The organism is Microbulbifer maximicatervae (SeqCode) (assembly GCF_052467385.1).
Window position 1 is genome coordinate 725,678 of record NZ_CP174311.1, and the last position, 57,671, is coordinate 783,348.

Below are 57,671 nucleotides of genomic sequence, written 5' to 3' on the forward strand. Positions count from 1 at the left end.
ATCCCGTAATTATTCTTCTAATAGTTCACTGTGCACTATTTGTGCGCCGAGCGCATTAGGCGCTGCTTTTCGCGGTTCCAATCGCGCTTCTTCTCAGTCTCGCGTTTGTCATGGCTCGCCTTACCTTTAGCAAGGCAGACTTCGCACTTCACCAGATGCCCTTTCCAGTACATGGCTGTGGCAACCACGGTGTGGCCCTTCTGCTCAACAGCGGCGATTAGCTTGGAAAGTTCGCGCTTGGTGAGCAGCAGGCGACGGGTGCGGTCGGGCTCGGTAACAAAGTGGGTGGAGGCACTGGGCAGCGGCTGGATGTTGGCACCCAGCAGCCAGGCTTCACCGTTTTTGAAAATGACATAGCTGTCGGTCAGTTGGGCTTTGCCCTCCCGACAGCTTTTGACTTCCCAGCCTTTCATCTCAACGCCCGCCTCAAACTTTTCTTCAATGAAATAGTCGTGGCGGGCCTTCTTGTTGAGGGCGATGGTATTGGATGTTTGTGCTTTCTTTTTCTTGGCCATGAAAACTACGAGTGACTATATAAAACTGTGTCCAAAAAACTTCAGGGCCACGGTATTGATAAAGATAAGCAGCAGTATCAATGGGATAAAAGTGCCCAGGGAGAAGTTAACGTATTTTTGCGAAAACGAGCCTGCAAAGTTGCTGTCACCTTCTTGCAGCTCTTTATCAAAATTGGATTTCTTCCATTTGTAGATCACGAACAGACATACCAGCAGACCGTTTAAAGGCAGGATGGTGTCGTAGAAGATGATCTCCACCAAATCGAAGAACGACTTGTTTGCGCCGGCCAGTTGTACAAACTCTGTAAACCAAGTGGCCATACCGAATGATACGGCGCAAGCGATGGCCAGTACAAATTGAACTGCCGCAACGATGTAGATGGCCTTCTTACGCTCCATGTTGCGCTCGTCGCGCAGGGTGGCGATAGGCACCTCGATAATGGAAACCAGGGAGGTAATGGCGGCAACCAGTACCAGGAAGAAGAAGATGGCCGCTACGGCGCTGGCGCCCATGTAGCCGATTCCGTCTTGCAAAGCGAGGAAAATCTTCGGCAGGAACAGGAAGATCATACCGGCGGACGAGTCGCTCAGCTCTGTCGGATCAATCTGCGGGTTAAAGTGGAAAATACTCGGCAAAATCAGCAGGCCAGCAGTAAAGGCTACCAAAGTGTCAGTAATCGCTACGGCGCGGGAAGAGCCGGGAATGGAGTCCTTCTTCTTCATATAGGAGCCGTAGGTAATCATGATGCCCATTCCCAGAGACAGGGAGAAGAAGGCCTGGGCCATGGCTTTACTGATTACGTTGCCATCAATTTTGCTGAAGTCGGGTACCAGGTAGTACTGCAAACCGAGGGCGGCGTTATCCAGAGTCAGTACAAAGAACACCAGTCCCAATAACATGACAAACAGCATGGGCATCAGGGTTTTTGCGGCACGCTCGATACCGTCTTTAACGCCCATAGCGAGAATGGCATTGATGATCAGCATCAGGACAACCAGGTAAATAAATACCGTGGGTGTATTGATAAAGTGGATAAAGAAATCCGGGGTGGCGAGCTTATCCAGGTTGCCGGAGAAGATCTCTACCAGGTATCCCATTACCCATACGGTGACCACCAGATAAAAAACCGCGATCATAAATGGCGTGATCAGGGCCAGCCAACCGGGAATACTCCACAGCGTGGAGCCTTTGGATATCTGCCGATAGGCCCCGACGGGGTCTTTATCTGAACGGCGTCCCATAGCGAGTTCGGCCATCATCACCGGCAGACAGATCAGAAATACGAAGAGAGCGTAGACCAGTAAGAAGGCGCCGCCCCCGCTCTTGGTGGCTGCTACAGGGAATGCGACCAGGTTGCCAATACCGACTGCGGAACCTGCTGCGGCCAGGATAAAGCCCAGCCTTGACCCAAAATGCTCTCTCACTGCGGTCATAAGTACTCTCGCTATTATTTTTTGAATGCTTGTAGTTTTTGTTACTGCGGCTGGGGCTAAGTGTGGCCCACCGGTAAAAAATGCGATTGTTGCAGGAATTGTCTTGCTTGAGTAGCGCCGACTGGCAAAATTAGCCGTTCAACGGTAATCCCAGGTAATTTTGCCTGATGGACTGGATTAGACAGTAGGAATGACTGAAATAGAACGCAGTGCGCTGGTGATGTACAGCGCGGAACAAATGTTTGATCTGGTCAACGATGTGGCCAGTTACCCGCAATTTTTACCCGGCTGTCGCGCTGCGGAGATTATCCACAGCGATGACACCACTTTAGAGGCGCGCCTGGATTTGTCGCGCGCGGGTATAAAGCAGAGCTTTGTGACTCGAAATCAGTTAGTGCGTCCCAAGTCGATGACGCTCAAGCTGGTGGATGGTCCTTTCGAGCAGTTCGAGGGACTGTGGGAATTTACTCCGCTGGCTGAAAATGCCTGTAAGGTGAGTTTTACCCTTACATTTTCGATGAAAAATCGATTGATCGCGGCGGCTGCGGGAAAAATTTTCAGTGACCTGGCCAACCAGATGGTCGCGGTTATGTGTGAGCGCGCGGAAGAAGTTTACGGGAAACCCCAATGACAGAAGAGAAAACAATCTCGGTGGAGGTGGTGTACGCGCTGCCCCACGAACAGCGATTAATGCGTTTGTTGGTGTCTGAGGGTACCACTGCGCGGGAGGCGCTAATTCGTTCGGGAATTCCCAAGGAGTATCCTGAAGTCGATCCGGATACGGCAAAGATGGGTATTTTTGCCCAGGTGCTGGGGAGTAAGGGGCTGCCGCCGGCGGAAAGTTATGTCCTGCAACCCGGGGACCGGGTTGAGGTGTATCGCCCATTGATCGCCGATCCCAAAGAGGCGCGCAAGCAGCGCGCCGAGAAAGCCAAGCGTATGGCTGAGAAGAAGAAAGGCGCCGAGGGGACTTCAGCTTAGGGCCAGCCTGTGGGCTGCCAGTCGCCGCTGGTGGCTACCAGGGAGTCTTCATCAAAATAAACGCTAAAGGTCTTTTGGGTGATATTGCCTTTCTTGTCGCGAAGGCGATTGACGTAATCCCAGCGGTTGGGGTTGTAAGTATCTTCCAGCAGCGGAGTGCCCAGAACAAACTGTACCTGGCGTCGCGTCATCCCTGGCTTTAGCTGATCCACCATCTCCTGGGTAATGATATTGCCCTGCTGCACCTCAATACGGTGTACACCGGGGAATTTTACGAGTGTGCAAGCTCCCAGCAAGCTGCACAGGAAGGCGATAGTGAGAAATCTCAGACTAGGCGGCATTCATTGCTCCATTATTCGGTTTCAAACGGCAGCGCTCACGCTGATTTCTTACAAACAGTCAGTTTAGTCTCAAGTGGAGAAAAAAAGTTCCTCCTCTTACCAGTTCTGCCCTAAGTGAGCAGTACGGGGTTTCTCTGACTCCGTAGGGCATGGGATAATACCTGAAGAGTTGGCTCGCTGACAGACGGGACTCCAGGGTCGGAATCCTTTATAAATGGCCGCTGTGGGTTTGGGCAACTTCGGATAACTTTTAAAATCCTGCCGGGAAATATTGATACATGTCGAACGAAAACCAGGAATTGCGCAAGGCTGGCCTCAAGGTCACTCTGCCGCGGGTGAAGATTCTGCAATTGCTCGAAAGCACTAGTGAGCAGCATTTGAGTGCTGAGGATGTCTATAAGCTGTTGCTGGAGGCGGGAGAGGATGTCGGCCTAGCTACTGTGTACCGGGTATTGACCCAGTTTGAGAGCGCGGGCCTGGTAGTGCGCCACAACTTCGATGGCGGCCACTCCGTATTCGAGCTGGACCGTGGCGATCACCACGATCACATGGTGTGTACCGATACCGGTAAGGTTATCGAGTTCCACAATGAAGAGATTGAGGAGCTACAGCGCCAGATCGCTGAAGAGCACGGCTATGAGCTGACTGGCCACAGCCTGGTTCTGTATGTGACAGAAAAAGAGAAGTGATTCTTCCGGGTGCGGTATTCACCGCACCCTTCAAATGCTTACGCTGAGTGTTACGACTGGCAGGGTGGGGTGTAAAGCTCTGGGAACTTGCCAATTTTATCAGCGTAAAATTCCTTGAGCTTCAACAGCTCGGCTTCCAGGTTTTCACTGAATTGCGCTATCGGGCCTATGCCCACTTCTTTTTTGGGGAAGCTGATATAGCCCAGCACTACCGGAACCCTGGCGTTGCGGGCGATATGGTAAAAGCCGGTCTTCCAGCGTTCCGCCAAACCGCGAGTGCCCTCGGGGGGAATAGCGATAACCAGTTCTTTGCGCAGTTTGAACTGCCTGGCGGTGGCATCCACCAGGTTGTTGGCTTTGCTGCGGTCTACGGCGATACCTCCGAACCAGCGCATGGGGCCACCCAGCGGGAAGGTAAACAGCTTGTCTTTGCCCATCCACTGAGGGGTCATCTTCAGTTTGAGTGCGGCGAGAATAAAGTAATAGCCATCCCAGTTAGTGGTATGGGGGGCGCCGATCAATACGTACTGCTTTAGTTTGAGAGACTGCTCGTCAGCTTTGACACGCCAGCCGTGCAACTTCAGTAGCACCCGTGCAACCAAGCGGAGGATTGGGGTGACAATAGGGGTGTTGAAAATCGTTCTCTGCATAACCTCGGCCGGGACTACTCATACATCGAAAAATAAGCCGCCAAGTATATGGTGACTTTAGCCGCCGCTCCCAGTCATATTTGTGCGTTTGTCCTAAATCGGCACATATATCCGACGAAAGGGGTGGTATACCGGATTGTGTGGCGGTCATTTATTGATCTACGGTATAAGATTGCTTACCAAAATGCACCATTTTTGCCCTTTGGTGACATTTGGCCCCGGAATCGTATGGAGGAGGTAGGGCTGACTCTATAGCCAGCCTGATAGAAGGGTTGGAAAGTTAAATTCTCTCCAGCATTTCCTCGGCATGAGCCAGGGATTGGGCGGTGGGGGCGCCGCCGAGCATGCGCGCCACTTCTTCGCGGCGCTCGCCGTTGGTGAGTTCGCGCAGTGCCACAAAAACACTTTCGCCATCGCTGTGCTTCTCCACCAGGTATTGGCGGTGGGCTCGCGCCGCTACCTGGGCCAGGTGGGTCACACAGATCACCTGGCCGCTGCGGCCATTGCGGGTTTCTCCCAGTTGACGCAGCAGGCGGCCCACCACATCACCGGTGGCACCGCCGATACCCACATCCACCTCGTCGAATACCAGGGTGGGGGTGCGGGAGGTTTGCGCAGTTACCACCTGGATTGCCAGACTGACCCGGGAGAGTTCACCGCCGGAGGCAATCTTGCCCAGGGGACGAGGCGGTTGGCCCGGGTTGGTGGAAATTAATATTTCCGCTTCTTCCAGTCCCTGGCTATTGGGCGTATCCAGCTCTTGTAGTGATAGCTCTACTCGAGCGTGAGGCATGGCCAGGTCGGCCAGCTGGCCGTTTACGGCCTCCGCCAGCGAAGTTGCCGCTTTACTGCGCAGCTTGCTGAGCTTGCCGGCAACTTTTCTATATTGCTTTTCCAGTTGTTCACAATCTGCGGCAAGGCGCTCCAGGGCATCTGGGCTGCCGATATCGTCCAGCTCTGCCTGTAACTGTTGCTGTAGTGCCGGCAGCTCCTGTGGTTGGACTCGGTGTTTGCGCGCCGCCTGGTAGATGGCGCTGAGCCTGTCTTCAACTTCGGAGAGCCGTTCAGGGTCCATCTCGAAGCGATCGATATGTCGGGAGAGGGTGGCTGCGGCCTCATCCACCTGGATGCGCGCACTGTCGAGCATCTGTGCCACTTCCACTAAGGCCGGAGCCTGCCCGGGCATGGAGGACAGCAGTTGCAGGGCGCGGTGCAGCTGTTCGGCGATATCGCCCTCACCGCCGGACAAGAAAGCGGCCAACTGGTAGCTGCCACTGAGGATTTCCCCCGCATTGGCCAGCTGTTGCTGTTCGCTCTCGAGGGACTCTATTTCCCCTTCGCTCAAGCCCAGCTGATCCAGTTCCTTAAGCTGGTATTCCAGCAAGTGGCGGCGGGCTTCGGCTTCCTCGGCGCTGTCGGCCAGTGTGCGATAACGGCGATAGTGATCCCGCCAGGTTTTGAAGCGGCTGCGAGTCTCTGCGGCGAGTTCCTGGGCCTGGGCGTATTCATCCAGCAGGCGCAGGTGCGTTTCTTTCTTCAGCAGGGATTGGTGTTCGTGCTGGCTGTGGATATCGATTAGCTGCTCGCCCAGGGCGCGTAGCTGCAGGAGGGTGACCGGTTGGCCGTTGATATAGGCGCGGGAGCGGCCGTCGGCGCCGATAGTGCGGCGCAGAATGACCTCCTGCCCGGCGTCCAGCTCCTGGGACTCGAGCCAGCTGGCGGCGCTGGGGTGCTCGGCGATATCAAAGGTGGCGCTGATATCGGCGCGATTGGCGCCGGTGCGCACAAGTTCAGCGCTGCCGCGACCGCCCAGCGCCAGGCCGAGGGCATCCAGGGTGATTGACTTACCCGCGCCGGTCTCGCCGGTCAGGGTGCTGGTACCGGGACCAAACTCCAACTCCAGTTGGTCCACCAGGGTGAATTGGCTGATAGACAGATGCAGCAGCATAGAGATCGCTTGTGTCCTTGCTAATCGGCGGGCGCCCGGCCCAATTAGTGGTTATTTATACAGTATTCGTTCCCGGTTAGCTATAGGGGCGGGGCCACATTACTCTGAGGATGTGCGCTAGCGCGAAAAACCACTTGAACTGTGCGGGGATGTCCCCATATAGGCTCCAGTGCCCGAGAGACGGGCTCAACTCACATTACTGACAGAGTCGACGCGACGGAGAAAGCAGTGGCCAGAGAGCGCAGCGAAGAAGATCAGATTAAAGAGGGGGCGGAGCACGCACCAGCTACAGACGAGGGCGTTTCAGCAGAGATTGAAGACCCTTCCTCTATAGAAAGCGAACTTGCCGAGGAAGCCCTGCGGGAAGAGGCCGAAGGTGCCGATGCCCTGCACGAGGAAATTATCAAGTTGCAGGAGCAGCTGGCAGCGCACAAGGATATGGCCCTGCGCGCCCAGGCGGAAGAGCAGAACGCCCGTCGCCGCGCGCAACAGGATATCGAGCGCGCGCGCAAATTTGCGGTAGAGAAGTTGCTACAGGACTTGCTGCCTGTAGTGGACAACCTCGAGCGCGCACTGGCGACGATCGATACGGCCGACGAAGCCAACAAGGCCTTGGTAGAAGGAATCGAGCTGACCCACAAATCTTTCGTTGAAACCCTGACGAAAAATGCTGTGGAAGTTGTCGATCCGGCCGGTGAGCCCTTCGACCCAGAACTGCATCAGGCTATGACCCAGGTGCCCAACGGCGAGGTGGAGCCGAACACGGTTCTGGATGTGTTTCAAAAAGGTTATCGCCTCAATGGCCGCCTGGTTCGCCCGGCCATGGTGGTGGTCAGCAAAGCGCCGTAAAGGCAGAAGTGTAAAGCGGCCTTGAAATTTAGCGGCCGGCACCAATATAGCTGACATCAAGAATTATTCGCGCGGTGTAAACAGAACATAGCTGGCAGCGCGCATCAAAAGAGGATTTTACAGATGGGAAAAATTATCGGCATCGACCTGGGTACCACTAACAGCTGTGTAGCGGTACTGGATGGTGACAAAGCGCGTGTAATCGAAAACGCCGAAGGCGATCGCACTACACCTTCTATTGTTGCCTTCACTGACGACAACGAAATCCTGGTAGGTCAGTCTGCCAAGCGTCAGGCGGTGACCAATCCCCAAAATACTCTGTTTGCGGTTAAGCGTTTGATCGGCCGTAAATTCAAAGACGACGTTGTCCAGAAAGATATCAAGATGGTTCCTTACACCATCACTGAAGCTGACAACGGCGACGCTTGGGTAGAAGTGAAAGGCGATAAAAAAGCTCCGCCGCAGATCTCTGCCGAAGTCCTGAAGAAAATGAAAAAGACTGCGGAAGACTTCCTCGGCGAGAAAGTAGAAGCTGCAGTAATTACCGTACCGGCTTACTTCAACGACTCCCAGCGTCAGGCCACCAAAGACGCCGGCCGCATCGCGGGCCTGGACGTTAAGCGTATTATCAACGAGCCGACTGCCGCTGCACTGGCTTACGGCCTGGACAAGCAGGGCGGTGACCGCACTGTAGCGGTATACGACCTGGGTGGTGGTACCTTTGATATCTCCATCATCGAAATTGCCGACGTAGACGGCGAGAAGCAGTTCGAAGTACTGTCCACCAACGGTGACACCTTCCTCGGTGGTGAAGACTTCGACCTGCGCCTGATCGAATACCTCGCAGACGAGTTCAAGAAAGACCAGGGCATCGACCTGAAAGGTGACCCCCTGGCAATGCAGCGCCTGAAAGAAGCTGCGGAAAAAGCCAAGATCGAGCTGTCCTCCAGCCAGCAGACCGAAGTCAACCTGCCGTACATCACTGCAGATGCCACTGGTCCCAAGCACTTGGTGGTTAAACTGACCCGCGCCAAGCTGGAAAGCCTGGTAGAAGAGCTGGTTACCCGCTCCCTGGAGCCGGTAAAAATCGCTCTGCAAGACGCCGACCTGTCCGCTTCCGGTGTAGACGAAGTGATCCTGGTAGGCGGTCAGACCCGTATGCCAATGGTTCAGCAGAAAGTAACCGAGTTCTTCGGCAAAGAGCCGCGCAAAGACGTTAACCCCGACGAAGCCGTTGCCATGGGTGCTGCTATCCAGGGCGCCGTACTGTCCGGTGACGTTAAAGACGTACTGCTGCTGGACGTAACCCCGCTGACCCTGGGTATCGAAACCATGGGTGGTGTTGCGACTCCGCTGATCGACAAGAACACCACTATCCCCACCAAGAAGTCCCAGGTTTTCTCCACTGCGGATGACAACCAGACTGCGGTAACCATTCACGTGGTTCAGGGTGAGCGCAAGCAGGCAGCACAGAACAAATCCCTGGGTCGTTTCGACCTGGCCGATATCCCACCGGCACCACGCGGCATGCCGCAGATCGAAGTAACCTTCGACATCGATGCCAACGGTATCCTGCACGTACACGCGAAGGACAAGGCCACTGGCAAAGAGCAGTCCATCGTGATTCAGGCTTCCTCTGGTCTGTCCGAGGACGAGATCGATAAGATGGTTCAGGACGCTGAGGCCAATGCCGAAGCGGACAAGCAGTTCGAAGAGCTGGTGCAGACTCGCAACACGCTCGATGGCCTGATTTCTGCGACTAAGAAGACTCTGGAAGAAGCTGGCGACAAAGCTACCGCTGAAGAGAAGGCAGCTATTGAAGCGGCTGTTACCGAAGCGGAAGAAGCAGTTAAAGGCAATGACAAGGCCGCTATGGAAGCTGCAACTACCAAGCTGACAGAAGCTTCTGGTCCGGTTGCCCAGAAGATGTACGCCGAGCAGGCTCAAGCCGCTGGTGCTGAAGGTGCCGCTGGTGCTGGCGCCCAGGGCGAGCAGCAGTCCTCCGCTGGCGACGACGCGGTAGACGCAGAGTTCGAAGAAGTTAAGGACGACAAAAAAGAAGCTAAGTAAGCGTTCGCTTGCAATTCCGGCGGCAGCTTTTAAAGTGGCCGCCGGAGAACTTCAGGGGCGCGGCGCCTTACTTTCAGAGGCCCGCGCCCTGTGTTGTTTCAGGTATCCGCCAATATTTGCCGAGTTTTCGCAGTTTTGGTGGTGCTCCGTTCGCGGAGCTTAGTTAGAAACCGAGAAGTAGAAAGAGAGTTTGGCCGTTCTTGATGCCGGACCAGAGAACATAGTTTTATGTCGAAACGCGATTATTACGAAGTCCTCGGCGTCGAGCGCGGCGCTTCGGATGCAGAGCTGAAAAAAGCCTACCGCCGGGTGGCAATGAAGTTTCACCCGGACCGTAACCCCGATGACAAGGAATCTGAGAACAAATTCAAGGAGGCCAATGAGGCCTACGAGGTTTTGTCGGATTCCGAGAAGCGCGCAGCTTATGACCAGTTTGGCCACGCCGGTGTGGAAGGCCAGATGGGCGGTGGCGGCGCTGGTGGATTCGGTGGCTTCTCCGATATTTTTGGCGATGTGTTCGGCGATATCTTCGGTGGTGGCGGCGGTGGCCGTCGCGGCGGCCCTGCTCGCGGTTCCGATCTGCGCTATGACCTGGAATTGGACCTGGAAGACGCGGTGCGCGGCACCACGGTCAAGATTCGCGTTCCGACTCTGGCAGCCTGTGGTACCTGTAGCGGTTCCGGGGCCAAGCCCGGTTCCTCTCCGCAAACCTGTGGCACCTGTGGTGGTGCTGGCCAGGTGCGTATGCAGCAGGGTTTCTTCTCTGTTCAGCAAACCTGCCCCAACTGTCGCGGTCGCGGTACCACTATCTCCGATCCCTGTGGCAGCTGTCACGGTCGCGGTCGCGTAGAGGAAACCAAAACCCTGTCCGTTAAGGTACCGCCCGGTGTGGATACCGGCGATCGCATTCGCCTGTCTGGTGAAGGTGAAGCCGGGCCCGATGGCGGCCCCGCTGGTGACCTCTATGTACAGGTAGTGGTAAAAGAGCACGATCTGTTCCAGCGTGATGGCAAGAACCTCTACTGCGAAGTGCCGATTAGTTTCGTTTCCGCTGCCCTCGGTGGTGAGCTGGAAGTGCCGACTCTCGACGGTAAAGTGAAGCTGAAGATTCCTGCGGAAAGCCAGACCGGCAAGCTGTTCCGCCTGCGTGGCAAGGGTGTTTCCCCGGTTCGCGGTGGTGCAACCGGCGACCTGCTGTGTCGCGTTGTGGTAGAAACACCGGTGAACCTGTCCGGCAAGCAAAAAGACTTGTTGCAAGAGTTCTCTAATACCCTCAGCGAAAAGAAAAATTCACCGCGTCAGACCGGTTGGTTTGAAGGAGTGAAAAACTTCTTTGGTGATATGAAGCTTTAATCGCTGTTAGCACCGGCAAAACCTTAAATTGTTTTGCGGGTTGCCTATTTAAAAAGGCTCGAGAGCATTAGCTTTCGGGCCTTTTTTATTTCCGGGTGAGTTTTATCCCCCCAATGGAATGCCTTCTATTGGGACGTTTTGGTTCTCAAGCGGGCTGCGAATTCACTCAGGAATTCCTGTTGGATTTTTTGCGCTTTGCGCAGTTGCTCCTTATTTAAAATACCTTCCAATTCTTTGTGTGTTTCCAGGCTGATAGCTGCGAATTGAGCGCCAATTTCGCCGCGTTGCTTGGGGGTTAGAGCGACCTTTTCACCACTGAGTAATCCGTATTTTTCCAGCACCGCTTTTTTCTCTGCGAAGCTTTTTTGCATAATGGGTAATACGGTTTTTTCCTGTCCCGGGGTGAGCTGCAAACGCAGCGTCACCCAATCGGTAATATCATCATACTTCTCCCAAAAGTCTGGATTGGCATTTTGCTGCTGGGCAGATGCCGGCGTGCTGCCAAAAGCCAGGCTCAGAGAGATCACTACCACCATGATGTGTGGTAGATGGTTGGACAGGATCATCAGTCGCATGTTGGCGCTCCATTTACCCCTCACAGTAAAGCGTAGCAGTGGCCGCTGATATCGCTTTTTGCGCAAGTATCCTCTTGGTAATTTAAAAATATGTGGATATTTCTTTTTGTTTTACTTTTGCGGAGTGACTAGCGATTTTTGGACTCGCTAATACTGGCTTACTGGTATCTATGCGCTCTACCGGGTGCGTTGTAGAATCCAGAACCTTAAAGATTTGGACTGGAGTGCTGTGATGGCGGTAAAAGTGGCGGTGACGGGATTTGGTGGTCGAATGGGACGAGCGTTGGCGGAGGCTTTGTCCCTGTCTGATAAGGCCGAACTGTCAGCGGCTATAGTGCGGCCTGGCTCCAGCTTGGTCGGCGCCGATGCCGGTGAAGTTGCCGGTCTAGGCCGCAGCGGTCTCGCTATTGTGGACAGCCTCGATAAGGCGGACTTTGACGTACTTATTGATTTCACTGCCCCTAAAGCAACTGTGGAAAATACTGCCTATTGTGCGGAGAAAAACCTCCCCATTGTAATCGGCACCACGGGCTTTGATAGCGAGCAAAAAAATAAAGTATTGGCTTATGCGGGTCAGGTGCCGCTGTGCCTCGCCAGTAATTTTTCCACCGGGGTAAACCTGTGCTTTAAATTGTTGGAAACTGCTGCGCGGGTAATGGCGGAAGAGGCCGATATCGAGATTGTCGAAGCCCATCATCGCCACAAAGTGGATGCACCTTCCGGCACGGCACTGAGTATGGGAGAAGTGATTGCGGAAACTCTGGGGCGCGACCTGGATAAAGTGGCAGTTTACGGTCGCGAAGGTCAAACCGGTGCCCGCGATAGGGATACTATCGGTTTTGCCACAGTGCGCGGTGGTGACGTAGTGGGTGAGCATTCGGTGATGTTTCTGGCGGAAGGTGAGCGGGTCGAAATTAGCCACCGCGCCAGCAGCAGGCTCTCTTTTGCTCGCGGTGCTGTGCGCGCGGCACTGTGGATGATGGGAGAGGAAGGGAGTGCGCGGGCGCCTGGGCATTACGATATGCGCGATGTGCTCGGCCTTAACTAATCTTACAAAGAGTAAATAAATTCAGCGCCTGCAGGGGCGCTGTGAAAGAAATTTTCGATTTTCATTTGCCCGCCATTTTTGCGGGTAAAACTAAAAGGCCGGCGACATTCGTTCGACCGGTCACCCTGTAACCTTCCTTTGAGGAACCTCGATTGGAAAGAAAGCTGATTGTCGGCAGCGAAGAGTGGTGCGGGCTTCCCGCACTCGGCGTCCCGGCGATTAAGGTGCGTGTGGACTCCGGGGCTAAAACTTCCTGTTTGCACGCTTATAACATCCATACCTTCAAGCGCGATGGCGAACCCTGGGTGAGTTTTGAGGCGCATCCACTGCAGCACCAGCGCCGCCCTTCAGTGCGCTGTGAGGCGAGGCTTTTGGATAAAAGGCTGGTGCGCAGCTCCTCCGGTGAAAGTGAAAAGCGCCCGGTAATTCGTACCTCTATTTCCATTGGTGGCAGTGTCTGGGATATCGAACTGACCCTGACCAATCGGGACAGCATGGGCTATCGCATGTTGTTGGGGCGCGAAGCCATGATTGGGCGAATGCTGGTAGATCCGGCTGAGAGCTTCTGTATTGGCGATATCCCGAAAAGCCAGCTGGATGAATATTATCGGGATGAGCACCATATTGCCGGTACCGGCCTGCGCATCGGGCTGCTGGCATCGAACCCGGATCTCTACAGTAACCGGCGCATTATGGAAGCGGGAGCCGAACGCGGACATCGCATGAGTTTTCTCGATATCCGCCAGTGCTACATGAAGCTCGACCCTGATGAGCCGGAAGTGCACTACCGGGATGGCCGCATACTCAATAGCCTGGATGCAGTTATTCCCCGCATTCGCCCCAGCCAGACCTTTTACGGTTGTGCGCTGACGCGGCACTTTGAGAGCCTGGATATTTTTGCCCTGAATGGCTCTGCCGCTATCAGTCAGTCCCGGGATAAATTATTTTCCCTGCAGTTGCTGCAACAAAGTGGATTAAATATCCCCACCTCCGGGTTTGCCAATTCCCCAGTGGATACCAACGAGCTGATCGAAATGGTGGGCGGTGCGCCACTGGTGGTGAAGTTGCTAGAGGGAACCCAGGGGCGCGGTGTGGTCCTGGCAGAAACCCGCAAGGCCGGGGAATCGGTGATTAATGCGTTTAAGTCCCTCAAGGCCAATCTCCTGGTGCAGGAGTTTATTCGCGAAGCGGAGGGAAAGGATCTTCGTTTGTTTGTTATCGATGGTCGTGTGGTGGCCTCGATTCAGCGCGAGGCGGCACCGGGGGAGTTTCGTGCCAATATTCACCAGGGCGGTACGGCTTCGGTAGTTAAGGTCACCGCAGAGGAGAAGCGCCTGGCGGTCAAGGCTGCCAAGGTGTTGGGGCTGAAGGTGGCGGGTGTGGATATTATTCGCTCCCGCAAGGGGCCGCTGCTATTGGAGGTCAATTCCTCACCGGGACTTGAGGGCATCGAGAGCGCTACGCGCAAGGATGTTGCTGGGGCCATGATCATATCTATCGAAAAGGCGTTGAAGTGGCGCCCGATTTTGCCGGGGGAGGATCTTTAGGCGCTGTAACTCTGGTCCCGGCGGGGGCCTTTGCGTTGGGCTAACCTGAGTAGGTGGCCGGGCTTTTCGCTGGCGCGCAAATAGAGCCGCAGCGAGCTTTGGCCGCTGCGGGTAACAGCCCACCGCAGCTTCCTTTCGGGAGATGCAAACCACAGGGTTTGAGCTTCTATGACGATATCCAGCCCAGGTTCACTCCGCACTATTCCCGCCCTGATACTTTTCCTGACAGTACTTTTCACCGGTGTGGGTGCCCAGGCTGCGGTGCAGCTCTCCGATACGCCTTTGGGGCGGCGGGTAATGGTGGATTACATAGTGCACTTCGCCTACCACCTACAGTGGCCGGTCAATGCCTTTGCCAACAGTAGTGCCCCGTTCAAGGTGTGCCTAATGGGTGGGGATTCTCTCGGTGAGCCACTGGCGGCCCGATTCAAGAATCAGCGTATTGATGGGCGGGATGTGGAGCTTGAGAAAATTGAGGTCAAGGAGATGCTGCGGGCGCGCAAGTGCCAGATTGTGGTGCTGAGTACCCTGGATCGCCCCACACTGCTCAAGGCGTTGGTGGCACTGGAGTTTTTCCCGGTACTGACGGTTAGCGATGCCGAGCGCTTTGCCGCCACTGGCGGTATGATCGAGTTTGCCGACAGCGGCCGGGAGGTGGCCCTGCGTATGAATAAGACCATGCTGGAGAAGGCGGAGCTGAAAATGGGCAGCAGTCTTTTCCGGTTGGGACGCAAGCCGGAGTGAGATTTTCAGGGAAAGTAGCCTGGCGTATTTTTGCACTAGCGTCCAGAGGTGAATTCGCGTAGAATCTGCGCCCGATTTGGGCCGGTGCCGCGAAGCTGAATCGCGCAGCGTGAGCCTACTAAAAAGCTGGCGGCAACCGTCGGCCACTTTGTGAGAATCACGCGTGAACAGATTTTTAAAGCGAGATGAAGCTGCGATGTTTCATCTCGCTTTTTTATGCGCGCACCAGTCAGGAGCCCGCGTGCTCCGAAGCCCGCAAACCCCGCCCGGAAGCAGTTCTGAAGATTGGAGTTCAATTTGACTAAAGCTGTCCCTACGTCGGAGGCTTTCATGCCCCACAACTTTATGCAGAGTACAACTCCCGCGCTGCTGGTGCTCGCAGATGGTAGTGTCTTTGAAGGACGCGCAATCGGTGCCCATGGCAGTTCTGTTGGCGAGGTCGTGTTCAACACATCCATGACCGGCTACCAGGAGATCCTCACCGATCCCTCTTACGCCCGCCAGATTGTGACTCTGACCTACCCGCACATCGGCAACACTGGCACCAACCAGGAAGACGAAGAGTGCGCTGATATCTGGGCCGCCGGCCTGGTAATCCGCGACCTGCCGCTGCTGGCCAGCAGCTTCCGCAACGAGCAGTCCCTGGAGGACTACCTGCGCGAGCGCAATATCGTCGGTATCGCGGATATCGATACCCGCCGCCTGACTCGCCTGCTGCGCGACAAGGGCGCACAGAGCGGTTGCATCGTTGCCGGTGACAATATTGACCGCGAAGAAGCCCTGGCCAAGGCCAAGGAATTTGCCGGTCTGAAAGGGATGGACCTGGCCAAGGTAGTGAGCACTAAGGAAGCCTACCCCTTTAGCGAAGGTACCTGGGAACTGGGCGAAGGCCACAAGGCCGCGCCGGAACAGCCCTTCAAAGTAGTGGCTTACGACTTCGGTGTGAAGCGCAATATCCTGCGTATGCTGGTGGATCGCGGCTGTGACATCACCGTAGTACCGGCGGAGACTCCGGCTTCCGAAGTACTGGCGATGAATCCCAACGGTGTATTCCTGTCCAATGGCCCCGGCGACCCCGAGCCCTGTGAATACGCGATCACCGCTATTCGCGAAATCCTGGACGCTGGCATCCCCACCTACGGCATCTGCCTGGGCCACCAGTTGTTGGGCCTGGCGGTGGGCGGTAAAACTGCCAAGATGAAGTTCGGTCACCACGGTGGTAACCACCCGGTACAAGACCTGAACAGCACCAAGGTGATGATCACCGCGCAGAACCACGGTTTCGAAGTGGACGCCGATAGCCTGCCGGACAATGTGGAAGTTACCCACAAGTCCCTGTTCGACGGTACCTTGCAGGGTATTCACCTGAAGGACAAGCCGGCCTTCAGCTTTCAGGGACACCCGGAAGCGAGCCCGGGCCCACACGATGTGGCGCCGTTGTTCGACCACTTTATCGATTTGATGAAAGAGCGCGCCTAAGGGCGTAGCCGCCCAGGGTAGGGCAATTAACCGCCGCTTTTGCGGCGGTTTTAAGGAGACTCTGAATAACGCCGTAATACCTCTGCGGGTCCTTGAAGGCTGCAGATGTTAGGCGCAGCTCGCCGCGAATGGCCATAGCCCTTGGCAAGAGCTGCAACGCAGCAGCTGTAGCCTTCAAGGACCGCCCTTCGGGGCTTGCAGAGCGATTCACACTCCGCGTTGCGACTTCTTGAAAGGTCTAGACATTCCTGCGAAGCCGCGCCTTGATTGTGAACCGCTCTGCAAGCCAGAGGCATCACGGAGTTGTTTAGAGTCTCCTTAACAAGAAACGAATGAAATTTAGCGCAGCCGGCCTTTGCCGGTAGTAGAACGGAAGAAAGATGCCAAAACGCACAGATATCCAAAGCATTCTGATTATCGGCGCAGGCCCCATCGTGATCGGCCAGGCGTGCGAATTTGACTACTCCGGCGCCCAGGCCTGTAAGGCGCTGCGTGAAGAGGGTTACCGGGTGATCCTGGTGAACTCCAACCCGGCCACCATCATGACCGACCCGGCCATGGCCGATGCCACCTACATCGAGCCGGTGGAGTGGCGCACCGTTGCCAAGATTATTGAGCAGGAGCGCCCCGACGCTATCCTGCCCACCATGGGTGGCCAGACAGCACTGAACTGCGCCCTGGACCTGGATAAGCACGGTGTCCTGAAGGAGTTCAATGTCGAGCTGATCGGTGCGGACAAAGACGCTATCGAGAAAGCGGAAGACCGCGACCTGTTCGACAAGGCGATGAAGGCCATCGGCCTGGAAACTCCGCGCGCCAAGATTGTCCACTCCATGGAAGAGGCGAAGAAAGTGCCGGAAGAGTTCGGCTTCCCGGTGATTATCCGTCCGTCCTTCACCATGGGTGGTTCCGGTGGCGGTGTGGCCTACAACTGGCCGGAGTTTGAAGAGATCTGTAAGCGCGGTCTCGACCTCTCCCCCACCAACGAATTGCTGATCGACGAATCCCTGCTCGGCTGGAAAGAGTACGAGATGGAAGTGGTTCGCGATAAGAACGACAACTGCATCATCGTATGTTCCATCGAGAACTTCGACCCGATGGGCGTACACACCGGTGACTCCATCACCGTTGCCCCGGCGCAGACGCTGACCGACAAGGAATACCAGCTGATGCGTAACGCCTCTATCGCGGTATTGCGCGAGATCGGCGTTGAAACCGGCGGCTCCAACGTACAGTTCGGCGTTTGCCCGAAGACTGGCCGCGTAGTTGTGATCGAGATGAACCCCCGAGTATCCCGCTCCTCCGCACTGGCCTCCAAGGCCACCGGCTTCCCGATCGCCAAGGTCGCGGCCAAGCTGGCAGTGGGTTACACCCTGGACGAGTTGCAGAACGATATCACTGGCGGTGCTACCCCGGCGTCCTTCGAGCCGTCTATCGATTACGTTGTCACCAAGATCCCGCGCTTCACCTTTGAGAAATTCGGTGAAGCTGATGCGCGCCTGACCACCCAGATGAAGTCTGTGGGTGAAGTGATGGCAATTGGCCGTACCTTCCAGGAGTCCATGCAGAAAGCCCTGCGCGGTCTGGAAGTGGGCAGCTTCGGCCTGGAAAGCAAGATTGACCCGAGCAAAGACGGCGCTGAGACCCGCCTGCGCAGCGAACTCTCCGTTCCGGGTGCCGAGCGCATCTGGTACGTTGGCGACGCCTTCCGTATGGGCATGAGCGTCGGCGAAGTTTACGACTTGTCGGGTATCGATCCCTGGTTCCTGGTACAGATCGAAGAACTGATCAAAATCGAAGAGCCGCTCAAGTCACTGCCGACCTCGGCGCTGACCACTGAGCAAATGCGCTTCCTCAAGCGCAAAGGCTTCTCCGATCGCCGCCTGGCGGACCTGCTGGGGGTGAGCCAGAAGACTGTGCGCGAATTCCGCCACAAGCTGGGTGTATTCCCGTCTTACAAGCGCGTGGATACCTGTGCTGCTGAGTTCAGTACCTCCACTGCTTACATGTACTCCACCTACGATGAGGAGTGCGAAGCGCAGCCGTCCGACAAGAAGAAAATCATGGTACTCGGCGGTGGCCCCAACCGTATTGGCCAGGGCATCGAGTTCGACTACTGCTGTGTACACGCCGCTCTGGCGATGCGCGAAGACGGTTACGAGACCATCATGGTCAACTGTAACCCGGAGACCGTTTCCACCGACTATGACACTTCCGACCGCCTCTACTTCGAGCCGGTAACCCTGGAAGACGTGCTGGAAATTGTTGCCAAAGAGAAGCCGGAAGGCGTGATCGTACAGTTCGGCGGCCAGACTCCGCTGAACCTGGCGCGCTACCTGGCCAACGAAGGTGTGCCGATTATCGGTACCACACCAGAGCAGATCGACCGCGCCGAAGACCGCGAGCGCTTCCAGCAGATGATCATGCGTCTCGGCCTCAAGCAGCCGAAGAACGCTATCGTGCGCTCTGTCTCCGAAGCCATTCAGGCGGCGAAAGACGTGGGCTACCCGCTGGTTGTGCGCCCATCTTACGTACTGGGCGGCCGCGCCATGGAGATCGTCTACAAAGAAGACGAGCTGCTCACTTATATGAAAGAAGCGGTACAGGTTTCCGACGAAGCGCCGGTACTGCTGGACCACTTCCTCAACGCCGCTATTGAGGTGGATATCGATGCGGTATCCGATGGCAAGGACGTTGTGATCGGCGCCATCATGCAGCACATTGAACAGTGTGGTGTTCACTCCGGTGACTCCGCTTGCTCCCTGCCGCCTTATAGCCTGCCGGCGGATGTGCAGGACCGTATGCGCGAAGAAGTGAAAGCCATGGCTCGCGAGCTGGGCGTAGTTGGCTTGATGAATACCCAGCTGGCCTACCAGGACGGCGAGATCTACGTGATCGAGGTGAACCCGCGCGCTTCCCGTACTGTACCTTTCGTCTCCAAGTGCATCGGCACTTCACTGGCGAAAGTGGCTGCGCGCTGTCAGGCGGGTATCAGCCTGCAGGAGCAGGGCTTTACCGAAGAAATCGTGCCGGACTACTACTCCGTTAAAGAGTCTGTATTCCCGTTCAATAAGTTCCCGAAAGTGGACCCGATTCTCGGCCCCGAGATGAAATCCACCGGCGAAGTAATGGGCGTAGGCGCTACCTTCGCAGAAGCCTTCGACAAGGGCCTGGTTGCCGCTGGCGACCGCCTGCCGGAGTCCGGACGCGCATTTATCTCTGTGCGTGACTTCGACAAGGCCGACGCAGTGGGCGTAGCTCGCGATCTGGTGGAGCTTGGCTTCGAAGTAATTGCCAGCCGCGGCACCGCCAAGGTCTTGCAAGAAAACAATATTCCCGTTACAACCGTCAACAAGATGAGTGAAGGTCGCCCGCATATCGTCGATATGATTAAGAACGACGAGATTGCGCTGGTAGTGAACACTACCGAAGGTCGCCAGGCGATTCGCGACTCTGCGGATATCCGTCGCAGTGCCGAGAACCACCAGGTGTGTTACACCACCACCCTGGCAGCGGCCCAGGCCATGGCGATGGCCATGCGCCAGGAGCAGCCGCTACAGGTTCGCCGCCTGCAAGACCTTCACCAGCGTGTCGTAAAGCTGTCTTAATAGCTTTAAAACCAACTTGTGAAATCCAACCGGGCCCCGTGATCTCACTGGGCCCGGTTTCGTCGTAACAATAATGGAGGTCCCACATTGAACCGGGTACCAATGACCGTTGAAGGCGCAGAAGCGCTGCGCTCAGAGCTGGACAATCTGAAAAAAGTTGAACGCCCTACCGTTGTACAGGCGATTGCTGAAGCGCGCGAACACGGTGATTTGAAGGAAAATGCCGAATACCACGCGGCGCGGGAAAAGCAGGGCTTTATCGAAGGCCGTATCCAGGAAATTGAAAGCAAGCTTTCCCACTCTCTGGTCATTGATGTGAAAAGCATTGAGCCCAGTGACAAGGTAATTTTCGGTACTACGGTAACGATTATTCACCTGGATGATGAGAAGGAAGTCACATACAAAATTGTGGGTGACGACGAAGCCGATGTGAAAAAGCACAAGATCTCGGTGAACTCCCCGATTGCCCGTGCGTTGATTGGCAAGGAAGTGGGTGATGTGGTGGTGGTCCAAACACCTTCCGGTGCGGTGGAGTACGAAATCGATGCGGTTGAACATCTGTAAATTACAGGCGATAAAAAAAGGGCGGCCATGGGCCGCCCTTTTTTGTTGTTGCCAGCTCTACTGGGAAATGTAGCTCTGGTTAGCATGGCCAGACTGCATTACTGTAGCAGTTTCATATTGGCCGAACTGACTTACAAGACTGTTGTTGTTGTGTCCGGATTGGCGTGCCATAGCCACATGCCCTTCACCAATCTGCCCCAGGTATACATCATTGTGGTGGCCTCTCTGCCTGGATCTTGCGTTATTGCCGAATCCAGCCTGGGAGATATCTGCCTCGTGATTGTGGCCCCGCTGGCGCATACGGGCATAGTGGCCTTCACCAATCTGGCGGATATCACCGTCGTTAGATTCTCCAGATTGGCGCATACCGGCATCGTGGCTGGCACCGGTTTGGAATGTGTCTCCATTGTTTAGCTCACCCCGCTGCCTTAATGCCGACTGGGAACCAAAGCTTAAAACCTGAGTGACGGTTGCGGTGTTGTGGCTGTCGTGCTGGGTAATCTCAGCCATATTACCTGCCCCTTCCAGCTGAAAGGTCAGGGCAAAGTGATTGCTGCCGAACTGCTGATGCATGGAATAGCTGCCGGTCTGCGAGACCTGAATAGTCTCTGAAACATTGTAGGTTCCCGACTGCAGGCTAAATGCTTCGTTCTCAAGTCCACCAGTTTGCAGTATTTCGGCTGTGTGGTGATCACCTTCCTGGTACTGGCTCGCATAGCTCCTTTGTTCACCAGAATGAACTATATCTGCGCTGTTGTGGTCCCCATTCTGCTCCTGCATGGCGGAGTTGTGTGAGGTGTTTGGACCTACCTGGGTGATAGTTCCGAGGTTGTGGCCTCCATCCTGATCTTGGGTGGCGGTGTTAAAGTCGGCATAAGCGGTTCCGCTTACAGCCAAAGTTAAGGCTATGGCGATTGGTGTCAAGGTTTTCATGAATGTCTCCATTACTGCAAACTTCAATGCGCATTACATGGTGGAATAGCAGCCAAAAAGGCTGAAAAATCTGGCAAGTGATCCAGTGCCAGGGGTTTTACAGGAGGTATACCTCACCGGAGGAAAAGGCATATCTGTAAATAGGTAGGACAGCGCTGCTACAAAGGCATGGTCGCCAGTGCAAGAGCAGAGGAAGAGAGTAGGGATGATGCATTTTGGTGGCTTCCCTGATACTGCTTAGGAGTCCAAAATTTTGTTCCGCCTTCATCAGTTTTGCTGAAATCGGAGTGAGTCGCTATAGGAAAGAAGTTGTAAATTCCTGAGAAGAAAGTTCTATTTTCTGATCTTGAACCTCCCTTTTCTTAGTATTGCTATTAACTCTCTAATCCTGGAAGAGAGGAGAACTCATGTTGGGCAGAAATGCATAAAAAATCCGGAATCCTTGCTAGGAGTTCCGGATTTTTCTAGCTTAATCAGAAAGCAGAAGTGCTTAATTGACTAGCGCTGAGCTATTGGTTGCCCTTTTTAATTACAGCCAGGGCTACTGGAAAACGAGGCTTTGGTTAGCGTGGCCGTGCTGCATTACCGTAGCGGTTTCGTAGAGGCCAAACTGTCCCACCAGGCTATTGTTGTTGTGCCCTGATTGGCGCGCCGAAGCGGTGTGTCCAGAACCGATCTGTCCCAGGTACACATCATTGTGGTGGCCTCTCTGGCGGGCGCGTGCACTGTGGTCATACCCAGCCTGGGAGATATCCGCTTCCTGGTTGTGGCCACGCTGACGCATACGGGCGTAGTGATCACCACCTACCTGACGAATATCACCATCATTGGATTCACCGGACTGGCGCATGCCGGCATCGTGGCCAAAGCCGCTCTGGAAGGTATCTGCGTTGTGCAGTTCTCCTCTCTGGCGAATAACGGTCTCAGAACCAACGCTAACAACCTGGGTGGCGGTTGCCGTGTTGTGGCTGTCCATCTGGCTAATCATCACCATGTTGCCAGCACCTGCAAACTGATAGGTGAGGGCGTAGTGGTTGTCCCCAGATTGCTGATGGGCGGAGTAACTGCCCAGCTGTCCAATCTGATAGGTCTCAGACACGTTGGTGTTGCCGGACTGGAAGCTGAACGACTCGTTGCCGGCACCGCCGCTTTGCAGCAACTCCGCTGAATGGTGATCACCTTCCTGGTACTGGTACCCATAGCTGCCGAGTTCAATGCTATGAGTGATCTCTGCATCATTGCTATGGCCATGCTGTTCCTGCATAGCGTTGTTATCCCAGGTCAGCGGCCCGGTCTGATCGATAGTGGCATTGTTGTGGCCGCCATTCTGGTCCTGAGTGGCAGTGTTGCCGCCCGCATAAGCGGTTCCACTGATGGCCAGGGTCAGGGCTACAGCGATAGGGGTCAATGTCTTCATGAGTGTCTCCATTACTACAAACTTCAATGAGCATCACATGGTGAAATACCAGCCTAAATGGCTGAAAGGGGGTGGCACGTCATCCTGCGCCGAGGGTTTTACAGCAGGTGCACCTAGCCGGAGGGGTAGGTATCACTGTAAAGAGGGGGAGCAGCGTTGCCGCAAAGGCATTGCCGCCAGTCAAACAGGTAAGCGGGAGAGTAGGACTGATACATTTTGATGGCTTCCCTGATACTGCTTAGGAGTCCAAAATTTCGTTCCGTCTCCAATATTCTTGCTGGAAATTTGGGGGGGGGCTATAGGAGAAAAGTTGTAAATCCTTGAGTAGAAAGTGCTATTGCACAGTACCGAGTTTAACTTCTCTCTCTATAGCTTTTGCCTGTTGCTATCAATAGCGCATGAATTTAGATCGACCTTTTCTACTGGGAAATATGACTACTGTTGGAAATGCCGATCTGTAGGGTGTTGCTGGATGCTCCCGCTCTCATCTGATTGGCTTGGACTTGGTTAAATAGGCCAATCTGGGTGCTACTGGCCATTTGATTTAGACCTAGTTGAGAAAATGAAACGTTATTTTCCAGCCCAATTTGGCTTGATTGATTGGTATTGCCAACACCAGCTTGCAAAGAATTTGCTGAATTTAACAACCCTTCCTGTGAAGCTGACGATGAATTCCCCGTGCCCAGCTGCTCCATTTCGGAAAAGTTAAGTGCGCCTGCCTGGGTAATTGAAGATTCATGAGCGATGCCGGTTTGCTCACTGACACCTAAATTAAGCAAACCCGCCTGTGAGATTGAGGCATTACCCGTAAAATTGAATACTTGTGCCACGGCGGCTACATTGGCTCTGTCTGTCTGCTCAATGTTGACGCTGTTATTGGCTCCGGAAATCTGTACCGTGGTGGCAACCTGTCCCTGGCCATCCTGAGTGTGCAGGGAGAAACCGTTTATTTGGTTAACCTGTCGGGTGAGCGATCTGCTATTAGAGCCAATCTGTACGCTCTGTCCCGCATTGTCGCTCCCTGTAGATTGGGAAACTCTGGAAAAATGATTACGGCCAGTTTGAAATTGGGAAATTGTGCTGTTGATTTCTATGGATTGAATGCCGGTGGCGTCATTAAAAAAGCCAATTTGCTCTTGCAGGATTAAGTTGCCCTCATTAAGCGGAAACCTCTGGTTGGCAACGGCATTGTTGCCAATACCAATTTGTATCTGCTCTACGGTTTGGTCATTCCCAAAGGCGGAATTGACGGAAAGAAATGCGATAAATGTGACTACCGGCGAATAAATAACTTTTTTCACGAATACCTCCACGACTACATAACAAGGAGCATGAAAATTACGGCTTTAAAGTGCGGTGTTGGCAAGCAAACATAGGGAAATTACTACTGGAAATTAAATTCCGGACAGTAATTATTAAGAACGTTAAAAGCGAATTGACCCAACTACCGCTATTTTCATTGTTGATGGCGGTATAGTAAGTTTCTATAGGGCTTTAGTCTCAATTTAATGAGAAATAAGTATCAAGAAATGAATGCTTTTACCTCAGGAATCCAGTCGGAATAAGTTGACCTTACTCCGACTGGTAATAACTTCGTTACTGTAAAACCACTGCCGTATTACCGGTACCGGTTTGGGTAATATTGGCAGATTGGGAGAAACCACTTTGAATCACAGTTGCATCATTCATACTGCCAGACTGATTGACGATCACCATATGGCCACCGCCTAATCCACCATTGCCGGCCTGCATAATATTGGCGGAATTCAAGAAGCCGTCCTGAGTGACATAGGCACTGTTATACCAGGACACTTGCACGATGGTGGCCATGTTGCCCTCGCCGTCCTGATAGAGGTCCAATTCGTTGTACATATCGGACTGGGCGACATCTGCGTTGTTGGCGGCGCCGATCTGTTGGATACTGGCGTAGTGCCCGGTGCCTTCCTGGCTGATTATGGCCTCATGGCTTGAGCCTTGCTGGAATATCAACGCATCGGAATTAAAACTCGCGTATTGACCAATCAAGGCACCATGCATCTCACCCATTTGCTCTATAACAGAGACATTATCGCTACCGAGATGTTGTTGGATTTCTGCTTCATTACCCGATCCCACCTGCCGTATTGTTGATTGCCCATGCTGTGTGGCCAATTGGTAACTACTGGCACGATTATTAGAGCCCGACTGGAATATTTCTACGCTATTTGCGATCCCATCCATTTGCAGGCTATAGGCGTCGTTGAGACTGCCTTCTTGTATTTGGATAATTGAGCTTTCAATTTCGTTTTGCTGTACGGCCTCTGCAATATGAGCAGAGCCGTCTTGACTGATCTCCAGGTGATTGTCGATAGCGCTTGGATCAGTTTGATCTGCTACAGCTGAGTTACTGGAGCCGCTTTGGGTGATTAATGTAGTATTTTCTGCAGCATAACCCAAACTGGTGGCAGATATCGCCAATACCAGTGGAATTACGGTAATCTTCTGCACGGCTAACTCCTGTGTATTACCGTCTAGTGGTAAATCCGGTCGTTAAAACTTTTGCCTGTGTTACCTGTGAAGTGAGTAACGTCAAAATGTGAGAAATCGTTTACATGGAAAACTGTAGACGAAGAATTTTGAAACCTCTGCTACGTAAGAAAATATTGATGCAGTATTTTTATCAGGTAAGGAAAGAATGCCATTCTTTGGGTAGCTTTGTGAGTGACTCATAAATTAAAGCTGGCATTGAAAAATGCATTCTTTCCTCTATCTATATTGAAAATATAATAACTTTCAGCCGGAACGAATATGCCGCTACTGCATGATAAATCCTTGGTTTAACACGCCATTCTGAGTGCCAATAGCCGTTTGATTGTCGACGCTTTGGGTAATAGTGTGAAGGTTAGTTGTTCCTATCTGGGTGCTACTTGCAGTTTGCATTGCTCCAGCTTGATCCACGATGGACATATTGCCAATACCGTCTTGTAGCGTAGAAACCAACAAAATATCTCCAGTCTGGGTCTGGGTACTAATGTTACCATCTCCTATCTGGGTACTTGTTGCTACCAGGATGTCACCCGTTTGTATAGAAAAATAAGTATTCAAGTTGCCCGTTTGCGAGGAGGTTAACAGATTATCAAACCCTGTTTGTTCAGCATCTGCGCTATTTTGATCACCCGTTTGAGACACATTTAGGCTGTTAAACGTAGTGGTAGTTTGAGTCACTAACATCTGGTTATCAAAGCCAGACTGATAGAGGTTGACTGTATCGAAACTACTATCTGTTTGGGAGAAAATGATGTCATTTGCAGAATTGAACTGAGAAATGTCAACAAAGCTAGAAGATGTACTGTCCTGTAAAGTAGAGGCGAAATTTCCAGCGCCCTCCTGATAGATATTTACCTCTGCATCATCTGAAAAATTAGTTTGAGTCGAGTCAGCTTCATTCCCCAGTGTTACCTGTTCATGCCTGATGATACTCAAGTTGGTTGAAGTGTCTTGCAGGCTATTGCTAACCTGTGCTTCATCTGCCTGAATAACCTCAATAAGGTTGTTAGTTGTTGTTGGGTCTACTTGGTTTGCAGTCACCTGGTGATTGTTACCCGTTTGTTCCACGGTAGTTGTATTTCCATCCGCATAAGTAATTGACCCGACAAGGCATAGACTGATGCCCACGGAAATTGGTGTATGGATTCGCATCGATATCTCCGATTGAAGGTAAGGTGGATTTTTCTTATCCCCATGATTTCAGTTGCGGTGAAGCATCAAGCCTAGGAAGGACAAAAGACTCCATAGATAGGGTATGGCATTTATTGCGCAAGGAGTTTGGCACACCTTGTTTTATTGCTATCCCTAATAGGTATTATCTCTGGAGTACCTGACAATACCCTGATGCTGGTATGAGTTTTATCGTAAGCCTCAAATATTGCTATGGGAAGTTAGTGCCTAAAAAATAGGAATATTTTCTTTGTTGTTGTTTTTTACGCTAGAGCACTAAGGTTGCTGGATAAGTGGACTTAAATGAAATTCAGTTAGGGGCTCGATAGGGCGACCCTTGTTTAAAGCCCTAATCAGGGTTGCTTAAAAATAAATCCCATATTATTACTGTTTTGGGTAGTATTAAATGTGTAGGGGTCTCCAATTTTAATTTTGGCAGCTGGATTTTTCGCAGCAATGAGATCGCCCTGGTCTACTGTAGCGTGCCATTTTTGGTAAGCTGAGTCGGGAGAGGTTTGGATTTTGTGGGGCTGATTCTACGTGTATATAGAGGTTAATACTTGTTTAGCACAATATAAACCGATAAATTTTTTCAGATAAAAAGGCCGGCTTTAAAAGTCGGCCTTAATTTTGGCTACTGAATAATAATTGCCATGTTGAAATCACCTACTTGAGCAGGCGCTGCTGCATTAAGATCCGTAGACTGAGTAACGGTAATTGTATTGAAGTTGCCAAGTTGTGATGCCGTAGTGGTGTTAAAGTCACCAGGCTGCGTCACAGTTAAGTTATTGAACGTGCCGTCCTGGGCTGCTGATGAAAAGTTATCGAAACCTACCTGCGTAACAACAGCTACGTTAGACGTCCCTACCTGTGCGGTGACAGCCCAGTGATCACCACCACTTTGATTGTGTACCAAAGTCTGGCCAGTACCGCTCTGGAAACCTTCACTATAATTGCCGTCGTCAGATTGGCTGAAGAAGATGGTGTTGAAAGAGCCATCCTGGAAGGAGAGTGTTGTACTGTTACTGGCCAAGACTTGCTGATGGGCGACTACATTGGTGTCTCCCGCTTGAATCATCGTCATGCTACTTGATGTGGTGCCACTTTGTGTCGCTGAAGCAGTGCCATTAGTACCTGTTTGACTAATAACCGCTGAGTTTAATGATGTAGCGGTTTGTATGCCTGCAGCAACATTACCATCACCGGACTGATTAATGACTAGAGTATCATTTGCACTAGTGGTCTGAGCGGTAGTTGCAAGTTGTGATCCACCACTTTGGGTAATAGTTGCAACACTGGTGTCTACAAAACTCTGGACCGTTGTAGCAATCTGTCCATCATCTATTTGAGTGATGGTAGCGACAGGAACGTTGGAATCATTCTGAAAAGATTCCGCAAAATTCAAATCTCCCACTTGGGTTTGGGTAATTACCCCCAAATTGTTACTACTGGTTTGCTCCGCGTAAACCTCATTGTTGTCACCAGTTTGAGTCTGGGTGATCAGGTTATTAGTTACCGTCGGATCACTCTGATCAGCGGTTGCCATGTTACCAGTACCGTTCTGATTGAGAATGGCGGTATTGTTCGATGCGAAGGCTCCGGTGCTGGCGATCGCCAGAAGAACACTGGCGGCAATAGGTGTGTACTTGGTCATCTGTAACTCCATATAGATGTCAAATATCGCTGTACAGCTTTTACAAACAAAAAGAAAACAGCATCATTTGATATTGGAAGAGTCTCATCCTCAGGCATATTACAACCGTGCCAGAAGTATGTGAGGAAACTGGGATGAACCCGACTGCTTAATAACCTTCACATTCCTTGTGAAACCTAGCAATACCATTTAAACAGCAGCTTGATGCTGATTAGAGTTTTGTCGTCTTCTGGAGTTACAGCCATAGGACGGAAGTGCCGAAACCTTAGGAATAAAGTTCTTTTTTGAACTAGCTATGGCAAATAATGCCAGCTGATTTGGGGGGTGGCATTAAATGCATGAAATGGTTGTTTCATGGGAATTTAGGGCTAGTAATAATAATTGAAGCTTGCACTTAGCCCACCAAGTTGAAAATAGGCCGGCCAATTAAGCCGGCCTACCCCCTTTACTATTGAATGATAATTGCCATGTTGAAATCACCTACCTGTGTAGGTGTAGCCATGTTGGTATCGGTTGCCTGAGTTACGGCAATAACGTTGTTATTACCGGTCTGCGAGGCGACAGTGGTATTGAAATCTCCTGGCTGGGTAACGGTCAAGCTATTGAACGTTCCATCCTGGTAGCCTTCAGAATAGTTATCAAAGCCTGTCTGGGAGATCACGCCAATATTGGTGGTGCCCACTTGCTCAGTATAAGCCCAGTGATCATCTCCAACTTGAATGTGAGTCAAGCCCTGAGTAGTACCATTTTGGAAGCCCTCGCTGTAGTTCCCATCACCTGCTGTCTGTGATGTAGTGAATGTGTTGGAAGTGCCATCCTGGAAGGAAACAGAGGTACTGTTGGTGGCCAAAGTTTGAATGTGTATTACAGAGTTTGTGGTACCTGCCTGGGTAGCGTTAACAGTGCTCGAGGTACTGGAAGTTTGAGTAGAAGTTGCAGTATTGGTGGTTCCTGTTTGGGTTAAGAGTGCGGTGTTAAATGAACCGTTAGTTTGGATAACATTACCTACATTGCCGTCGCCAGACTGAGTCACTACAGCATTATCATTTGTACTGGAAACTTGAGTTACTGCTGCTACTTGCGGACTACCACTTTGGGTGACAGTAGCAACGCTGGTATCTACAAAACTTTGTGTAGTTGTTGCAAAGTGACCGTCGTTGATTTGGGTGATAGTAACAATCGCAGTGCTGGAATCATTCTGGAAGGACTCTGCGTCATTCATATCTCCGACTTGAGTTTGGGTAATTACACCGGAATCATTAAAGCTGGTTTGCTCTGCATAAACTACGTTGTTGTCACCAGTTTGGTTTTGTGTGATCAGGTTGTTGGATACAGTGGCATCACTCTGATCAGCCGTGGCCATATTGCCAGTGCCATTTTGGTTGAGAATGGCGGTATTGTTGGTAGCTAAGGCTCCGGTACTGGCGATCGCCAGAAGAACACTGGCGGCAATAGGTGTGTACTTAGTCATCAGTAACTCCATAGGGATGTCAAATATAGCTGTACAGCTTTTTACAAATAAAAGAATTCAGCACCATTAGATATTGGGAGTGTTTTGTCTCAGGACACGATACGGCTGTGTCAGGCGTATGTGAGTTATCTGGAGTGAAACCGACTGCTTCTAACCTTCACATTCCTTGTGAAACATCTAGCAATATCATTTTTAACAGCAGCTTGATGCTGAATAGAGTTTTGTCGTCTTTGGAGGTTGTGGCTATAGGGCAGAAGTCTTGAAACTTTAGGAAGAAAGTTCTTTTTTTCAGGTGGGGTGATAAAGCTTGTCAGAAAATTCTTTTATACGGCGCGAGGTTCAAATAATCACATTTCTGATAAATTTTCTAAGTTGCTGTAATCATTATTGTCACTTAATAAGCTTACATGAATTGAAGTAAAGAAGTCCAATCAGATGAAGGGAAACCAGAGAAGTATTATTAGTTATTAGTCATATTGGCTAATATACGTTGTTGTAGCGGTTCCGGTAACAGTGACCGAGGTGTGAAGGCCATTCCCACTTTGGTAAATATTGACGTTATGAAAGCTGCCAATCTCTTCCACATGGGCACTATTTTGTATTCCAAATTGGGATATGCCCGCGGTATTGCCAACTCCATACTGGTCGATATCTATAAAATTATCAAAACCTATTTGTATCAATATTGAATAGTTGTAATCCCCGACCTGGCTCGATGTGACAATATTGTCTTCACCAGATTGGGTGACGGACAAGCCGTTTCTATTGCCGTCCTGGTGAGCAGAAGTGTAGTTGTTACTGCCTGATTGGCGGGTACGTACGTTATTGTTTCCACCTTCCTGGTTGATTACGGTTAAATTTGTGACGGAGTAAAGATTGGCTGCGCTTAATTCGCTCGCAACAGCCAATTCACTGCTGGAATCCAAGTCTGAACAATGGCCTAAACCTGGAAGATTAACAGCAGCCATTGCTAGGGTGGCAGAAAAAATAATTCTGAATTTATGGTACATCTTTCCAAGTATCCCAATTTTAAGCCGGGCTTAAAAAATAATTTGTCAGTCATTGATTCTACATAATGACAGTGCTGTCATTGAGGTAGTACTGCAATATCGGATTTTCGATTTCATCCGGATTGGCAAGTGCCCAGGAGTTGTGCACTATGCCTTCACTGATCAAGTGAATCACAGCGGATTCCATCGCTGAAAGCATAGCAAGCTGTGCGGGTTCGTTATAAGTAGTACCAGCTTCCAATTCCAACAGGCGCCGATATTTTACGTAGCGAAATACATCGGCACTGATTGCCTTGGAGTAGACGGTTTTAGATGTCAATACAGAGTGGAGTACCCGCCCGGAACGAATGTCTATTGCCCGCAAGTTCACTGTTACCTGATCCACGCGATACTGCTCGTCTGCGCCAATACCAAAATAGCGCGCACCTGCGCCACCGGTTTGAATATTTTGGTCGTAGGCAACAATGCCGCCTTCCAATAGGACATTCGCAGCTACGAGTGTGGGAAGTGGCACGCTGTTATTGACGGGAATGTCCGGCTTGGTTAATCCTGCACGGATAATCTTCCGCTCTGTCAGCAGATTTTGCAGCCCTTCACGTTCCAACGGGATAAACCAGCCGGACTCATTGAGTACGTCCATGAGCATGGCCGCGCCACCTTGGGTGACTGCGGTAGAGAAACTGCTGTTTGGTGCCGGCTTATACTGGCCGGTCTGATCGCGGAAACCGTATACCGCCACCAATATTTTACCCTTCGGTTGCGGAAGGTTGATCAGGTCCCGATAGGTGTTTTTCCTCGGGGTGAGCATTGCATCTGTGATGCCCGGACCAAAAAGTGCATCGCCCACATCTTTGACGGCGGAACAACTACTTAGCGTCATTAATGTCGCTACGATGGGCAAAGCTATCACTTTTTTTATTGCATTACGCATTGCCAAAGAATCCTTTGAAATTTAAACGTTCGTTAGTTTGTCGGGTTTAGCCCGCTTACAACGATTTCGCTTTTATCTCCGGTACTGCGGTCGGTGATAAGTACTGTCAGGACACCATCGTTATCAACGATTTGTACGATAAAGTCGTCTGTAATCAGTTCTCCACTATTACCATCACCAACATCGGTTAGAAGTTGGTTTAGCAGGCGGGTTTCCAGCGAGTCGCTGAACCTATCCAGAGCACTGGGTTGTTCATAGAGGCTGTCTGGTTTATCCGGATCTTCGTGAGTATCTTGTGACTGCGCATTTTGCAGAAGGTAAGTACCATTGAGTGGGTTACCACCAAAATTGGGGTTTACCGGTTCATAGATTAATTCGGTGGCCGAGACGTGATGATATGAAAACGCCGCCAGAGAAAAAAAAGCGGTACCCAGTAATGATTTGATCTTCATTAGAATTCATCCTTACCCAAATCAAAGGTGTCTGTGAGTGAGCTGCGAACACGCGCTTGCAGTACTTCCTGGTGAATATATTGCGCGGCCTCATCGGCCAAGCGATGAATATTATTGGTGCTTGGACTGATAAAACGCCTGAAAACAATTTTGTCGTTATAGGTAACCCAGATGAGATTTCCCCAACGTGCTGAGGGTCTTTCGTAAATAGTTAAGTTGTAAGTGGCATCTGGATAATTAAGGTTTCTGTATTCGCTCATGTAGCGGGCAAAATCGTGCCCGGTACGGGTTATTGTTCGATCAATATTGAATCCACTGATTTCGTCTTCGAGTTTTCCAGAATCGGTATCTGCTGGAGGGACCTCTGTGTCATCCTGGCCAAAGGCCAGGGATGCACACAGTGTCAACATCAACAGGGTTAATCTCATATCCTCTCTTCCTGGAGATTGAGCTTGGCCCAATTACTGGCCTGCAGCCGGTTTTTAACTCCAATTTTTCGGAAAATGTTATACATGTGATTTTTCACAGTGTGTTCGCTAAGGTGCAATTTTGTTGCGATCACACTGTTGGGTTCACCGGTAGTGAGTTGTCCGAGTATTTCCTGTTCCCTGCGGGTAAGAGGGAGGGAGTTTTGTGGGCTGATATGTTGTCGCCCCTCGGCACTGTGAATCGCGGTATCCAATTTGTGAATAAGGTTTTCCTGACTGGTATTGCTATCACAAAGTAGGTGAAAACCTTTCTGGCGTAACTTTTCCGATATATGAATGGGTAGGTTGGCTGGGAGATTAATCAGTAAAGCTTTTGCATGACTAATCTTCTTTAGATCTGAAAGAAACTGCTTTGAGTCAGAGCTCACACCAATTTGCCAGCAATCTATCACGATAGCCTGATAATGCTGCAGGCAGTTTTTTTGTTTTCCAATGCTAGATTTTTCCCAGGGTATGGGAATAGCTTGTGAAAACAGTGAAAATAATAGATCGCCTTGAAGGCCGGAGTTGCTAAAAAAAAGAACCGGCATATACCTCGTACCTCTCCTTGATACAGATAGATCTCTCTTAAAATAAGAGTTTGACCTTCCATCGACTCCTGTCGTTTAGGTTCCCAAAATTACCCCACGTTATCTGCCATGACGACGTGGGAGTCAGCGTAAAATTGTTTCTGCCGTGTTAGGGAAAAACACTCACTCAATGAGAATTTAGTTTGGAGTGTAGACCTAGGAGGGGTAAGGCTTAGGAAAAAATGTGCCTTATTTATGGGGTTTGAATATTTTTGGTTTGGTTTGGCTGTGGTTTTTAAGCTTGGAAATGTATTGTTTTTCTCAGTCAAAGTTTTGAAAGGTATGCGTGCAATTTATTTTTTTGGCATTTTGTGTCTCGCATATGGTGCTGTTTTTTTTCTTTGGCAACTATTGTGCTTTATTGTTGATTTTCTCTACTCGATGCAGACGTTTATTTTTTTAATTTTTAACGGGATAAACTTAAATTGATGTAAAAGAACATCTGTTTTCAGGTAACTTTACTGATGTCACCTGTATGGTTTCGTATTGTTGGGTTGTTTTAACGGCCCTGCGTCTATATCAGCTTTCCCTGTGTTTCCAATATTAGGGACTGATCCCAAGGGCAAAGCTGTCGTCATACTCCTGTACAAATTGTGAACTTTTGGGCGAATGTACTGTCCGCAGCTGTTAGGATAGAGGCCAATTGGGCTGATAATGAAGGGGGGAGAGATGAGTCAACTAATGCAAAGTTTACCACTTTGGCTTTGGGGTATCCTGGGATTGATTGTTTTGTTCCTGGCCCGTGAGCCTGTGCATCGCGCCGTATATGCTATAGCGCGTCTGGGCCATCGGGCGTTGCGCTTTGTGGCGAGTAATATTGATTCCGCAGAACAAAGACTGGTAGAGCGCAATCGAGAAGTACTTTTTGCCGAAGGCAGGGACACGGCAGAGCGCCAGATTGAAAGAGAATTTGAACGTATTGAGCAAACCGTACAGCGGGATTTGGCACTGTATCCAACCTTGCATCGAAAACTCTGCGAACAACTCAGTAGCTTGGATGAAGACTATGTACGCAGCGCTGAAATAGCACCGGAACCGTCAAACTGGGCCAGGGCTATTCGAGCTGTTTCGGAAATTCCTGGCAAAGAGGACCCTGTGGTAGCAGATGTTCTCGATACTATTAATCAGTCTATGCGCAAGGCCGAGTCCAAAGCTCTGGAGTCCTATCGTGAGTCCACCCGGGAGAGGCATCAATTACTAAAACGTATGCTGCCCAGTTGGCGTGCAATGCTTTCGACATTGGGACGTATTAACAAAAATGTAGAATCGGTTATTCGGCGGGCCAAAGCGCTGGATGGCCATATGGAGCGCTACGAAGAGATTTTGCAGGAAACGGATAAAAGCCTTCACTTGCTGTCTTCATCCTCTTTCAGCCGCTTTCTGACAGCTTCTCTGGTATTAGTGGTTGCTTTAGCTGGCGCTATGGTGAATTTCCAGTTACTGGCACAGCCTATGGCGGCAGTACTGGGCGCTGAAGCTTCACTTGGCAGTTATAGTCTCGCCAGTATTTCAGCCGCAGTGGTTATCTTTTTGCAGATCACTGTCGGATTGTTGATTATGGAATGCTTGCAGGTTACTCGAATGTTTCCTGCGGTAGGTTCCCTCGGTGAGAGTACGCGCAGGTTATTGCTGGGAGTGGCTTTGGCACTCTTATTAGTTTTGGCTGTAGTCGGTGGAAACCTGGCTTTCTCCCGTGAGTTGATTCTGCAACAGCAGTTATTAGGTTCTGAGCAGCTTTGGCCAATTCCTCTGGCACAGATGGGACTTGGGTTTGTGCTTCCCTTGATTCTGGCTTTTCTGGCAATTCCTTTGGAGCAGTTTATCCGTTCAGCGCGAACGGTAATTGGTATTGGTGTGGGCTTATCCCTGCGGGGAATGACCATAATACTTCGGTTTTTGGCGATGGCTTCACTGCACTTAGGTGTTTTGGCTAATCGTTTTTACGACATCGTTATTTTTGTTCCCCTCTGGTTACAGGCTTTATATGTGCGTCAGAAACAGGGAATTGGCAGTGAGGCTAAAGAACCGGCGGGGAAAGAAGAGCCCCAAAAGAATACCGTGCTTGCTGACACTGATTCTGTTGCCAAATTAGCGGAAGAGGCGTAATCGAAGCTAACACTATCCAGCTTGAAAACTGACAAAATAATAAGTGTGGTGAAGCATGTTTTGGTTGTCGTTCTTTTTAATTGCCCTAGTCGTCTTATTTCTTTATGCCCGGTCTGCACCGGGCAAACCTTGCCCCCTGTGGTTTCCTCAGGGAGAGGGGCCGATGGTGATCGCACATGGTAATGACTGCGGCAATGGCCTCTACCCAGGAAACACGGCGATTTACCTTGAAAAAATGGTGCAACTGGGCGTGGATGCTATTGAAGTGGATCTGTGGCTCACTGCCGACGGCCATTTAGTGTTGATTCACGACAGGGAGCTGGAAATGTTCTCTGATGGTGCGGGGTTTATAGAGGATAAAACCTTAGAGCAGCTGCGCCAGTTAAATGTTGCCTATCTCTGGACTCGGGATGGAGAGTATTACCCCTATAGAGAAAAGCCCCTGCGAGTGTTGACTCTGGAAGAGGCGCTGGCAATGGTGGGGGATATGCCAATGATACTGGAGATTAAAAGCCGTCAGTATCGCGCTGCAAAAGTGTTGAAGGATGTGTTGGCACAGTGTGGAAAAGGCGAGCAGGTCGTCGTTTCCTCATTTCACCAAGGGGTGATTAATGAGTTTCGTCGACTCTGTCCGCAAGTGGCGACGGGCACGCCTACCGTAGAGGCGGTGGTATTTTATATTGCACAGTTACTTCGAGCAGAGAAACTGCTGCGTCCAAGCTATAGCGCGATGCAGCTACCGATGGAGCAAAAAGGTATTCCCGTAGTTACTGAAAGTATGGTGCGCGCCGCTAATAAGAAGAAAGTCCACTTGGCGGTATGGACCGTGAATGGCATGGATAATTACCGGCGCTATATTGATCTGGGCGTACACGGCATTGTGACTGACCGACCGGATCTGCTGTTGGAGATGTTGGCACAGCAGCGAGATACTTTATTGAAGCAGGCAGCCTGACTCGATTGATATAAGGAATAAGTCAACTGATGGAGATCGTAGTTTTTCTATTTACGACTATTTGTATTATTGGCTTCATTTCAGGTCTTACTGCTGCCATTAGTATCTCTGTTTTGAGCAAGTATGCTGTTGGCGCGCCACGACTTCTTAAGTTGTCAGGGGTTTCGTTACTCTTTAAAAAGTACTATCCAAACCACAATAAACAGAGAAAAGTGACTCTCGCTCTAGAGGTTATTTGCGTGGCTTGTATCTTGCTTGCGTTTTTGGTGCTAATTATTTGTATTCCAGAGATGAGAGATCTGGTTTTTAAACCCATTGGTAGCCACAGTACTTTATAGGAGTAGGCAAGAACGTCTAGCCTTTCGGTTTGATTGGAGGGCGGACCAAAATATTTGGCATACTAAAAGCAACAGGCGCATTTTATGTTGTCAGATCAACTTCTGATAATTTTCGGAAAGAAATAATAACAACTGGGAGTTTTTATGAAGAACGTAGTAGGTTCCGTCGCCCTGGCGGTTTCTGTATTGGCTGCATCTTTTACCTCTGCACAGGATCGGTTTGCCAATGTGGAAATTAGTAGTGAAGCTGTGTCTGGCAATGTTTATATGCTCAAAGGGGCTGGGGGCAATATTGCAGTACTGGTGGGAGAGGACGGTACCTTTATGGTGGATGACCAATACGCGCCTTTGACCGCAAAAATTCAACAGGCAGTAGCTGAGTTAGCCAAGCAACCTTTGCGCTTCGTCATTAATACCCACTGGCATGGAGATCATACAGGCGGTAACGAAAACCTGGGCAAAAGCGGCGCCCTGATTGTGGCTCACGAGAATGTGCGCAAACGGGTAAGTACCGAGCAGTTTATTGAGGCGTTTAAGCGCAAGGTTGAGCCGTCTCCTCCAGAAGCATTACCGGTGATTACCTTTACCGACGCCACTACCTTTTACTGGAATGGCGATAGGGTAAAGGTCCAGCATGTGGGGCCCGCCCACACGGATGGTGACTCCATTGTGCATTTTGCCGAAGCTGATGTGATTCATATGGGGGATATTTATTTTAACGGTAACTATCCCTTTATCGATCTCTCTTCCGGCGGCTCGGTGGATGGCATGATCGCAGCTATGGACACCGCTTTGGCGATGGCGGGGGAAGATACCAAAATTATTCCCGGTCACGGTCCTCTCAGTAATCGGGCAGAACTGCAACAGCAGCGCAATATACTGGCAGGGCTTAGGGACAAAGTAAAAGCGATGGTGGATGAGGGTAAAACGCGGCAGGAAGTGATTTCTGCAAAGCCCACAGCGGAATTTGATGCGCAGTATGGCCAGGGTTTTATGACACCGGATATTTGGACCGGGATTGTTTACGACTCCCTGACACAATCTTAGAAAATAAAAAAAGGCGGCGCAGTGAAAACCTGCGCCGCCTTTTTGTTGGATTACCCCGTGATTTTAATCTGTAGTGGCATTCGGGGTCATGGGCCCGTCAAATTCAGGGCTATTTTCCACCGCCTCTTCATTGTGTTCTTCTCGCACTCGGAACCAAGCGGCATAGAGTGCTGGCAGGAACAGTAGGGTGAGTCCGGTTGCGACAATCAATCCGCCCATAATGGCGACCGCCATAGGGCCAAAGAAGTCACTGCGGGACAGTGGAATCATCGCCAATACTGCAGTTAGCGCTGTCAAAACAATCGGCCTGAAGCGTCTTACCGTCGACTCGACAATTGCATCCCAGGGGCTGAGGCCCTGGCTGATATCCTGCTGTATCTGGTCCACCAAAATCACCGAGTTACGCATAATCATTCCCGCCAGGGCGATGGTGCCCAGCATGGCGACAAAACCAAAGGGCTTGCCAAACAACAGCAGGAACAGTGTAACGCCGATCAGGCCCAGGGGAGCCGTGAGGAATACCATGGTGGATAGGGACATACTGCGCAATTGCAGCATCAGTAGGGTAAAGACCACCAGCACAAATAGCGGCATACCGGCATTGACCGATTTTTGCCCCCGCGCAGATTCTTCCACGGTACCACCCACTTCCAGCAAATAGCCCGGCGGTAATTTATCGCGAATGGATTGAAGCTGAGGCCACACGGCATTGACTACGGTCGCCGGTAACTCTTCCCCATAAATATCAGCGCGCACGGTAACGGTGGGCAGGCGATCCCGGTGCCAGATAATACCTTCCTCAAAACCGTATTCCAGGGTGGCAATCTGGTTCAGCGGTACACTGCGGCCGCTGTCGGTTTGTACCGCGAGGTTACCCAACTGGCGCAGGGCATAGCGATCGTCTTCATTACCGCGCACACGCACGTCGATCAGCTCGTTATCCTCCCGGTATTGGCTCACAGTGATACCGGTTAAGGAGCTTTGCAGAGCCTGGGACAAGGTTGCACTGTTGACGCCCATTGCGCGAGCGCGGTCCTGGTCGATATTGAGGTTGATGGATTTACTGGGTTCTTCCCAGTCCAAGTGCACGTTGGTCACTTGTGGATTGTCCCGCAGGCGCTCGGCCACTTCCCGGGCCAGCCCGCGCACTTCACGAATATGTTCGCCGGACAAGCGAAACTGCACCGGGTAGCCCACGGGTGGGCCGTTCTCCAGGCGGGACACACGGCTGCGCAGGGTGGGGAATTCCTCATTCATCGTATTGATCAGCCAGCTGCGCACTTGCTCGCGCTCTTCGACACTGCGGGTCATTACAACAAACTGGGCGAAGCTGGCAGCGGGCAGTTGCTGGTCCAAAGGCAGGTAGAAGCGCGGGGAGCCGGTGCCCACATAGGCCACGTAATTTTCTACCTGATCGTTTTGCGCCAGCAGGGTTTCCAGCCTTTTGGCCTGGTTCTCGGTGGATTTCAGCGAGGCACCCTCAGCCAGCTTCAGGTCCACCATCAATTCGAGGCGTCCGGAAGAGGGGAAGAACTGTTGCGGAACCAGTTTGAACAGAGCGAGCGAGCCGACAAAAATCGCCAGGGTAGCCGCGATCACTGTTTTGCGATTGCGCAGGCACCAGGTAATAAAGCGGCGGAAGCGCTGGTAAAAGGGTTTCTGGTAGGGGTCTGCCACTTCACCGCCGTGGCCGTGTCGCGCCAGGTTTGGCAGCAGGTAGTGGCCCAGATAGGGTACGAAGACCACGGCGGCAATCCAGGAAACGATTAGCGACAGGGTCACCACCTGGAAAATAGATCGGGTGTATTCACCGGTACCGGATTGGGCGGTGGCAATCGGTAAAAAACCGGCGGCGGTAATCAGTGTACCGGTGAGCATGGGAAAAGCGGTACTGGTCCAGGCGAAGCCGGCGGCTTTTAGCCGGCTGAGCCCCTGCTCCATTTTTATCGCCATCATCTCCACCGCGATAATGGCGTCGTCCACCATCAAGCCCAGGGCGAGTACCAGTGCCCCCAGCGAAATCTTGTGCAGTCCGATATTGAAGTAGTGCATCAGCGCGAAGGTCATTGCCAATACCAATGGGATCGACAGCGCCACAATTAATCCCGGGCGGCTGCCGAGGGAGAAAAAACTCACCAGCAGTACGATACCCAGGGCTTCAGCCAGCACTTGCAGGAATTCGCCAACGCCGCGTTTTACTGCTGCCGGTTGGTCGGAGACCTTGCGCAGTTCCATACCTATGGGCAGATCTTCCTGTAGTCGGGCAAAGGTTTCGTCGAGGGCTTTACCCAACTTTAAAATATCTCCCCCTTCCTTCATGGACACGGCGAGGCCGATGGCATCCTCTCCCATAAAGCGCATGCGGGGCTGGGCCGGATCGCTAAAGCCGCGGTGGACCTGGGCGATATCTCCCAGGCGCTGGGTGCGGCCATCTGCGGTAATAGGAAACTGGCGTATTTCATTGACGGAGGTGAATTGTCCGCTCACACGGATGCGCACCCGGTCGCTGACGGTATCCACAAAGCCGCCATCGGTGACCTGGTTTTGCGCTTGCAGGGCGTTTTGAACCGCAGACAGTGGAATGCCCATGGAGGCCAATTTGGTGTTGGATATTTCCACCCAAATTTTTTCGTCCTGCAGTCCCAGTAACTCGACCTTGCCTACATCCTTAACTCGCTGAAGGGCCAGTTGCAGCCGCTCAGCGTAGTCCTTCATCAGTGCGTAATCGAAGCCACTGCCGGTGAGGGCATAAATATTGCCGAAGGTGGTGCCAAACTCGTCGTTAAAAAATGGGCCCTGGATATCCGGCGGGAGGGTGTGGCGAATATCCCCCACCTTTTTGCGCACTTCATACCAGAGATCGGGAATGTCACGGGAGTGCATATCGTCCCGGGCAACAAACAATACCTGGGATTGCCCCGGACGGGAAAAAGAGGAAATACGCTGGTAATCACCGGTCTCCAGTAATTTCTTTTCTACCCGTTCGGTAATCTGGCGGGACACATCTTCGGCGCTGGCGCCGGGCCAGACGGTGTTGATCACCATCACCTTAAAGGTAAAGGGGGGATCTTCACTTTGCCCCAATTGGGTATAGGAAAAGGTTCCCAGCAGTCCCAGGACGATCATTGCGTAAAGCACCAGCGGGCGGTTTTTTAAGGCCCACTCGGAGAGGTTAAAACCCATGGCAGTTTCTCTGTTTCAAGGGCGGCTCTGCTGTTCGCGGCCGCACTTTGGAAATTGTTATCGAGGCTTTATTGGGAATTAATTTGCGCGGGCAGGTATTATTGTTCCCGCACCTGTAATTTATTCCTGATGGGCGAGAGATGGCCCCTGTTCGATGGGGCGGTTCATACGGTCCACAGGGCGCACCACCATACCTTCCTGTAACAAATGGGTACCTGCGGCGACGATCCAATCGTTGCGTTCCAGTCCGGAAAATACCGAGACAAACTCCTCACCGTAGGGGCCCAGGCTGACCGGGGTTTTATGCAGTGTTTTTGTCTCTGGATTTAATACCCATACAAATGCGGCGCCATCGTCGGCACTGACTGCTGACATCGGAACTTGCAGTACATCAGTTGTTTCCGCCCTGGGGACAAATGCCCGTGCACTCTGGCCGATTTCTACACCGCTCACTTTATTTTCGAAAGCGACCCTGGCTTCAAAGGTGCGGGATATGGGATCGGCTGCCGGCGATAGTTCGCGGATGCGTGCGGGGAAAGATTGGCCCGGTTGGGACCAGAGTTCGACAGTTAGCGGTTGGCCCACTTTAAAGCGGCTGATGGATTGTTCCGGCAGGTCGATACGCACTTCCCGTTCACCATCGGCTGCCAGTTCAAAAATGCCTTGCCCTGCGGCAACGACCTGCCCAGCCTCGGCCATGCGGCGGGCGATCACGCCACTTTCCGGCGCCTTGAGTACGGCGTAGGCAGCCTGGTTGCGGGCAACATCCAGCTGTGCCTTGGCCTGCTGTAGTCGCGCTTCGCTGGCTTCGAATTGGGTTTCTACGGTATCGAATTGGGAGAGGCTCACCAGCTGCTTTTCCAATAGCTTGCGGTGGCGCGAGAGTTCACTGCTAGCCAGGCGCTGGTCTGCCTCGGCGGAAGTATGGCTGGCGCGAGCTGAATCCAGTTGTAGTAGCAGGTCTTCAGTGTCCAGTTCCGCCAGGGGCTGGCCCTGTTCCACACGGTCGCCGACATTTACCAGGCGCCGCTGGATTTTCCCGCCGATACGGAAGGCCAGTGCCGGCTCGAAGCGGGCTCTTACCTCACCGGGATACACATCGGTTTGGGCGCTGGCCAGCGTGGGGCGCACCATTACAGCGGGGCGCGGTTTGGTTTCTTGTTCCTGGGATTCAGAGGGGGCACAAGCGCTCAGCAAAAGGCTGAGTGAGAGCGCAGCGAGGATTAGCATTCGGTACATATTGGCTTCCTTCCCCGGCGCTGGCGCGTCGAGGCAGATCCGTGACTGGGTCAAGCATGGCCGGGCGGCCATCAATGTTATACTGGCGAGTATAGTATATTTAATGAACTAACGAGTCTAGTATATGGAGAGCTATGTCTGAGCAGACCCAGACGGCCGCCCAGCGCGGTCGCCCCAAGGATCCGGTGAAACGCCAAGCCATTCTGGATGCCGCCCGGGACCTGTTTTTATCCCACGGCTTTGCCGCTACCAGCGTGGATGCGGTGGCCTCGGCTGCGGGAGTATCCAAACTTACGGTCTACAGCCACTTCTCCGATAAGGAGACGCTCTTTAGCGCCGCTATTGCCTCTCGCTGCGAAATGATGATGCCCCTGCCCATCTTTGCTTTAGAAGAGGGGGAATCGGTAGAGCAGGTCCTGGAGCGTATTGGCGACGCTTTTATGGGGATGGTGGAGAGCGAGGATAGCGTGCGTCTGTTACGCCTTTTGTGTGCTCTGGCATCCCAGGAGTCGGAAATGGCTCAGCTATTTTTTGACGCCGGCCCACAGCGGATTTTGGGGGAGATAGAGCAGCTATTGCGCAGAGCCAATCATTTGAAGATGTTGAAGGTGGATAATCCCGCCGTAGCGGCGGAAGATTTTATCGGTTTGTTGCTGGGTTGCCACCATATGCAGGTCTTGATCGGTTGCCGACAAATGTCGACACAGGAAGAGCGCCGTGAGCGCGTACAAAAGGCGGTGAGAACCTTTATGTGTGCCCACCACTAGCGCCAGATTCGGTGTTGTCGCCAGTATTTCTGGGTGGCCCCGCCATCGCGGGGCACAGGACAATATCACTGGCGACCTGGAGCCACTCCGGTTTGTTGCGGCTGTAAACATAACGCTCGGGATAAATAAATTCCGGTGCATCAAAGGCGCCGCCGCCAAAGCCCCGATATTCGGGTAGGAACTCCAGTGTCCAGGTGAGCGTGCTGCCGCAATCGGGGCAGAACTGGCTCTTTATCCAGCGACCGGCATCGGAGTAAAGAATGTGAGTTTTCAAATGGCCCTGAAGAAAGGCTATTTGTTTCTTTTTGAAGTAGACCGATAAGCCGATGGGACTACCGCTGCGCTTTCTGCACCACTGACAAGAGCACAGGCTGACCCGGCGAGGGGAGCCGAGGGCGCGAAAGCGCAGTTGCCCGCAAACGCAGCCCCCTTCGTGATATTCCTCCACCATGCTAAGTCCACCGCTGTACCGCCTTTACTAAGGTTGGCACAGCGGCGTGGGGGAGGAATCAGGTTTTGATGCGGTATCCGGTGCGGAAAATCCACCAGACGGTGGTGAGACACAGCACCAGAAAGAGCAAAGTCATGCCGATACTCAGCCCCAGGTTAACATCGGCTACGCCGTAAAAAGCCCAGCGGAAGCCGCTGATCAAATAAACTACCGGGTTGAACAAGGTAATTTTTTGCCACATTTCCGGCAGCATACTGATCGAATAAAATGCACCGCCGAGAAAAGTGAGCGGCGTAATAATCATCAGCGGAATAACTTGCAGCTTCTGAAAGTCATCGGCCCAAACTCCGATAATAAATCCGAACAGGCTAAAAGTGACGGCGGTCAGCGCGAGGAATGTTAGCATCCACCAGGGGTGTACAATTTCGTAATCCACAAAAAAGCGAGCGGTCAGCAATATCAACAGCCCCAATAAAATGGACTTTGTCGCTGCGGCACCCACGTATCCGGTAACGATTTCGAATGAGGATATGGGTGCGGACAGTACTTCATAAATGGTGCCGGAAAATTTAGGGAAAAATATTCCGAAAGAGGCGTTGGAAATACTCTCGCTGAGCAGTGCCAGCATTACCAATCCTGGAATAATAAAGGCCCCATAGCTGACCCCGTCGATATCCCCCATACGCGATCCAATCGCCGCACCAAAGACAATAAAATAGAGAGATGTGGAGAGCACCGGTGAGGCGATACTCTGCATCAGGGTGCGCCAGGTGCGGGCCATCTCAAACTTGTAGATGGCGCCTATTCCATACCAATTCATGCCTGTGCCTCCTTACTGAGCTGCTCTTCCCGTTCAAGGCGGGCACCGTGAACCAAGTTGACGAAAATTTCCTCCAGGGAGCTTTCCCGGGTGTGTAAATCGCGGAATTCAATATCGGCGGCATTTAAACGGCGCAGAAATTCCGCAAGACCAGTGTCTTCGCTTTTGATATCAAAGCGATAAACCAGCTGGCTGCCATCGCTGCTGAGACTGAGTGGTAAATCAGCAAGACTCTCTGGAATTTGTTGCAGTGGTGTGGGCAGTTGCAGGCTGAGTTCTTTTTCCCCCATTTTTTTCATCAGTGCATTTTTCTCCTCAACCAGAACCAGTTGGCCGTGATTGATAACACCGACGCGATCGGCCATTTCCTCGGCCTCTTCGATATAGTGGGTGGTGAGGATAACGGTTACCCCCGACTCCTTCAGTTCGCGCACCATTTGCCACATATCCTGGCGTAGCTCTACGTCGACCCCAGCGGTAGGTTCGTCGAGGAAGAGCACATTGGGCTCGTGGGATAGCGCCTTGGCGATCATCAGGCGGCGCTTCATTCCTCCTGAAAGCGTAATGATTTTGTTGTCTTTCTTCTCCCATAGGGATAGCTGCCGCAGAATTTTCTCAAGGTAAGCGGGATTGGGAGCCTTGCCGAATAGGCCACGGCTGAATTTCACTGCAGCCCAAACGGTTTCAAAGGCATCGGTGGATATCTCCTGGGGCACCAGGCCGATCTCATTGCGGGCTTTGCGATAGTCCCGCTGAATATTGTAACCATTGACAGTGACTTCACCGCAGCTGGGATTTACGATGCCACAGATAATACTGATCATGGTTGTCTTGCCCGCGCCATTGGGGCCGAGCAAGGCAAAGAGTTCTCCCCGCTGAATTTCCAGGTCGATATTCTTCAGGGCGGTAAACCCCTCGGCATAGGTTTTTCCCAAGCCTTTGATGGAAATAATCGATTCCACTTTTTCTCCTTGCCAAAATTACCGTACGGCTTTGGCTGTGTGTTGTCAGGTGGATTTATCGGGCAGAAAGGAGGAATACCTTTCCTGTCGGATCAGTTTCCCGATCCCAGCCCGGAAGTATATGCCAATGAGAATTCTTTTTTAATTTTAATGATGTATATCAAAGCCGCGCTGGAGGCGGTGAACATCAAAATTAAAGCCATGGATGAGAATGCACTGGAATATCCCATTTTATCTATCCAGGGCTGGCTGATGAAAGGCGAAATAAATTGCCCAAGAAAAATTCCAGTCGTCAGAAATCCCGCAGTTTTCCCTCTTTTTGACTCCGGAGCAGACTCGAGAGCCGTAGAAAAGATATGTGGTATCAGGGTACCCATTCCAAGTCCGTAGAGGGCAATAAAAGCAACTATTTCCGTCAGGTTTTGAGCACCGGCGAGCAGCCCAAAGCTGGCGGCCATAATAGTAAAGCTTGCGATAAAAACGCCGAGCACTCCCAGTTGATTCCGGGCTCGCCGGTAAATCAGTAATGAGGCGATGGCTCCCATAATATTACTGGAGGCGATAGCCATAGCAATAAGGCTGGGTGAGGAGATTTCTATCTCGCGCAAGTAAAACGGGATCTGAGTTGGAATCAGGGTAAAAGCCAGGCTATTTAAAGTTGCCGCCGCCAGTAGTGCATAAAATGCAAGCGGGTTAGCCTGCTTTTCTTTTTTTGGGTCTCTGTGCTTGAAAGGCCTTATTCGCACGGGCTCCCAAAGGAAAATTTTAACTGCTGGAACTAGTAGTAAGGCCAACAAGTAAATTGCGAAGGGGGCGCGCCAATGTAAGCTGGCCAGTAGTCCGCCCAGGGTTAGAAATACGACCCCACCGATACTGATAAAAGTACTCTGCTGGCTCAAATAAGTTAGGCGTTGCTCCCGGCTGAAATAATCCCCCACCAGGGCTGTTACCGAGGTCATTGTTCCGGCCACGGCAACTCCCAATAGTAGGCGGCTAGTCAGGATACCTGCGAGATTATCCTGAAATAGGGCTAGTAGACCGGATAGTCCATAGAGTACCAGGGCTGCTTTCAATAATTGCAGACGGCCATGGCGATCAGCTATCCAGCCTGCTAATGGAGCGCAGAGGGCGATGCTCAAAGCGGGCAGGGTCACTACCAGTCGGCTCCACAAATCACTATTGGGTGTCCCTGAGAAATACTGCTGCAGTGCAGGTAGTGACGGGGCTACAGTGGCCCCCGACATGATAGTGAGTGCTGCCAGGCACAGTAATGTGATACGGCTCTGAGACGGTATCCCGCTGGTCGTGTGCTTCATGATTATTAGTCGCTGCTTCTAGGTCCCAGGGTTTCTCTTCGCGGTATCTCCAGACTCGCGTATTTCAGTAGCAAATTTGGGGTTCAGGCTTGCAGCTGCCACTAGTAGTAAGAACAGGTTTAGGGTGGCTTGACCGGCTGGTTGCACAACGCCGTTTGCTTGGTGCTTTTCCATCACTTTTCTCCCTCGCTTGCATTAGGTTGCGCAGCAGTGTAAAACCTCAACTAATGTTTAGGTCAATGGTTGGTGGGCATTTTTATGGCAGCTGAAGAATCGGCTGAAAAAGGAGCGGTAAAGTCAAAGCAGATCAAGCGGGAGCTGACTGTTGGCGAGGTGGCCGAGCGCAGCGGCGTGGCAGTCAGTGCCCTGCATTTCTATGAAAGCAAAGGCCTGATTGCCAGCTGGCGGACCTCCGGAAATCAAAGGCGTTACTCGCGGGATGTGTTGCGCCGAGTGGCCATTATCAAGGTGGCCCAGAGTACCGGGATTCCACTGTCGGAAATACGCGAGGCTTTCGGGGAGCTTCCCAATAAACGCACGCCCAATGCGGGGGATTGGTCATCACTCTCTTCTCACTGGCGTGAAGAGTTGGATCAGCGTATCCAGCAGTTGACCAAGTTGCGCGATGACCTTGAGGGATGTATTGGCTGCGGTTGTTTGTCTATGCAGAAATGCCCTTTACGGAATCCCGGGGATGAAGCTGCGGAGCAGGGAGGGGGAGCTCGATATTTGGATTTGACCGAGTAGGAAAGTGGTAGCAATACACGAGTACTGCTACCAACCCCCAAGGCGTACTTTTATCGCGCTAAAAGGTTGCTAGCAGTTTTCCGGCGCTCACCTCAGGAGAAAATCTTCTCGTAAAACGCCAGTGTTCCCCGCCAAGCGTCCTCAGCGGCTTCACGGTTATAGGCCAGCGGCAGGCCGAACTTTTCTCCCCGGTCTGTTGCACAGGGGTTGGTAAATCCGTGTAGGACCCCCGGGTAACTGACCAGAGTTAATTTGGCTTCGGATTCCTGCATCTCAGTAACAAACTGGCCGACCTGGTCCGGTGGAACCATCACATCGGCGCCGCCGGTGTAGACCTGTATTTCAGCATTAATAGGTTTGTTTTGTGCGGGCGTACTTCTTGCCAGTGCCCCGTGGTAACTGACTACGCCGCGCAAGTCCACGCCGACTCGAGCCATAGCGAGTACGACTCCGCCGCCAAAACAATAGCCCTGTGCTGCGACCTGGTCCGGGTCTACTTGGGGCCGCTGCTGGAGCAGTGATAATGCTGTGCGGAAGCGCGCTTCAAGGGCCACCGGGTCCTTCAGGGCTTCATCCCTGAACTGTTGTGCCTCTTGTGGATCATCGGTCTGTTTGCCTGCGCCAAACATATCCACTGCAAAAGCGAGGTAGCCGCAGTTGGCCAGTTTCTCCGCCTGCTCGCGCACAAAGGCATTGTGACCCCACCATTCGTGTACCAGTAAAACCCCCGGCCGTTTGTCACTGATATTTTCATCCCATGCGAGATATCCGCAAAAAGTATCCCCGTTTACGGTGTAGTCAATTACTTCCGCTTCCATAGTGAGTCGCCTGGCTGATCGAGAAAGAGTCGTTGGGAAACCGGTAAGGGCCCGGCTACTCCGCAAGCGTGGCACAAACTTCAGTTGTTGCCAGTGGGTGGCCCTTTCAGCTCAATCACATTGTCTTCGGGATCTGAGATGTAAATTGACAGGCCAATTCCATCGGCGCCAAAGCGCTCTTCTGCTGGCGAAAACTTTACCTGTTCCTGCGCTAAAAAGGCCTGAATGCTCTCCGGATTAAAGGGTTCAACCCGGAAGCAAAAATGATCCAGGTTCCGCCCTTCCTTTCCTGGTGCTGCTCCCCCTCTCTGGCCTATAGGTTTATCAACTGGCACTAAATCTATCATGCAAGTGCCTGCTCGGAGTTGGTAGAGGCCAATATCATCCCGTTGGCGCACAATGCTGCATCCAAGAATATTTTGGTAAAAGTCGAGCATGGGTTTTAGAGATTGGACACGCAATACAATATGGTCAATATGGTGGAGCTTAATCATAGGCGGCCCAAGCTTAGTTTTTACTAAGACTAGGTGGACCCTAAGGTAGTTGTCGAGTGAATTAAATGTTAGAGACTTTTTAGTTAATCTGTAAAAGCCTGGCTGCAGAGAAGGTAGGTAGCGCAAATAATCAGAAGGCTGCCCATGGATCTGTTAAATATTTTGCGCCGGTATTGACTCTTTAATAGTAAGCGAGCTCGATCCCCGGCAATAGCCCAAGTACTTAATGATATGTAGCAAACCAGAAAGTAAACCAGGGTAAATGTGAGTAAATTGCTGTGGTTATCGCTGCTGGAGAAAATAGCCACTCCAGAAAGGCAGGCGATCCAGGCCTTTGGGTTAAGCCATTGCAATAAAAATCCTTGGTAGAAACGTGGCTCCTGAATCCGCTCAATACCCGCATGATCAGTAGGTGCAGCCGCTGTTTGGTAGCCGATATAGGCCACATAAATTGATCCTGTTATCGCAACATATCGTAGTAACTGGGGATAAATTTCTATTACCTGATAGAGCCAGAGGCCTATAGCTGCAAGTAACAGTGTAAAGCCTATTGTGGCTCCTGTTACAAAGGGCAAAGTGCGGACAAATCCATAATTCACCCCGGAGGAAATGATAACCATATTCACCGGCCCCGGTGTAATGGACATAGCCAGGGAAAACCCAAACATAGCAAGAAGTAGTGACATTCGCTGCTCCTGGCATTTATCAATTGCTTGGATAGTTTAATGGCCTGGTAAGAAAATGATTAGATACTTAAAACTGAAGTATATTGTTTATAAAAATTTACTTACTAAAAAGGGAGAAGGAAAGAATACACTGCGCTCGGGGCCCTATGAGGCATGGATGCCGATTAGGAGCTTACAGGGATGTATTCACTGCGTGTCTCGAGTGCAGTGTATTCTTTCTTTCCACCCCAGTAGTAAGTATGGATGAGTGTGCTGCATGAGACTGGGTGCCGATTACGTGCTAACAGCAATATATTCACAGATCTTCGCGAGAGCGGTGTATCCTTTCCTGTTGACCCAGAAGTACCTTTAGAGAATTCATAGGGAGTTGCTATTGTGCTAAAGGATATTCGCTATTTACTGGTGTTTGCCAAGGTTGTGGAAAGCGGCTCTTTTAGAGGCGCTTCTTCGGAACTGGATATTTCTGTCGCCAGCGTTAGTTCCTATGTGGCGAGGTTGGAGGAAAGTCTTGGCGTTGCGCTCTTGTATCGCAATACCCGCAAGTTGTCCCTGACCGAAGATGGGGAAAAGATTTATAAAACGGCACAGAATATATTGGATTTGTACGCCGATGGTCTCGGAGAATACAAAGCGCGAGAGGAATGCAGTATCAGTCGGCTTAAAATTGCAATCCCCGCCGTTTTGATCCACAGCCGCTTGCTGAGCAAAATAGTGGGCTTTGTCCGGCGGGATCTGGGTATTCATTTACAACTTCAATGCAGCGACCAGCACGAGGATGTAATTGGCGGTGGTTTTGACTTGGCAATTCGCCTGGGTAATATGCCTGACAGCAATTTGAAAGCGCGTAAGATATTTGAATTAGAGCGGGTGTTAATTGCCAGTGGCGATATGCTGGATCGCTATGGTTTTCCGGGTCATCCTCGCGACCTTGCAGTCTGGCCCTGGATTGGGCTGACAATGCGGCCCAATCACAGGCAATTTCTACATCGGCAGCAGGGCGAATATGAAGTTAGCTACACCCCGGTAGCGACTGTCGACAGCGTTGAAGCGGCTTATCGACTGACGAGCTGCGGCCTGGGACTATCGGCACCACCTCGATTTTTAATAAGCGCACAGGATGATGTACAAGAGTTATTGCCAGACTGGCAGCTTCCGAATTTACCCGCCTATGCAGTTAGGCCTTCAAACGGAGTCTCCGAAGGTCCTATACAGAAACTGATTGATTATTTGGCCGATAGTGATACCCAGCTTGCTGCTTGCCATCCTCGCGATGTAACGCAAAAGCTAGCTGCAGAAGCGGTTGATTGATTGTCCAGGAAGGTTCTCAATAGCTCGGTAGAGGCCTCTGCCGTCAAGGTTGGTCACTTGCGGGCAGAGGTTCTTTTATTCATGGGGGAATTTAAAACCTTACTGCGGAATAAATTCCTGAACCATATTTATTGGGGCATTTCTGCTTATTTCGGCCGGATCTTGCTTTGCCGGAGTTGACTCCATGGATGTGTCTTCAGAGGCGTTAACTGTGCGAATAATACTGGCGATTTCTGGTTTGCAGGAACCGCAGCTGGTACCGCAGCCAAGGGTTTCTCCCAGTGCTTCGACGGTGTTAATGCCTTGAGCAATGGCCTCCTCTATCTGTGGCCTGGATATCTGGAGGCAGGTACAAATCATCTTCACACCGGGCTTTATGGGATGAAGCAGTTGCCCCGGTGATTCCGGCAAGGGAGTGGCCAGGTAGTTTTCCAGGTGCTGTCGGCTGGGTAATTGATGCCAGTCTCTGCCAGAGAAAATCAGCAGTTTTAAGTTATCGTCGTAGGCGATCCAGCGCTGACTTTTAGGGGTAACCAATTCCTGCCAGAATAATTGGGGCTGGTCGACCATTATCTTGGATGCCAGTTCCCGCCCGTGGATAAGTTGGTTCGCGGCAATTTCATAGCGAAAGCCACTTTCCAAGGGGACTCGATACCAGTGCAGGATACTGCTGTCGTTGGGCTGCTGTAACCAATCCCATACTCTATCGGCAGTCTCTTCGGCACAGATCATTGTGGCAAAGTATTCAGCTGCCAGAGGACTGACACTAACGGGAACCTGTTTGAATTCTGGTTGGCCGGAATAGGGATCAATACTGGAGTCCGCCAGGGCGCTGGGCTTGGAATCCTGTGAGAAGGTTTCGCTCCAGTGAATGGGGGCAAAGATCTCCCCGCTTTTTTGTCCTCCGTTGAGGGCGGCGCGGCCGACCATTTTAGATGAGGCGCTGTTTAACCGAACTAATTCCCCATCTTTAACCTGGAAGCGAGCGGCATCCTTGGGGTTTATTTGTATTTCCGGCAGTTCGCTGTGATCGAGTAATTTTCTTACCCGCCCGGTTCGGGTCATGGTATGCCACTGGTCGCGCATACGGCCGGTATTGAGCCATATAGGATACTCGCCACTGATCTGCTGTTCCGGAGGCTGCGGCGCTATGGGGATAAAGCGAGCACGCTTGTCCGGGGTAAAAAACTGTCCACTGGTGAATAAGCGTTTGCACCCGGCTGGATGCTCCTGGTTGACCGGCCACTGTACCGGGGCCAGTGCATCGTATTCACTGCGATTGATATTGGCGAGTGCGGAGATATCAAAAGCCCTGGAGCCGTGGTTTTCGAAGCCGGAAAGCTGGGCGTGCTCACGAAAAATATCGGCGGGGTGTGAATAATTAAACTGATCTCCATAACCCAGATGCTGGGCCAGTTCGCACAGGGCTTGCCAGTCGTGGCGAGCTTCTCCCGCTGGGGATAAAAATCCACGTTGCCGAGAGATACGTCGTTCTGCATTGGTGACAGTGCCGTTTTTTTCTCCCCAGCCCGTTGCGGGAAGTAGCAAATCGGCACAGCGAGCGGTATCGGTATTGGCAATGCAGTCGGAGACAATAACCAACGGGCATTTCTGTAGTGCGGCTTTGACTCTATCGGCTTCGGGCATACTGACGGCGGGGTTGGTAGCCATAATCCAAATGGCTTTAATTTTTCCGCTTTCTACCGCGCGGAACATATCCACAGCCTTCATTCCCGGCTTGGTAGCAATTTGATCGGAATTCCAGAATCGTGATACCCGGTCAATATCCTGCTCGTTAAACTCCATATGCGCGGCGAGGGTATTGGCAAGTCCGCCCACCTCGCGGCCACCCATCGCGTTGGGTTGGCCGGTAATAGAAAATGGTCCTGCACCAATTTTGCCCACGCGTCCGGTGGCTAAATGGCAGTTTATGATTGCGTTGTTTTTATCAGTGCCGCTGCTGGACTGATTGATTCCCATGGAATAAAAACTAATGGTCTTTTCTGTTGCTGCAAATGCCTGAAAAAATTCCAATAGTTTTTCGATAGATATGCCACAGGTGGCCGCAGTTAATTCTGGTGACCAGTCTTGAGCCGCAGCTAAGGTATCGGCAAATCCCTGTGTATGATTTTTTATGTAGTCGGTATCTAGATAATAGTGCCGGCTGAGAAAACGCAGAAGTCCATTGAATAGTGCCGCATCAGTGCCGGGTTTAATTGCCAGGTGCAGATCTGCCATTTCACTGGTAGCGCTGCCACGGGGGTCGATAACGACAAGCTTTGCAGCACCTGCCTGCATTCGCTGGAATAAGATCGGATGTGTCCAGGCTGCATTGGAACCGATAAGCACGATAAGTTCAGCCTGTTCCAGATCCTCATAGGAACAGGGTACCGCATCGGCACCAAATGCGCGTTTATATCCCACCACCGCAGAGGCCATACAAAGTCGGGAATTGGTATCAATATTGGCAGAGCCAATAAATCCCTTCATTAACTTGTTGGCCACATAGTAGTCTTCGGTGAGAAGCTGACCGGACAGATAAAAAGCTACAGAGTCAGGGCCATGGTCGCGAATTGTCTGTTTAAAGGCATCGGCCATATAAGAGAGCGCAGTATCCCAGTCACAATCTTTTCCGTGCAGGCGAGGGTGTAGGAGACGGCCGTGTTCGCCCAGCGTTTCGCCGAGCGCAGAACCTTTAACGCACAATTTGCCGAAATTTGAAGGGTGCTGGGAATCGCCACTAACAGTAATCGCTGTAGTATTTGCGCGCTCTTCCCTGTTAACCGAAACCCCACAACCGACACCACAATAGGGGCAGGTAGTGCAGGAGCGGTGCGCGCTCAGAAATTCCTGTACTGCCATTACTGTAGCTTATTGTTGCCGATGTAAACCGTGTTCCCACTAAATGCCAGCGGGTAGGTGGCAAGCTTGATATCGCTGTCTTCCATGCAGACTCCATCGCTAAGGCGGAAATGGTTTTTATACATTGGGGAAGCAATGGTTAATTCCCCTTCCAATTCCGCAATAATTCCTCTTGCAATCACACCAGCTTGTGCGATTGGGTCCCAGTTGTCAACGGCATAAAGCTGTTGTTCCTGGTCGGGTAAAAAAAACAGGGCGATGCTTCTTTGATAGACAGTTTTAGTCACTGTATTCAAAGCCTTCGTTGGGTATACGGAGGTATCGCCCCAAAGCGCACATACCCCAGAGTTGGTGACCAAATCTGATCGCTGACAGATTGGAGACCATTGGGGGTGGGTTATGGCAACTGAATTTGAGGGAGTTTCTTGCAGGGCAGCCAGGCTCATAATAATTTCCTCACAATGGATGGAAAGGATTCAAAAGCAATTTATTAATAAAGGTATAACTGGCGGCTTGCGCCGCCGGGAGAAGCTTTAGGCGGATTCGGCTGTTTCCACTAGCTCGTCAGTGGTCGCCGGACGCGGTTGCCCGCGCTCTTTAACGAAAACAATCTTTTCGTCGGTTTCGTTGCTATTAACGAATTGACGGAAGCGCTTGAGTTTTTCCGGATCGTTAATGGCTGTTTTCCATTCGCATTGGTAGGTGTCTACTACTCGGGCCATCTGGGCTTCCAGCTCGGCACAAATCCCCAGCTTGTCATCGATAATGACTTCGCGCAGGTAATCCAGGCCGCCGTCAAGATTTTCCAGCCACACAGATGTGCGCTGTAATTTATCGGCGGTGCGCACATAGAACATCAGGAAACGGTCGATATAGCGGATAAGAGTTTCGTCATCCAGGTCAGTGGCGAACAAATCTGCATGGCGGGGGCGCATGCCGCCGTTGCCACAAACAAATAGATTCCAACCTTTTTCAGTGGCGATAACCCCGACATCTTTGCTTTGAGCCTCAGCGCATTCACGGGTACAGCCGGAGACAGCCATTTTTATTTTGTGTGGAGAGCGCAATCCCTTGTAGCGGTTCTCTACTTGAAGGGCCATTGAAACGCTGTCCTGAACCCCAAAGCGACACCAGGTGCTACCAACACAGGACTTAACCGTGCGCAGGGATTTGCCGTAGGCATGGCCGGTTTCAAATCCGGCATCAATCAGCTCTCGCCAAATTTCCGGTAGCTGCTCCAGGCGCGCGCCAAACAAGTCGATACGCTGGCCGCCAGTAATTTTTGTATAAAGGTCGTAGCGTTTGGCCACTTCGCCGATCACTATTAATTTTTCCGGTGTGATCTCGCCGCCGGGAATACGCGGAACTACAGAATAGCTGCCGTTTTTCTGCATATTCGCCATAAAAGTATCGTTGGTGTCCTGTAAGCCGACATGAGTCTGCTCCAGAATATGTTCATTCCACAGGGAGGCAAATATGGATGCGGCCGCAGGTTTACAAATTTCACAGCCGCGCCCTGAACCGTGTTTACTTAATAATTCACTAAAGGTTTTTATTTCTTCCACCTGGATAATGTGGAATAACTCCTGGCGGGAGAAGGGGAAGTGCACGCATAAGTGATTGTTCACTTCCATGCCGAGCGCCGCTAGCTCTTCATCGACAATATTTTTCAGTAACCCAGCACAACCACCGCAACCTGTAGATGCTTTTGTTGCATCCTTAACATCAGCCAGTGAGTGGCAGCCTCCGGCAACGGCGTCGATAATTTGGCCTTTGCTTACATTGTGGCAGGAACACACGGTAGCCGAAGCGGGAAGTGCAGCAGCACCCAGCCCGGGAGCGGCGCCATCGGTTGCCGGTAAAATTAATTGTTCCGGGTGTTCGGGCAGATCAATATCGTTGAGGTGATATTGCAGCAGGGTATCGTAGTCATCCGTATCTCCTACCATTACCGCGCCCAGGAGCTTTTTTCCCTCGCTATCGGTGATCATACGTTTGTAAACGCCGCTTTGCTCGTCTACAAAAGTAATAGCGGCAGCGCCGTCGGTGCGACCATGGGCGTCGCCAATAGAACCGACCTGTACGCCCAGGAGTTTCAGTTTGGTGCTCATGTCAGCACCGTTAAAGCTTTCCTCTCCACCGGTCAGTTGAGCGACAGCAGTACGCGCCATGCTGTAACCGGGAGCGACCAGGCCAAAAATTTTCTGATCGTAAAGCGCGCATTCGCCGATAGCGAAAATATTCGGGTCTGAAGTACGGCAGTTGCTGTCAATTACGATCCCGCCGCGTTCGCCAACTTCCAGCCCGCTGGATTTTGCCAGTTCATCCTGGGGGCGAATGCCTGCGGAGAAAACAATCATATCGGTAAGCAGTTCTTTATCTCCCTTGAACTGCATACGCAGGCGGCCGTCTACTTCTTCAATCAATTCCGTGGCGGTACTGGTGTGTACCTGAACCCCGAGTGCTTCAATTTTTGTTCTTAATAGGGCTGAACCACCTTCATCCAACTGAGTGGCCATAAGGCCTGGGGCGAACTCGACAACGTGGGCTTCAAGTCCCAGTGCTTTCAGGGCATTGGCAGCTTCCAGGCCCAGTAGGCCACCGCCGACAACTACACCACTTTTTGCACTGGCGGCAATCGAGCGAATGGAATCGAGATCTTCCAGGGTTCGATATACAAAGCAGCGCTGGTGTTGATGACCGGGTATTGGCGGAACAAAAGGGTAGGAGCCGGTGGCAAGTATTAATTGGTCGTAAGAGTGGCTGGCTCCACTTGCCGCAGTAATTGTTTTATTGTCCCGATCAATTTGCACCACCTTGTCATTGAGCAGGATATTAAAACCCCACTGCTGATACTGCTCCAGGTCTCCCATGGATAGGTCTTCAGCTGTGCGCCCGGCAAAGTATTCGGAAAGGTGGACCCGGTCATAAGCGGGACGGGGCTCTGCACAGAATATGGTGATATCAAACTGGTTGGCATGTTGATGGTTGGCGAGCTGTTCCAGGAAATGGTGCCCGACCATACCGTTGCCAATCACAATCAGCTTTTGAGGTTTAACATTTGCCTTCATTTACAATCCTGCCGTCTCAATTCGTTTTACTCGGCAGGAAGAGGGCCCATCTGAAATGGCAAGGGCGTCTCCTCTTCTGCCGAAGAGTACAGGCGCCGTTGCCTCGTAATGGGGGGATAAATTGTTGGTAATTAAATACATTCAATCTCTATGCCAATTTTATTTTTAGTAATAAAGAGGGTTTGGCCTGATTGTCCACAATTTTTGCGACAAAGTGGTGCATTTAATTAATTTTCTGCGCTGTAAATGTGCTTATTCAAATCTTATGTATTAGCGCCAAAAGAAGTAGAGCAGATGAGAGAGCAGTAGAATTAAAGTTAGTAGCTGCCAGACAAGAACCGGATTTCTTTCTAGCAGGGGGCGGCTTTGGGGGGCTTTAAAATCTGGGCTGGGAGATTGCAGATCCTGGATAAATTCTGACAATGCGTTGTAGCGCTTTTTAGGATCAGGAGCACAAGCCTTTTGTAGGGCGCTATCAATCCAGTAGGGAATATCTTTGCGGTGTGCGGATGCGCGAGTAAAGCGCATTTGGCTATAGCTCTTTAAACGGTAGTGGTAGCTGCCAAAGCGCTCGGGATAGGGATATTTGCCCGTGAGCAACTCATAAGCAATGACTCCCAGGGAAAAGATGTCTGATCGATGGCTGGCGCTATCCCCAAAAAAGAATTCCGGGGCTGCGTAATTTTTACTACCGGGTGCAGTTTCACCAGAGAGATGTAATTGCTCTCGGAGCCCTGGGCCATCGGCACCACCGAGATCAATGATTACCAAGCGCCCGTCATTGCGCATCATAATATTCTCCGGCTTGAGATCGCCGTGAACGATCTCCAACCGCTGTAAACTTCGCAACGCACTAACCAGTTGTCCCATTAGCTCCCGCACTTGGGGAATTTGAGGTTGTGGATGTAATTGCATCCACTGACGTAAAGTCTGTCCTTCGATGTATTCGAGAATATGATAGAGGCAGTGCCTTTCAGAGGTCGGAGCGAAAACCCTAATAATTCCTGGGTGGGAGATTCGTCGCCCGGTCCACTCCTCAGCAACAAATCGTTCGATGTAGTGGGGGTCATCACAGAAATTAACCGAGGGAGTTTTTATCACTCGCAATGCTTCGGTATTGAGGTCTCGGGCCAGATAGAGATGGCTGCGACTGCTGGCATGTAATTCCTGTAAAACAAGAAAGTTGTCGAGCTTTTGACCTGGGCGGAGATCAGGTGCGAACGGGAGTTCGCGATTGCGCATGGCCAATTCATCGCACTGGGGCAGCCCTACATAATTTATTCGGCAAGTGACAGCAGTCAGGTTATCGGTGGAGCCTGCTTTCAGAGCTGCATCAATAAGCCCCTGTGGTGTTGAGCTGGAAAAGTTAAGCAATCGCTCAATCAACTCTGTCTCAGGCAGAAAATCGTGAATACCATCGCTACTCACCAGGAAAATATCCCCGGGCTGTAATTCCTCACTGCGGTAGTCCACCTCAATATGGGC

General features: G+C 51.6%; 51 protein-coding genes and 1 pseudogene (1 of these 52 cut by a window edge). 20 read left to right on the top strand and 32 right to left on the bottom strand.

Annotated elements, in window-relative coordinates:
• Positions 1-35: 35 nt before the first annotated feature.
• Both smpB and ACJJIR_RS03150 read right to left on the bottom strand, forming a co-directional pair.
• A complete protein-coding gene (gene smpB, locus ACJJIR_RS03145; protein WP_282931304.1) occupies positions 36-515 on the bottom strand; it encodes an SsrA-binding protein SmpB in 480 nt (159 codons plus the stop codon).
• Between the two features lie 15 nt (positions 516-530).
• Complete coding sequence (locus ACJJIR_RS03150; protein WP_413663281.1) at positions 531-1,949, bottom strand: sodium-dependent transporter; 1,419 nt, start codon at positions 1,947-1,949, stop codon at positions 531-533.
• A 190-nt stretch (positions 1,950-2,139) separates the two neighbouring features.
• Here ACJJIR_RS03150 and ACJJIR_RS03155 point away from each other — a divergent pair, with 190 nt between their 5' ends.
• Positions 2,140-2,580 (top strand): type II toxin-antitoxin system RatA family toxin, encoded by a 441-nt coding sequence (locus ACJJIR_RS03155; RefSeq protein ID WP_444907312.1) that lies wholly within the window; start codon positions 2,140-2,142, stop codon positions 2,578-2,580.
• Positions 2,577-2,930: an RnfH family protein gene (locus ACJJIR_RS03160; RefSeq protein WP_413663279.1), complete on the top strand. Its 354-nt coding sequence runs from the start codon at positions 2,577-2,579 to the stop codon at positions 2,928-2,930. Before ACJJIR_RS03155 ends, ACJJIR_RS03160 begins: the two co-directional genes overlap by 4 nt.
• Here the strand turns inward: ACJJIR_RS03160 and ACJJIR_RS03165 are convergent.
• Positions 2,927-3,271: an outer membrane protein assembly factor BamE gene (locus ACJJIR_RS03165; RefSeq protein ID WP_413663278.1), complete on the bottom strand. Its 345-nt coding sequence runs from the start codon at positions 3,269-3,271 to the stop codon at positions 2,927-2,929. The genes ACJJIR_RS03160 and ACJJIR_RS03165 overlap by 4 nt on opposite strands.
• Positions 3,272-3,549: 278 nt before the next feature.
• Between ACJJIR_RS03165 and fur the strand changes: the two genes are divergently transcribed.
• Complete coding sequence (gene fur, locus ACJJIR_RS03170; RefSeq protein ID WP_282931309.1) at positions 3,550-3,960, top strand: ferric iron uptake transcriptional regulator; 411 nt, start codon at positions 3,550-3,552, stop codon at positions 3,958-3,960.
• 50 nt (positions 3,961-4,010) lie between these two features.
• Here the strand turns inward: fur and ACJJIR_RS03175 are convergent, their stop codons facing one another.
• Both ACJJIR_RS03175 and recN read right to left on the bottom strand, forming a co-directional pair.
• A complete protein-coding gene (locus ACJJIR_RS03175; protein ID WP_413663277.1) occupies positions 4,011-4,610 on the bottom strand; it encodes a 1-acyl-sn-glycerol-3-phosphate acyltransferase in 600 nt (199 codons plus the stop codon).
• A 280-nt stretch (positions 4,611-4,890) separates the two neighbouring features.
• Positions 4,891-6,558, bottom strand: a complete 1,668-nt coding sequence (gene recN, locus ACJJIR_RS03180; RefSeq protein ID WP_444907313.1) for a DNA repair protein RecN — start codon at positions 6,556-6,558, stop codon at positions 4,891-4,893.
• Between the two features lie 228 nt (positions 6,559-6,786).
• Here recN and grpE point away from each other — a divergent pair, with 228 nt between their 5' ends.
• From grpE to dnaJ, 3 genes are all read left to right on the top strand, one after another.
• Positions 6,787-7,407, top strand: a complete 621-nt coding sequence (grpE, locus tag ACJJIR_RS03185) for a nucleotide exchange factor GrpE (protein WP_282931312.1) — start codon at positions 6,787-6,789, stop codon at positions 7,405-7,407.
• Positions 7,408-7,530: 123 nt separating this feature from the next.
• Positions 7,531-9,477, top strand: coding sequence for a molecular chaperone DnaK (gene dnaK, locus ACJJIR_RS03190; RefSeq protein WP_413663274.1), 1,947 nt, complete (start codon positions 7,531-7,533; stop codon positions 9,475-9,477).
• Positions 9,478-9,705: 228 nt separating this feature from the next.
• The gene (gene dnaJ / locus ACJJIR_RS03195) at positions 9,706-10,830 is read left to right on the top strand and encodes a molecular chaperone DnaJ (RefSeq protein WP_282931314.1); all 1,125 of its coding nucleotides are present in this window, start codon (positions 9,706-9,708) and stop codon (positions 10,828-10,830) included.
• 125 nt (positions 10,831-10,955) lie between these two features.
• Here dnaJ and ACJJIR_RS03200 read toward each other — a convergent pair whose 3' ends face one another.
• Positions 10,956-11,405 carry a hypothetical protein gene (locus ACJJIR_RS03200; RefSeq protein ID WP_282931315.1) on the bottom strand — a complete coding sequence of 150 codons (450 nt, stop codon included), beginning with the start codon at positions 11,403-11,405 and terminating at the stop codon, positions 10,956-10,958.
• 232 nt (positions 11,406-11,637) lie between these two features.
• Here ACJJIR_RS03200 and dapB point away from each other — a divergent pair, with 232 nt between their 5' ends.
• From dapB to greA, 7 genes and pseudogenes are all read left to right on the top strand, one after another.
• Positions 11,638-12,453 carry a 4-hydroxy-tetrahydrodipicolinate reductase gene (dapB, locus tag ACJJIR_RS03205; RefSeq protein WP_444896133.1) on the top strand — a complete coding sequence of 272 codons (816 nt, stop codon included), beginning with the start codon at positions 11,638-11,640 and terminating at the stop codon, positions 12,451-12,453.
• Positions 12,454-12,677: 224 nt separating this feature from the next.
• Positions 12,678-12,962, top strand: a pseudogene (locus tag ACJJIR_RS03210) (ATP-dependent zinc protease family protein); the annotation flags it as partial.
• 129 nt (positions 12,963-13,091) lie between these two features.
• Positions 13,092-14,000 (top strand): 30S ribosomal protein S6--L-glutamate ligase, encoded by a 909-nt coding sequence (rimK, locus tag ACJJIR_RS03215; protein WP_413665891.1) that lies wholly within the window; start codon positions 13,092-13,094, stop codon positions 13,998-14,000.
• A gap of 168 nt (positions 14,001-14,168) precedes the next feature.
• Positions 14,169-14,744, top strand: a complete 576-nt coding sequence (locus tag ACJJIR_RS03220) for a YfiR family protein (protein ID WP_444896134.1) — start codon at positions 14,169-14,171, stop codon at positions 14,742-14,744.
• 330 nt (positions 14,745-15,074) lie between these two features.
• Complete coding sequence (gene carA / locus ACJJIR_RS03225) at positions 15,075-16,223, top strand: glutamine-hydrolyzing carbamoyl-phosphate synthase small subunit (RefSeq protein WP_282931318.1); 1,149 nt, start codon at positions 15,075-15,077, stop codon at positions 16,221-16,223.
• Positions 16,224-16,603: 380 nt separating this feature from the next.
• Positions 16,604-19,831, top strand: a complete 3,228-nt coding sequence (carB, locus tag ACJJIR_RS03230; protein WP_444891977.1) for a carbamoyl-phosphate synthase large subunit — start codon at positions 16,604-16,606, stop codon at positions 19,829-19,831.
• Between the two features lie 87 nt (positions 19,832-19,918).
• Positions 19,919-20,395 carry a transcription elongation factor GreA gene (gene greA / locus ACJJIR_RS03235; protein WP_282931320.1) on the top strand — a complete coding sequence of 159 codons (477 nt, stop codon included), beginning with the start codon at positions 19,919-19,921 and terminating at the stop codon, positions 20,393-20,395.
• 57 nt (positions 20,396-20,452) lie between these two features.
• On the opposite strand, the gene ACJJIR_RS03240 is transcribed toward greA, so the two are convergent.
• The 12 genes from ACJJIR_RS03240 to ACJJIR_RS03295 form a co-directional block, all read right to left on the bottom strand.
• Positions 20,453-21,328, bottom strand: coding sequence for a hypothetical protein (locus ACJJIR_RS03240; protein WP_444907314.1), 876 nt, complete (start codon positions 21,326-21,328; stop codon positions 20,453-20,455).
• A gap of 541 nt (positions 21,329-21,869) precedes the next feature.
• Positions 21,870-22,745: a hypothetical protein gene (locus ACJJIR_RS03245; RefSeq protein WP_444907315.1), complete on the bottom strand. Its 876-nt coding sequence runs from the start codon at positions 22,743-22,745 to the stop codon at positions 21,870-21,872.
• 419 nt (positions 22,746-23,164) lie between these two features.
• Positions 23,165-24,046 (bottom strand): hypothetical protein, encoded by an 882-nt coding sequence (locus tag ACJJIR_RS03250; RefSeq protein ID WP_444907316.1) that lies wholly within the window; start codon positions 24,044-24,046, stop codon positions 23,165-23,167.
• 295 nt (positions 24,047-24,341) lie between these two features.
• Positions 24,342-25,232 (bottom strand): hypothetical protein, encoded by an 891-nt coding sequence (locus ACJJIR_RS03255; protein WP_444907317.1) that lies wholly within the window; start codon positions 25,230-25,232, stop codon positions 24,342-24,344.
• 306 nt (positions 25,233-25,538) lie between these two features.
• Entirely contained in the window at positions 25,539-26,423 is an 885-nt protein-coding gene (locus tag ACJJIR_RS03260; protein ID WP_444907318.1) for a hypothetical protein, read from the bottom strand.
• A 652-nt stretch (positions 26,424-27,075) separates the two neighbouring features.
• The gene (locus tag ACJJIR_RS03265) at positions 27,076-28,095 is read right to left on the bottom strand and encodes a hypothetical protein (protein ID WP_444896140.1); all 1,020 of its coding nucleotides are present in this window, start codon (positions 28,093-28,095) and stop codon (positions 27,076-27,078) included.
• 448 nt (positions 28,096-28,543) lie between these two features.
• Positions 28,544-29,566, bottom strand: coding sequence for a hypothetical protein (locus ACJJIR_RS03270; RefSeq protein ID WP_444896141.1), 1,023 nt, complete (start codon positions 29,564-29,566; stop codon positions 28,544-28,546).
• A gap of 467 nt (positions 29,567-30,033) precedes the next feature.
• Positions 30,034-30,576, bottom strand: a complete 543-nt coding sequence (locus ACJJIR_RS03275) for a hypothetical protein (RefSeq protein ID WP_444907319.1) — start codon at positions 30,574-30,576, stop codon at positions 30,034-30,036.
• 58 nt (positions 30,577-30,634) lie between these two features.
• A complete protein-coding gene (locus tag ACJJIR_RS03280; RefSeq protein ID WP_413663259.1) occupies positions 30,635-31,507 on the bottom strand; it encodes a CsgG/HfaB family protein in 873 nt (290 codons plus the stop codon).
• 32 nt (positions 31,508-31,539) lie between these two features.
• Positions 31,540-31,959, bottom strand: a complete 420-nt coding sequence (locus tag ACJJIR_RS03285; RefSeq protein WP_413663258.1) for a curli assembly protein CsgF — start codon at positions 31,957-31,959, stop codon at positions 31,540-31,542.
• Positions 31,959-32,387: a CsgE family curli-type amyloid fiber assembly protein gene (locus ACJJIR_RS03290; protein ID WP_413663257.1), complete on the bottom strand. Its 429-nt coding sequence runs from the start codon at positions 32,385-32,387 to the stop codon at positions 31,959-31,961. Before ACJJIR_RS03290 ends, ACJJIR_RS03285 begins: the two co-directional genes overlap by 1 nt.
• Positions 32,384-32,815 (bottom strand): response regulator transcription factor, encoded by a 432-nt coding sequence (locus ACJJIR_RS03295; protein ID WP_282931332.1) that lies wholly within the window; start codon positions 32,813-32,815, stop codon positions 32,384-32,386. Before ACJJIR_RS03295 ends, ACJJIR_RS03290 begins: the two co-directional genes overlap by 4 nt.
• 870 nt (positions 32,816-33,685) lie before the next feature.
• Here ACJJIR_RS03295 and ACJJIR_RS03300 point away from each other — a divergent pair.
• The 4 genes from ACJJIR_RS03300 (at position 33,686) to ACJJIR_RS03315 (ending at position 37,462) form a co-directional block, all read left to right on the top strand.
• Complete coding sequence (locus tag ACJJIR_RS03300) at positions 33,686-35,122, top strand: hypothetical protein (RefSeq protein WP_444907320.1); 1,437 nt, start codon at positions 33,686-33,688, stop codon at positions 35,120-35,122.
• 163 nt (positions 35,123-35,285) lie between these two features.
• On the top strand, positions 35,286-36,077 hold the full coding sequence (locus tag ACJJIR_RS03305) for a glycerophosphodiester phosphodiesterase family protein (protein ID WP_444907321.1): 792 nt from the start codon (positions 35,286-35,288) through the stop codon (positions 36,075-36,077).
• 29 nt (positions 36,078-36,106) lie between these two features.
• Positions 36,107-36,415, top strand: a complete 309-nt coding sequence (locus ACJJIR_RS03310) for a hypothetical protein (RefSeq protein ID WP_444907322.1) — start codon at positions 36,107-36,109, stop codon at positions 36,413-36,415.
• Positions 36,416-36,559: 144 nt separating this feature from the next.
• On the top strand, positions 36,560-37,462 hold the full coding sequence (locus ACJJIR_RS03315) for an MBL fold metallo-hydrolase (RefSeq protein WP_444907323.1): 903 nt from the start codon (positions 36,560-36,562) through the stop codon (positions 37,460-37,462).
• Between the two features lie 63 nt (positions 37,463-37,525).
• On the opposite strand, the gene ACJJIR_RS03320 is transcribed toward ACJJIR_RS03315, so the two are convergent.
• Both ACJJIR_RS03320 and ACJJIR_RS03325 read right to left on the bottom strand, forming a co-directional pair.
• Complete coding sequence (locus ACJJIR_RS03320; protein WP_444907324.1) at positions 37,526-40,645, bottom strand: efflux RND transporter permease subunit; 3,120 nt, start codon at positions 40,643-40,645, stop codon at positions 37,526-37,528.
• A gap of 120 nt (positions 40,646-40,765) precedes the next feature.
• Positions 40,766-41,884, bottom strand: a complete 1,119-nt coding sequence (locus ACJJIR_RS03325) for an efflux RND transporter periplasmic adaptor subunit (protein WP_444891968.1) — start codon at positions 41,882-41,884, stop codon at positions 40,766-40,768.
• Positions 41,885-42,018: 134 nt separating this feature from the next.
• Between ACJJIR_RS03325 and ACJJIR_RS03330 the strand changes: the two genes are divergently transcribed.
• Positions 42,019-42,651 (top strand): TetR/AcrR family transcriptional regulator, encoded by a 633-nt coding sequence (locus ACJJIR_RS03330; protein WP_444907325.1) that lies wholly within the window; start codon positions 42,019-42,021, stop codon positions 42,649-42,651.
• Here ACJJIR_RS03330 and ACJJIR_RS03335 read toward each other — a convergent pair.
• The 5 genes from ACJJIR_RS03335 to ACJJIR_RS03355 all read right to left on the bottom strand — a co-directional run bounded on the left by ACJJIR_RS03335 (position 42,632) and on the right by ACJJIR_RS03355 (position 46,374).
• Positions 42,632-43,102, bottom strand: a complete 471-nt coding sequence (locus ACJJIR_RS03335; protein WP_444907326.1) for a GFA family protein — start codon at positions 43,100-43,102, stop codon at positions 42,632-42,634. The genes ACJJIR_RS03330 and ACJJIR_RS03335 overlap by 20 nt on opposite strands.
• A gap of 58 nt (positions 43,103-43,160) precedes the next feature.
• Positions 43,161-43,922, bottom strand: a complete 762-nt coding sequence (locus ACJJIR_RS03340; RefSeq protein ID WP_413663248.1) for an ABC transporter permease — start codon at positions 43,920-43,922, stop codon at positions 43,161-43,163.
• Positions 43,919-44,884 carry an ABC transporter ATP-binding protein gene (locus ACJJIR_RS03345; RefSeq protein ID WP_444907327.1) on the bottom strand — a complete coding sequence of 322 codons (966 nt, stop codon included), beginning with the start codon at positions 44,882-44,884 and terminating at the stop codon, positions 43,919-43,921. The genes ACJJIR_RS03340 and ACJJIR_RS03345 overlap by 4 nt, the downstream gene beginning before the upstream one ends.
• 92 nt (positions 44,885-44,976) lie before the next feature.
• A complete protein-coding gene (locus ACJJIR_RS03350; protein WP_444907328.1) occupies positions 44,977-46,200 on the bottom strand; it encodes an MFS transporter in 1,224 nt (407 codons plus the stop codon).
• An 18-nt stretch (positions 46,201-46,218) separates the two neighbouring features.
• Entirely contained in the window at positions 46,219-46,374 is a 156-nt protein-coding gene (locus tag ACJJIR_RS03355) for a hypothetical protein (protein WP_444907329.1), read from the bottom strand.
• Positions 46,375-46,458: 84 nt separating this feature from the next.
• On the opposite strand from ACJJIR_RS03355, the gene soxR reads away from it, so the two are divergent.
• The gene (gene soxR / locus ACJJIR_RS03360) at positions 46,459-46,947 is read left to right on the top strand and encodes a redox-sensitive transcriptional activator SoxR (protein ID WP_282931344.1); all 489 of its coding nucleotides are present in this window, start codon (positions 46,459-46,461) and stop codon (positions 46,945-46,947) included.
• Between the two features lie 92 nt (positions 46,948-47,039).
• Here soxR and ACJJIR_RS03365 read toward each other — a convergent pair whose 3' ends face one another.
• From ACJJIR_RS03365 to ACJJIR_RS03375, 3 genes are all read right to left on the bottom strand, one after another.
• Complete coding sequence (locus ACJJIR_RS03365) at positions 47,040-47,765, bottom strand: dienelactone hydrolase family protein (protein ID WP_444907330.1); 726 nt, start codon at positions 47,763-47,765, stop codon at positions 47,040-47,042.
• Positions 47,766-47,845: 80 nt separating this feature from the next.
• Complete coding sequence (locus ACJJIR_RS03370; protein WP_282931346.1) at positions 47,846-48,259, bottom strand: VOC family protein; 414 nt, start codon at positions 48,257-48,259, stop codon at positions 47,846-47,848.
• Positions 48,260-48,342: 83 nt separating this feature from the next.
• Positions 48,343-48,945, bottom strand: a complete 603-nt coding sequence (locus tag ACJJIR_RS03375) for a LysE family translocator (RefSeq protein WP_444907331.1) — start codon at positions 48,943-48,945, stop codon at positions 48,343-48,345.
• Positions 48,946-49,320: 375 nt separating this feature from the next.
• Between ACJJIR_RS03375 and ACJJIR_RS03380 the strand changes: the two genes are divergently transcribed.
• Positions 49,321-50,253 carry a LysR family transcriptional regulator gene (locus ACJJIR_RS03380; protein WP_444907332.1) on the top strand — a complete coding sequence of 311 codons (933 nt, stop codon included), beginning with the start codon at positions 49,321-49,323 and terminating at the stop codon, positions 50,251-50,253.
• A 99-nt stretch (positions 50,254-50,352) separates the two neighbouring features.
• Here the strand turns inward: ACJJIR_RS03380 and ACJJIR_RS03385 are convergent, their stop codons facing one another.
• The 4 genes from ACJJIR_RS03385 to ACJJIR_RS03400 form a co-directional block, all read right to left on the bottom strand.
• Positions 50,353-53,115 (bottom strand): nitrate reductase, encoded by a 2,763-nt coding sequence (locus ACJJIR_RS03385; RefSeq protein WP_444907333.1) that lies wholly within the window; start codon positions 53,113-53,115, stop codon positions 50,353-50,355.
• On the bottom strand, positions 53,115-53,561 hold the full coding sequence (nirD, locus tag ACJJIR_RS03390) for a nitrite reductase small subunit NirD (RefSeq protein ID WP_282931350.1): 447 nt from the start codon (positions 53,559-53,561) through the stop codon (positions 53,115-53,117). The genes ACJJIR_RS03385 and nirD overlap by 1 nt, the downstream gene beginning before the upstream one ends.
• An 87-nt stretch (positions 53,562-53,648) precedes the next feature.
• Entirely contained in the window at positions 53,649-56,186 is a 2,538-nt protein-coding gene (gene nirB / locus ACJJIR_RS03395; protein WP_444907334.1) for a nitrite reductase large subunit NirB, read from the bottom strand.
• 270 nt (positions 56,187-56,456) lie between these two features.
• Positions 56,457-57,671 carry the 3' portion of a bifunctional protein-serine/threonine kinase/phosphatase gene (locus ACJJIR_RS03400; RefSeq protein WP_444907335.1) on the bottom strand. It continues 567 nt past the right edge of the window, so the window shows 1,215 of its 1,782 coding nt (coding positions 568-1,782); its start codon lies beyond the right edge, outside the window; it ends in the stop codon at positions 56,457-56,459.

Excerpts from the sequence above, each read along its gene's own strand:
- ACJJIR_RS03220 (WP_444896134.1), top strand. The coding sequence starts at position 14,169 with ATGACGATATCCAGCCCAGGTTCACTCCGCACTATTCCCGCCCTGATA.
- ACJJIR_RS03175 (WP_413663277.1), bottom strand. The coding sequence starts at position 4,610 with ATGCAGAGAACGATTTTCAACACCCCTATTGTCACCCCAATCCTCCGC.
- nirD (WP_282931350.1), bottom strand. The coding sequence starts at position 53,561 with ATGAGCCTGGCTGCCCTGCAAGAAACTCCCTCAAATTCAGTTGCCATA.
- nirB (WP_444907334.1), bottom strand. The coding sequence starts at position 56,186 with ATGAAGGCAAATGTTAAACCTCAAAAGCTGATTGTGATTGGCAACGGT.
- ACJJIR_RS03325 (WP_444891968.1), bottom strand. The coding sequence starts at position 41,884 with ATGTACCGAATGCTAATCCTCGCTGCGCTCTCACTCAGCCTTTTGCTG.
- ACJJIR_RS03155 (WP_444907312.1), top strand. The coding sequence starts at position 2,140 with ATGACTGAAATAGAACGCAGTGCGCTGGTGATGTACAGCGCGGAACAA.
- dnaK (WP_413663274.1), top strand. The coding sequence starts at position 7,531 with ATGGGAAAAATTATCGGCATCGACCTGGGTACCACTAACAGCTGTGTA.
- fur (WP_282931309.1), top strand. The coding sequence starts at position 3,550 with ATGTCGAACGAAAACCAGGAATTGCGCAAGGCTGGCCTCAAGGTCACT.
- ACJJIR_RS03245 (WP_444907315.1), bottom strand. The coding sequence starts at position 22,745 with ATGAAGACATTGACCCCTATCGCTGTAGCCCTGACCCTGGCCATCAGT.
- ACJJIR_RS03355 (WP_444907329.1), bottom strand. The coding sequence starts at position 46,374 with ATGGAAAAGCACCAAGCAAACGGCGTTGTGCAACCAGCCGGTCAAGCC.
- ACJJIR_RS03285 (WP_413663258.1), bottom strand. The coding sequence starts at position 31,959 with ATGAAGATCAAATCATTACTGGGTACCGCTTTTTTTTCTCTGGCGGCG.
- recN (WP_444907313.1), bottom strand. The coding sequence starts at position 6,558 with ATGCTGCTGCATCTGTCTATCAGCCAATTCACCCTGGTGGACCAACTG.
- ACJJIR_RS03165 (WP_413663278.1), bottom strand. The coding sequence starts at position 3,271 with ATGCCGCCTAGTCTGAGATTTCTCACTATCGCCTTCCTGTGCAGCTTG.
- carB (WP_444891977.1), top strand. The coding sequence starts at position 16,604 with ATGCCAAAACGCACAGATATCCAAAGCATTCTGATTATCGGCGCAGGC.
- ACJJIR_RS03340 (WP_413663248.1), bottom strand. The coding sequence starts at position 43,922 with ATGAATTGGTATGGAATAGGCGCCATCTACAAGTTTGAGATGGCCCGC.
- ACJJIR_RS03265 (WP_444896140.1), bottom strand. The coding sequence starts at position 28,095 with ATGACCAAGTACACACCTATTGCCGCCAGTGTTCTTCTGGCGATCGCC.
- ACJJIR_RS03200 (WP_282931315.1), bottom strand. The coding sequence starts at position 11,405 with ATGCGACTGATGATCCTGTCCAACCATCTACCACACATCATGGTGGTA.
- smpB (WP_282931304.1), bottom strand. The coding sequence starts at position 515 with ATGGCCAAGAAAAAGAAAGCACAAACATCCAATACCATCGCCCTCAAC.
- ACJJIR_RS03385 (WP_444907333.1), bottom strand. The coding sequence starts at position 53,115 with ATGGCAGTACAGGAATTTCTGAGCGCGCACCGCTCCTGCACTACCTGC.
- ACJJIR_RS03300 (WP_444907320.1), top strand. The coding sequence starts at position 33,686 with ATGAGTCAACTAATGCAAAGTTTACCACTTTGGCTTTGGGGTATCCTG.
- ACJJIR_RS03320 (WP_444907324.1), bottom strand. The coding sequence starts at position 40,645 with ATGGGTTTTAACCTCTCCGAGTGGGCCTTAAAAAACCGCCCGCTGGTG.
- ACJJIR_RS03260 (WP_444907318.1), bottom strand. The coding sequence starts at position 26,423 with ATGCGAATCCATACACCAATTTCCGTGGGCATCAGTCTATGCCTTGTC.
- ACJJIR_RS03375 (WP_444907331.1), bottom strand. The coding sequence starts at position 48,945 with ATGTCACTACTTCTTGCTATGTTTGGGTTTTCCCTGGCTATGTCCATT.
- carA (WP_282931318.1), top strand. The coding sequence starts at position 15,075 with ATGCCCCACAACTTTATGCAGAGTACAACTCCCGCGCTGCTGGTGCTC.
- ACJJIR_RS03305 (WP_444907321.1), top strand. The coding sequence starts at position 35,286 with ATGGTGATCGCACATGGTAATGACTGCGGCAATGGCCTCTACCCAGGA.
- ACJJIR_RS03350 (WP_444907328.1), bottom strand. The coding sequence starts at position 46,200 with ATGAAGCACACGACCAGCGGGATACCGTCTCAGAGCCGTATCACATTA.
- dapB (WP_444896133.1), top strand. The coding sequence starts at position 11,638 with ATGGCGGTAAAAGTGGCGGTGACGGGATTTGGTGGTCGAATGGGACGA.
- ACJJIR_RS03150 (WP_413663281.1), bottom strand. The coding sequence starts at position 1,949 with ATGACCGCAGTGAGAGAGCATTTTGGGTCAAGGCTGGGCTTTATCCTG.
- ACJJIR_RS03315 (WP_444907323.1), top strand. The coding sequence starts at position 36,560 with ATGAAGAACGTAGTAGGTTCCGTCGCCCTGGCGGTTTCTGTATTGGCT.
- ACJJIR_RS03310 (WP_444907322.1), top strand. The coding sequence starts at position 36,107 with ATGGAGATCGTAGTTTTTCTATTTACGACTATTTGTATTATTGGCTTC.
- ACJJIR_RS03240 (WP_444907314.1), bottom strand. The coding sequence starts at position 21,328 with ATGAAAACCTTGACACCAATCGCCATAGCCTTAACTTTGGCTGTAAGC.
- ACJJIR_RS03370 (WP_282931346.1), bottom strand. The coding sequence starts at position 48,259 with ATGATTAAGCTCCACCATATTGACCATATTGTATTGCGTGTCCAATCT.
- ACJJIR_RS03365 (WP_444907330.1), bottom strand. The coding sequence starts at position 47,765 with ATGGAAGCGGAAGTAATTGACTACACCGTAAACGGGGATACTTTTTGC.
- ACJJIR_RS03270 (WP_444896141.1), bottom strand. The coding sequence starts at position 29,566 with ATGACTAAGTACACACCTATTGCCGCCAGTGTTCTTCTGGCGATCGCC.
- dnaJ (WP_282931314.1), top strand. The coding sequence starts at position 9,706 with ATGTCGAAACGCGATTATTACGAAGTCCTCGGCGTCGAGCGCGGCGCT.
- ACJJIR_RS03280 (WP_413663259.1), bottom strand. The coding sequence starts at position 31,507 with ATGCGTAATGCAATAAAAAAAGTGATAGCTTTGCCCATCGTAGCGACA.
- ACJJIR_RS03160 (WP_413663279.1), top strand. The coding sequence starts at position 2,577 with ATGACAGAAGAGAAAACAATCTCGGTGGAGGTGGTGTACGCGCTGCCC.
- soxR (WP_282931344.1), top strand. The coding sequence starts at position 46,459 with ATGGCAGCTGAAGAATCGGCTGAAAAAGGAGCGGTAAAGTCAAAGCAG.
- ACJJIR_RS03335 (WP_444907326.1), bottom strand. The coding sequence starts at position 43,102 with ATGGTGGAGGAATATCACGAAGGGGGCTGCGTTTGCGGGCAACTGCGC.
- ACJJIR_RS03275 (WP_444907319.1), bottom strand. The coding sequence starts at position 30,576 with ATGTACCATAAATTCAGAATTATTTTTTCTGCCACCCTAGCAATGGCT.
- ACJJIR_RS03330 (WP_444907325.1), top strand. The coding sequence starts at position 42,019 with ATGTCTGAGCAGACCCAGACGGCCGCCCAGCGCGGTCGCCCCAAGGAT.
- ACJJIR_RS03290 (WP_413663257.1), bottom strand. The coding sequence starts at position 32,387 with ATGAGATTAACCCTGTTGATGTTGACACTGTGTGCATCCCTGGCCTTT.